Origin of the sequence: Streptomyces sp. NRRL F-5123 (genome assembly GCF_000721495.1) — a bacterium.
GTDB lineage: Bacteria > Actinomycetota > Actinomycetes > Streptomycetales > Streptomycetaceae > Actinacidiphila.
The window spans coordinates 1-56,727 of the sequence record NZ_JOHY01000033.1 but is presented as its reverse complement, the minus strand read 5'-3'; the positions used below and the strand labels follow the sequence as shown (position 1 = coordinate 56,727).

Below are 56,727 nucleotides of genomic sequence, written 5' to 3'. Positions count from 1 at the left end.
CACCGACCGCGATGTTGGCCACCGGCGTGAAGGCCGCCACGTAGGGGGCCGACTCCAGCGGCGCGAACGCGTCCGTGCGGGTGATCCGCAGGGCGCGGCGGGCGGCCTCCAGGCCGACCTCGGAGGCGGTGCCGAATGCCTCGCCGGGGGCGGCCGCGGTGCTGCCGGGTGCGGTCCCCTCCGCTGCGCCCGGCCGCTGCGCCGCCGCCCACGCGGCGAGGTCGCGGACCCGCTCGGCCGCGTCCGCGAGCCGCTCACGGGGCAGTTCGCCGGACTCGACGGCGGCCACGATCGCGTCGCGCAGGGCGAGCACGGTCTCCTCGTCGGCGAGGCCGCCGCCGACGCAGATCGCGTCGGCGCCGGCGACCAGCGCCAGGACGGTGCCGCGCTCGATCCCGTACGTCCCCGCGATGGCCTGCATCTCCATGCCGTCGGTGACGATGAGGCCCTCGTGTCCGAGGCCGCCGCGCTCGCGGGGAGCGCGCAGCAGGCCGGTGAGCGCGGCTGGGCTGAGGGTCGCGGGCAGCTCGGGGTCGAGCGCGGGTACGAGGATGTGCGCGCTCATCACGACCTTGCTGCCTGCGGCGAGCGCGGCGCGGAAGGGCACCAGCTCACGGGAGCGCAGGGTCTCCAGGCCGACGTCGATCCGCGGCATGTCGTGGTGCGAGTCGGTCGCGGTGTCGCCGTGGCCGGGGAAGTGCTTGACGCACGCGGCCACACCCGCGGACTGCAGGCCCTCGACGTAGGCGGCGGTGTTGCGGGCGACCAGGTCGGGGTCGGCGCCGAAGGAGCGCACGCCGATGACCGGGTTGTCCGGGTCGGAGTTGACGTCGGCGGAGGGCGCCCAGTTGAGGTTCACCCCGCACTCGGCGAGCCGGCGGCCCAGCTCGGCGGCGACCGCGCGGGTGAGCTTGACGTCGTCGACGGCGCCGAGCGCGAGGTTGCCCGGGAAGGACGAGCCGCCGCGCGCCTCCAGCCGTGTGACGTCGCCGCCCTCCTCGTCGGCCGCGACGAGCACGTCCGGCCGCACCGCGCGCAGCTGGGCGGTGAGCGCGGCCAGCTGCGCGGGCGACTCGATGTTGCGGGCGAACAGCGCGACCGCACCCAGCCCTTCGGCGAGCTGCCGCAGCAGCCACTCGGGGGCCTCGGTGCCCTCGAAGCCGGGCTGCAGGACGGTCAGCGCGTCGCGTACGAGCGACGGCGCGGGCGTGTCCGTGCCGGTGACGGCGGCGGTCATCCCTTCACCGCCCCGGCGGTGAGGCCGGCGGCCATCTTGCGCTGCACGAGCAGGAAGAGGATCACCACGGGGATGCCCATCATGGTGGAACCGGCCATCATCGGAGCGTACTCGGTGCCGTGCTGGGTGGTGAACGTGCCGAGCCAGACGGTGGCCGTCTCGTGCTCCTGGCTCATCACCAGCAGGGCGTAGAGGAATTCGTTCCACGCCTGGATGAAGCCGTAGATCGAGGTGGCCACCAGGCCCGGGGCCAGCAGCGGGAAGACGACGCGGACGAAGGCGCCGGTGCGGCTGCACCCGTCCACCATCGCGGCCTCTTCGAGCTCCTTGGGGATGTTGACGATGAAGCCGCGCAGCGTCCAGACCGTGAAGGGCAGGATGAAGGTCAGGTAGGTCAGCACCAGGCCGCTGAGCTTGTCGATCTGGTGGATCTGGTTGAGCAGCAGGAAGACCGGGATGATCATCGCGACGAGCGGCACCATCTGGACGGTCAGGATGCCGACGATGACGGCCTTGCGGCCGCGGAAGGCGAAGCGGGAGATCGCGAGCGCCGCCAGCAGGCCGATGACCGCGCCGACCACGACGGTGGAGGCGCTGACGACGAGGCTGCGCTCGACCGGACCCCAGAAGTCGCTGATGTTCAGCGCGCGGCGGAAGTTCTCCAGCGACACCGGGAACGGGAAGAAGTGCGGCTTGGGGTCGATGGCGTCCTTGGCCGGTTTGAAGGCCGTGTTGACCATCCAGTAGACCGGGAAGACGGTCACCACGAAGACCAGCAGGCCGAGGACGTTCCAGCCGATCTTGGCCTTGCGCTTGCGGCGCTCGGCCGCGGTGGCGGTGATCACCGGGGCGGCGCTCGGCCGCGAGGTCAGGGCGCTCATTCCACCTCTCCGATCTTGAGCATCTGCCGCATGTAGACCGCGACGACGCCGAGCAGCAGCAGGACGGTCAGCAGCGCGATCGCGGAGCCGGAGGCGTAGTCGTTGACGCCGAAGGCCTTTTCGTACGAGTAGGTGGTCAGCAGCTGGAACTCCGGCTCGGGGTGGCCGCCGCGCATCAGCCAGACCTGGGCGAAGACGCCCATGTCCCAGATGACCGAGAGCGTGGTCATCATGACGACCAGCGGCTTGATGATCGGGAAGGTCACGTAGCGGAAGACCCCGAAGGCGTCGGCGCCGTCGAGCCGGGCCGCCTCCTCCAGTTCCTTGGGCACCTGGGTGAGACCGGCGCCCAGGGTGATCACGACGAACGGGATCGCGCCCCACACCACCTGGAGCATGATCACCGACAGGCCCTCGGGACCGGAGGCGAACCAGTTGTGCCCGGTGTAGTCGACACCCGGCAGCTTGGTCAGCACCCAGTTCACGACGCCGTAGTCGCTGTCGAACATCCACTTGAAGACGGTGACCGCCACGACCACCGGCATGGCCCAGCTCGCGACGAGAGCGATGTTGACCAGGGTCCGCACCCAGCCGGACACCCGCTGGAGCAGCAGCGCGATCAGCATGCCGAGGACCATGGTGAGGACGACCGCGGCGCCGGCGAAGACGATGGTGCGGACGACGACGTCCCAGAACTCGCTGTCCTTGAGGATCGCCGTGTAGTTGTCGAAGCCCACCCAGGTGGCGGGTTTGAAGCCCCACAGCTGGGGCTTCTTGTAGTCCTGGAAGGACAGGATGCCCAGCTTGATCAGCGGGTAGCCCAGTACGAGCACGAGCACGAGGATGCAGGGCGCCAGCAGCAGCCAGGGGGTGAACGCCCGGCTGAGGTGGACCCGGCGACCGCGTGCGGCGCGGCGTCTCCCGGGGCCGCGCCCGGGAGGTGATGAGTGCCGCCGTGGCGGCGGCACCTTGGTGGTGGTGGTCTCGGCGGCACTCATCACGTGCTCCTCAGCGGTCCTGGTCTACGTTGTGAGGATGGTCAGTTCTTGACGTTGAGGACCTTGTCCATGGCCTCGTCCGCGGCCTTGGCGGCGTCCTGGACGGAGGCCTTGCCGGTGGCGATGTTCTGCAGCATGGACTGGAGGGTCTGCGCCTTCTCCACGGTGCCCCAGCCGGGCGCGGTCGGCACGAACCAGCTCGAACCCGCGGCGGTCGCGGTGACCGCGGAGGCCGGGTCGCTCTTGAGCGTCTCCAGCTGCGTGTTGTTGTTCGGCAGGTTGCCCTTGCCCATCAGGACCTTCTGGCCCGCGGTGTTCGTGAAGTCGTTGATCCACTCCGCCGCCAGGTCGGCGTTCTTCGACTTCGTCGGGATCGCCAGGTCGGAACCGCCGAGGAAGACCGGCAGGTTCTTGCCGGACGGGCCGGGCATGACGAAGTTCTCCAGGTTGTCCTTGAGCTTGCCGCCGGTCTTGTCGAACTTCGGGTCGGCCGCGGACGGGCCCTCCCAGCCGGGGGCGAAGATCAGGTCGGACTTGCCCTGGCCGTAGACGATGTAGCGGTCCTGCTCGTCCTTGGTGAGGTCGCCGTGCATGTACTTGCCCATGGCGTCCTTCCAGGTGGTGAGGCCCTGGATGGCCTGCGGGCTCTCCAGCGAGCCCTTCCACTGGCCGCCCGAGTTGGTGGCGATGGCGCCGCCGGCGTCGTAGACGAAGGACATGGCCGCGTACCAGTCGCGCGACGGCTGGTACCAGGCGTTGAACTTCGGGCCCTGCTTGGACTGGATCTTGTCCAGGTCCTGGGCCAGCTCGGTCCAGTTCTTCGGGGCGGCGCTGATGCCGGAGGCGGCGGCGATGTCCTTGCGCCACGTCGCGATACGGGCGGCGGCGTAGTAGGGCACGCCGTAGGTCTTGCCGTCGTACGTGACGGACTGCTTGAGGGCGTCCAGCCACTGGGCGGAGTTGTCGAACTTCGAGGGGTCGACCTCGGCGAACGCGCCTTCGGCCATGTAGGGCACCATCTCGGAGTTGCCCATCTCCACGACATCGGGCGCCTTGTCGGTGGCGAGCACGGCGTCCAGCTTGGCATTCTTGTCCGGCCAGGCGTAGTACTCGTGCTTGACCTTCAGACCCGGGTGCTTCGCGGCGAGGGCGTCGTCAGCCGTCTTGATGAGTTCCGGCCAGTTGTGCTGCGCGTCCACCGTCAGCCAGACGGTGATCGACGACGCGCTGGAACCCTTGTCGCCCCCCGACGACGCCTTGTTGTCGTCCTTCTTGTCCGATCCGCATGCCGCGATACCGACGATCATGGTCGCGACGCCGATCGCCGCGATGAGCTTGCGCTTCACGCCACCCTCCTCAGGATGCCCGAAACTCCCCCCACCGCCCGAAATGCCGGACTCCGCGTGCGACGCGGAGTCCGATACTTGCTCGTGGGTCTGGGATGTGGTCATTAATGGTTTAGACCAGTACCGGGAGCTTGGCCTAGACCTTTAGGGGTGTCAAGGGTGTATAAGAACACCCGTCGGGTCTGTTATCGGACCGACACCTGAGGGGGACCAGGACCCCGCCGCCTCTCTCCCGCGGAGCCGAGCGTGCCACCATGTGAGCCGCGATCAACGGAGGAGCCGGACCACGGCAGCACGAGCGCAGTCGGGAGTAGACGTCATGGAGAGCGACGCGGTCACCAGTGCGGAGACGACGACGGGCGGCACCGCCGGCCGTACCGCACGGGTGCCCAAGTACTACCGGCTCAAGCGCCATTTGCTGGACATCACCCAGACCATGCCACCCGGCACCCCGGTCCCGCCCGAACGCACCCTCGCCACCGAGTTCGACACCTCCCGCACCACCGTCCGGCAGGCCCTCCAGGAGCTCGTCGTCGAGGGCCGGCTGGAGCGCATCCAGGGCAAGGGCACCTTCGTGGCCAAGCCCAAGGTCTCGCAGGCGCTGCAACTGACCTCCTACACCGAGGACATGCGCGCCCAGGGCCTCGAACCCACCTCCCAGCTGCTGGACATCGGCTACATCACCGCCGACGACCGGCTCGCCGGGCTGCTGGACATGAAGGCCGGCGGCCGCGTGCTGCGCATCGAGCGCCTGCGGCTCGCCAACTCCGAGCCGATGGCCATCGAGACCACCCACCTGTCCGCCAAGCGCTTCCCCGCGCTGCGCCGCAGCCTGGCCAAGTACACCTCGCTCTACACCGCGCTGGCCGAGGTCTACGACGTCCGGCTCGCCGAGGCCGAGGAGACCATCGAGACGTCGCTCGCGACCCCCCGCGAGGCCGGGCTGCTGGGCACCGACGTGGGCCTGCCGATGCTCATGCTCTCCCGCCACTCGATCGACACCACGGGCGAGCCGGTCGAGTGGGTGCGCTCGGTCTACCGCGGCGACCGGTACAAGTTCGTGGCCCGCCTCAGCCGCCCGACGGACTGACCCGGGTGCCCCTACCGGTGGTTTCCGGTCACCCGCGCGGCTGACCTGGGAACTGATCCGTGCACGGGTAGTGACTGCCGCCGCTAGCCTCCCCTAGATTTCCTGGCCATTACACGCCGCTCTAGGGGACGGGAGCACCAGCACATGTCACAAGCACCACCGGGCCCACGGCCACCGGTCGTCACCCCCACCCGGGTCGTCGCCGCGCTGTGCCTGCTCGCACCGTTCGTCGCACTGCTGTGGGTGGATTCCTACGCCCGCACGACACCGGCCTTCATCGGCATCCCGTTCTTCTACTGGTACCAGATGGCCTGGGTGCCGGTGGCGGCCGCGCTGACCTTCACCGCGTACGTGCTCGTACGCCGCGAGGAGCGGGCGCGCAAGGGCGGTGAGGACGTATGAAGGACGGCGTGAACGGCGTCGCGCTCGGCGTCTTCGTCTTCTTCTTCCTGGCCGTCACCGTGCTCGGCTTCTTCGCCGCGCGCTGGCGGCGTGCCGCGGACCCGCTGCACCTGGACGAATGGGGCCTGGGCGGGCGGAGTTTCGGGACCTGGGTGACCTGGTTCCTGCTCGGCGGCGACCTGTACACCGCGTACACCTTCGTCGCCGTGCCCGCCGCGATCTTCGCGGGCGGCGCCGCGGGCTTCTTCGCGGTGCCCTACACGATCATCACCTACCCGCTGGTCTTCCTCTTCCTGCCGAGGCTGTGGTCGGTCTCGCGCCGGCACGGCTACGTCACCTCCTCGGACTTCATCCGCGGGCGGTTCGGCTCCAAGAGCCTGTCGGTGGCCGTCGCGATCACCGGCATCATCGCCACGATGCCCTACATCGCGCTGCAACTGGTGGGCATCCAGGCCGTCCTGGACGTCATGGGCGTCGGTGGCAGCGACGGCACCAACTGGTTCCTCAAGGACCTGCCGCTGCTCATCGCCTTCGGCGTGCTCGCCGCGTACACGTACTCCTCGGGGCTGCGCGCGCCCGCCCTCATCGCGTTCGTCAAGGACGCGCTGATCTACATCGTCATAGTGGTCGCCATCATCTACATCCCGTACAAACTCGGCGGCTTCGACGACATCTTCAGCAAGGCCGGCGACGCCTACGCGGTGCCGAACAAGCAGGGCGTCCCCCGCGGCTCCCTCGTGACCGGCCCGAAGGCCCAATGGGCGTACGCCACACTGGCGATGGGCTCGGCGATGGCCCTCTTCCTCTACCCGCACTCCATCACCGCCGTGCTGTCCGGCAAGAGCCGCGACACCATCCGCCGCAACACCACGATCCTGCCGCTGTACTCGCTCATGCTCGGCCTGCTGGCGCTGCTCGGCTTCATGGCCATCGCGGACGGCGTCGGCGCGGGCAACCCGAAGTACAACAACCAGCTGGCCATCCCGCAGCTCTTCGAGAACGTCTTCCCGTCGTGGTTCGCGGGCGTCGCCTTCGCGGCGATCGGCATCGGCGCGCTCGTGCCCGCGGCCATCATGTCCATCGCCGCGGCGAACCTCTTCACCCGCAACATCTACAAGGACCTCATCAAACCGGACGCCACCCCCGCGCAGGAGACCGCGGTCTCCAAAGCAGTCTCGCTCGTGGTCAAGGTCGGCGCGCTGGTCTTCGTCCTCACCATGGACAAGACCGTGGCCATCAACTTCCAGTTGCTGGGCGGGATCTGGATCCTGCAGACCGTCCCGGCCATAGTGGGCGGCCTGTTCACCCGCTGGTTCCACCGCTGGGCGCTGCTCGCCGGCTGGGCGGCCGGCATGTTCTACGGCACGTGGAAGGCGTACGAGCAGTCCAGCCCGTCGCAGTCGCACTTCGGCGGGAACGCGGACATGATCCCGTGGATCGGCGAGAAGGGCTACATCGGCCTGACCGCGTTCGTCCTCAACGCGGGCGTCGCGATCGTCCTGACGGTCGTCCTGCGCGCCTTCAAGGCGCCCGCGGGCGTGGACGAGACGGTGCCGGCCGACTACACCGCCGAGTCCGCCCCGGAGCTCCCGAGCCCCGCCTCCCCGCCCGACACGACGGTCACCCCGGGCCTGCCCGAGCCGGCGTAGGGGCTGTGCCCCGAAGGGGCGCGTGGGGGAACCTCCCCACGCGCCCCTCGCAACACGCTCCCTCGCGACACAACATCTGGGGCTGCGCAGCAGCGAGCGGCACAAGATGTATGCTCAACTCCGCTGCCCGCAGGGGAAGCCGGTGCGAATCCGGCGCTGCCCCGCAACGGTGAGCTGCCGTGCCCTCGTGCGCTTGCGCGCGAAGAGGCGCACGGCCGCGGAGCCCGATCGCCTGCCGGCAGACGGCGCCACGGTCGGCAGACCGCGACGCCGCTGTGTCCGGGCCTCGTGGAGTGGGCCTCGCGGACGCGGCTCGGCATGCCCGCAGGGCGGTCGCGGCCCCCTCCGTCCCTCCCCGCGTGGCCGCCGCCGCTCACGAGGGAGACCGCATCACCGTGACCATCGCGCCCGAAGCCCCCGCAGCCACCGCCACCACCGGCGCGCCCGACAGCGCCGACCTGCTGCGTACCCTCGTGGAGCTGTGTACCGACCTTCCCGACACCGACCCCGGCAGGGTCGCCGGCGCGGCGCTGCGCGGGCGCAGCGCGGCCGCGGACACGGCGGAGCTGAGAGTGCTGGCCACCGAGGCGGCGGCCGGGCTCATCTCGGAGGACCCGGCGTACTCGCGGCTGGCGGCGCGGCTGCTGACCGTGACGATCGCCGAGGAGGCCGCGTCGCAGGGCGCGGTGTCCTTCACGACCTCGATCGCGGTGGGGCACCGCGAGGGCCTCGTCGCCGACCGCACCGCGGACTTCGCCGCCCGGCACGCTGCCCGGCTGGACGCCCTGGTCGAGCAGGCGCTCGCCGACGGCGCCGACGACCGCTTCGGCTACTTCGGCCTGCGCACCCTCTACACCCGCTACCTGCTGCGCCACCCGCTGACCCGCAAGGTCGTCGAGACCCCGCAGCACTTCATGCTGCGGGTGGCCGCGGGACTGGCCGAAAGCGACACCACGGCGGCCGTGGACGAAGTGGCCGCGCTCTACCGGCTGATGAGCGCGCTCGACTACCTGCCCAGCTCCCCCACGCTCTTCAACTCCGGTACGCGGCACCCGCAGATGTCGTCGTGCTACCTGCTGGACTCGCCGCTCGACGAGCTGGACTCGATCTACGACCGCTACCACCAGGTGGCCCGGCTGTCGAAGCACGCGGGCGGCATCGGCCTGCCCTTCTCCCGTATCCGCGCCCGCGGTTCGCTCATCCGCGGCACCAACGGGCACTCCAACGGCATCGTGCCCTTCCTGAAGACGCTGGACGCCTCGGTCGCCGCCGTGAACCAGGGCGGCCGCCGCAAGGGCGCCGCGGCGGTCTACCTGGAGACGTGGCACGCCGACGTCGAGGAGTTCCTGGAACTGCGCGACAACACCGGTGAGGACGCCCGGCGTACGCACAACCTGAACCTGGCGCACTGGGTGCCGGACGAGTTCATGCGCCGGGTCGAGGCGGACGCGCAGTGGTCGCTGTTCTCGCCCTCCGACGTGCCGCAGCTCGTCGACCTGTGGGGCGACGACTTCGACGCCGCCTACCGTGCCGCCGAGGCCGCCGGACTGGCCCAGCGCACCATCCCGGCACGGGAGTTGTACGGCCGCATGATGCGCACCCTGGCGCAGACCGGCAACGGCTGGATGACGTTCAAGGACGCCGCCAACCGCACCGCCAACCAGACCGCGCTGCCCGGCCGTACCGTGCACTCGTCCAACCTGTGCACGGAGATCCTGGAGGTCACCGACGACTCCGAGACGGCCGTGTGCAACCTCGGCTCGGTGAACCTCAGTTCGTTCGTCACCGCGGACTCCGGCGACGACGTCGTCGACTGGGCGCGGCTGGACGAGACCGTGCGCACCGCGGTGACGTTCCTGGACCGGGTCGTCGACATCAACTACTACCCGACCGAGCAGGCGGGCCGCTCCAACTCCCGCTGGCGGCCGGTGGGTCTGGGCGTGATGGGCCTCCAGGACGTCTTCTTCAAGCTGCGGCTTCCCTTCGCCTCGCCCGAGGCCCGCGCACTGTCCACGAGGATCGCCGAGCGCGTCATGCTCGCCGCCTACGAGGCCTCCTGCGACCTGGCCGAGCGGCACGGCCCGCTGCCCGCGTGGGCGGAGACCCGCGCCGCGGCGGGCGTGCTGCACCCGGACCACTACGGCACCGACTCCGCGTGGCCGGAGCGCTGGGCGGCGCTGCGCGAGCGCGTCGCGGCGCACGGCATGCGCAACGCGCTGCTGCTGGCCATCGCCCCGACCGCGACCATCGCCTCGATCGCCGGCTCCTACGAGTGCATCGAGCCGCAGGTGTCCAACCTCTTCAAGCGCGAGACGCTCTCCGGTGAATTCCTCCAGGTCAACTCCTACCTGGTGGCCGACCTCAAGCGGCTGGGCGTGTGGGACGAGCAGACCCGCGAGGCGCTGCGCGACTCCGCCGGCAGCGTGCAGGGCTTCGGCTGGATCCCCGCGGACGTACGCGAGCTGTACCGCACCGCGTGGGAGCTGCCGCAGCGGGCCCTCATCGACATGGCCGCGGCCCGCACGCCGTACCTGGACCAGAGCCAGTCGCTGAACCTGTTCCTGGAGACGCCCACCATCGGCAAGCTCTCCTCGATGTACGCCTACGCATGGAAGCAGGGCCTGAAGACCACGTACTACCTGCGCTCCCGCCCCGCGACCCGGATCGCCCGCGCCGCCCAGGGCTCCGCGTCCGGCGCCGCGACCGTCCCCGTACCCGCTCCCGCGCCGCCTACCGCGTCCCCCTCCGCGACCGCCGACGCGATCGCGTGCTCCCTGGAAAACCCCGAGTCCTGCGAGGCCTGCCAGTAATGACCAGCACCACCGCGAACGTGAAGAACCTGCTCGACCCGGGCTTCGAACTCACCCTGCGTCCGATGCGCTACCCGGACTTCTACGAGCGCTACCGCGACGCGATCAAGAACACCTGGACGGTGGAGGAGGTCGACCTGCACTCCGACGTCTCCGACCTCGCCAAGCTCACCCCGGGCGAGCAGCACCTCATCGGCCGGCTGGTGGCGTTCTTCGCCACGGGCGACTCGATCGTCTCCAACAACCTGGTGCTCACCCTCTACAAGCACATCAACTCCCCCGAGGCGCGGCTCTACCTGTCCCGCCAGCTCTTCGAGGAAGCCGTGCACGTCCAGTTCTACCTGACGCTGCTGGACACCTACCTGCCCGATCCGGCCGACCGGGCCGCGGCCTTCGACGCGGTCGAGGAGATCCCGTCCATCCGCGAGAAGGCGCAGTTCTGCTTCCGCTGGATGGCGAACTTCGACGGCCGGGGCGCCGAGCGGATCGACCGCCTGGAGACCCACGAGGACCGCCGCAACTTCCTGCTCAACCTGATCTGCTTCGCGGCCTGCATCGAGGGCCTGTTCTTCTACGGCGCCTTCGCGTACGTCTACTGGTTCCGCTCCCGCGGGCTGCTGCACGGCCTGGCGACCGGCACGAACTGGGTCTTCCGCGACGAGACGATGCACATGAGCTTCGCCTTCGACGTCGTCGACACCGTGCGCAAGGAGGACCCGTCGCTCTTCGACGAGCGGATGCAGGCCGAGGTCACGGAGATGCTGCGGGAGGCCGTCGAGGCGGAGCTGCAGTTCGCCCGCGACCTGTGCGGCGACGGGCTGCCGGGCATGAACACCGACTCCATGCGCGAATACCTGGAGTGCGTCGCCGACCAGCGGCTCGCCCGCCTCGGCTTCCCGCCGCTGTACGGCTCCCGCAACCCCTTCTCCTTCATGGAGCTGCAGGGCGTGCAGGAGCTCACGAACTTCTTCGAGCGCCGGCCCTCCGCCTACCAGGTGGCGGTGGAGGGCACGGTGGCGCTGGACGAGGACTTCTGAGTGTTCCAGGTGTCCTGGGTGCCCTGGGTGTCCTGAGCGTTCCGACTCCCAGGGCGCCGCCCTAGTCGTTCGGCACGGTCGCGAACTTCGGGGTCGTCTCCGCCATCTGGCGCATGACGTCCTTGCGGTCGCGCTTGGAGAGCCGGTCGATGTAGAGCCGCCCGTAGAGGTGGTCGGTCTCGTGCTGGAGGCACCGGGCGAAGAAGCCGGTGCCCCGCACGGCGATCGGGTTGCCCTGCATGTCCTGCCCGCGGACCACCGCGTAGTCCGGGCGCGGCGTCTCCATGTACGCGCCCGGCACCGACAGGCACCCCTCGTTGGAGTCGTCGAGATGCCGCTTGTCCGCGGGCAGGTCCTCCAGGACGGGGTTGCACACGACGCCGACGTGCCGGGTGTCGTTGTCGTCCGGGCAGTCGTAGACGAAGACCTTCAGGTCCACACCGATCTGGTTCGCGGCGAGGCCCACGCCCTCCGCCGCGCGCTGGCTGGCGAACATGTCGTCGACGAGCGCGACGAGGTCCGGGCCGAAGTCGGTGACGTCGCGGCACTCCCGGTGCAGCACGGGGTTGCCGACAACCGTGATCGGCCGCGCGGTGCCGCGCACCCGGTGGGCTTCCTCACGGGCGGCGCCGTCGGTCACGTCGTCGACGAACGTCTCCCCCTCCTCCGGAGGGGCGGTGTCAGCGGTCTGCGCCATCGTTCTGCTATCGCCTTCCAGGCCGGTTCACTAATCCGTCCAGGGTACGGGAGCGGGGCGCGGGGCCCGCCGGGTGTACGCCCCGGGGTGCCTCTTGCGGTAGGTGGCGCGACCGTCCACCGGTGGTGGGCTGAGCGCGCAGTTCTCTCCCAGAGCTGCGCGACCGGCCACGACGCGCGGAAGATCGCGTGAAGCACCGGAAGAGGCAGCCCGGGGCGCACCGGACGGCGAGCCCCGCGGTATTAGCAGACCTCTTCCAGGTCGCGCCACGCGCGGGTGGCGGGCGAGTCCGCGACCCAGCTGTCGAGCAGCCCGCGGACCAGCCCGGCCGGGGCGGCGATGCCGCACTCCCGCTCCTGCGACCAGTGCGACCCGCCCCCGGAGTCGCTCAGGTGGCTGAGGTGCCCGGGGTGCCCGGGCTCACCGTGGTCGTGCGGGTCCCGGCGCGCGGACCCGTCGTCCGTGGGCATCCGGCTCTCGGAGCACGTCCGGCACAGCAGCCGTACCGACGAGGACCAGTCCTCCGCGGCGTAGCCGGCCTCCGCCGCGAGCCGCTCCAGCGCGTCCCGGTCCGCCGGGGCCTCCGCTTCGAGCAGCACCAGCCACGTCGGGACGGGCGACGGCGCCCACAGCTCGATCTCGTCGAACACCGGGTACACCGACCCGCCGGAACCGCCCGCGGTGGCACGCTCGCCGTGCGCGACTCCCTCGTGCAGCACGACCTCGCCCCAGCGCCGCCCGGACGACGGCAGCGGGATCGACAGCACCTCCACCCGGCACGGGTCGAGCCGCCGGCCCCACACCACCTCCGCCTCGCCCTCCGGAGACAGCCGCACCGTGGCGCTGCCCAGCGGCAGCCGCGCCGACTCCTCGCCGCTGCGGGCGGCGGTGCCGGCCGGCATCCGCAGGCCGTACGCCTGCCAGGCACGGCGCGCGAGCGGCCAGTCCTGGAGGGCGGTCGCCGCGATGCCCAGATTCCACCAGTCGGGCGCGCCGACCGGCCGGTCCAGCAGGGCGACCGCACGCAGCCCGGCGATACGGGCCTGCGCCCAGTCGTGCCGGAACTTGTGCAGCAGCGCGAGGTTGTACCAGGACTCGGAAAGCCAGGGCTCCAGGTCGGCCGCCCGGGTCAGCAGCGCGCCCGCGTCCTCGTAGCGCCCGTCGTCGATCAGTGAGAACGCCTGGTCGGTGGCCTGCCGCCAGGTGGGCGACGGCCGGTGCCGCACTCTGCCGAAGATCTTCAACGTCGATACCGCCTGCCCGCTCAGCCGATCACTGCCAGGACGTCGCCTTCCGCACCACGATCACGTCGTCCCCCGGAGGGCGCGCACCGCGGGGTGCGGCCCTGTCGCGTACCGCCCGTACGTCGTCGGACAAGCGGCTCCACACACCAACCTCGCACATTTCGGCCGCGCTCTCAGCCCGACTTCCGTGTGCTCCCCGTCGCCGTCCGGCAGCGGGCTCTTCCTGCCTCCTTGCCATACCCGTGGGCATCCAACCATGCCGAGGCGGGCCGCTCCACCAGCACCCGGGCGAGTCGCCGTCACCCGAAAGGCCTACGAGCGGTACGCGGGCCGCCCGTACACCGTGCGGGTCACGGGCGGTGGCCAGGGATGACGCGCCAGCACCCGGGAGAGCGCGGCGACCACCGCGGGGTCGAACTGGCTGCCCGCGCACCGGCCCAGCTCCGCGAGCGCAGCGCTCACCGGGCGGGCCGGGCGGTAGCTGCGGGTGGAGGTCATGGCGTCGAGCGCGTCGGCCACCGACACGATGCGGGCCGGCCAGGGGATGCGGCGCCCCGCGAGGCCGTGCGGGTAGCCGCCGCCGTCGAAGCGCTCGTGGTGGTGCAGGACCGCGACCCGCGCGACGGCGGGCACCTGGTTGCCGCACACCAGCGCGTAGCCGTGCCGGGGGTGGCGCCGTACGGTGTCCTGCTCGGTGGCCGTGAGAGGGCCGGGTTTGCGCAACAGGCGGCCGGGGACGGCGAGTTTGCCGATGTCGTGCAGGGTGCCGGCGAGCCGCAGGTCGGCGACGAGGTCTTCCGCGAGGCGCAGTTCCGCGGCGATCAGCGCACTGGCCTGGCCGACGCGGTCGCCGTGCCCGCGGGTGTAGGGGTCCTTCAGCTGCATCGCGGCGACCAGGGCCGCGGCACGAGGCAGAAAGCTTTCTGCTCGCCGCTCGGCCATGTCGCCCCCCTCCTCCACCGGGTGCGCTTGCCTGACCCCTCCCACGCTAGGGGTGTTGCCCCTGCCCCCGCGGGGCAACGCCCCTCTGTCCCCCGAACGAGGGAAGATCCGCGCCGGCGCCGCGAGCGTTTCGCGCTGCCGCGCCGGGCGGGCGTTTCGCGCTGCCGCGCCGGGCGGGCGTTTCGCGCTGCCGCGCCGGGCGGGCGTTCAGGGTGCGCCTGCGCCGCGGGACTCAGCCCCCACCCGGGCGCGGGTGGTCACCGGCGCGAAGGGGCAGTTGCTGTTGCTTCCGGACCACCGGCGGTGGTGGGTTGCTCGCGCAGTTCCCCGCGCCCCCGAAAACGCTCGCCCCGCGGCGCAACCGCCCCCGAAAACGCTCGCCCCGCGGCGCAACCGCCCCCGAAAACGCTCGCCCCGCGGCCCAGCCGTACCCGATCCGCCCCACGGCGCAACCGCACCCGAAAACGCTCACCGCCCTGCGCAGCAGATCGCCCGCCCGGCAGGGCCGAGCCGGCCCCCCCGCAGGGGGGAGGGCCCTACGGGGTGGGCTCCGGGGTGGATTCGCCGGAGCGGATGGACTCGATCCGCATCATCACCTTCGACCGGAGGTCGGTAGGGACGTCGTCGGACCCGCAGCAGCGTTTGACGAGCTTCTTCACGGCCTGCTCAAGGCCGTACTTCTCCAGGCACGGATGGCACTCCTCGAAGTGCTGCCGAAACTTCGTGCACGCGTCCTCGGACATCTCGTTGTCGAGGTATTCGTAGAGGTGACCCAACACCTCCGAGCAGTCCGTCTCATGCGCGTTGCCGCAACTCATGAATCCGCGCCCTTCTCGCTTCCCGCGCCCGCCGGGACCAGTCCGCGGTCACGTGCGTAGTCCTCCAGCAGCTCGCGCAGCTGACGGCGGCCGCGGTGCAGCCTGGACATCACCGTGCCGATGGGCGTTCCCATGATGTCGGCGATCTCCTTGTACGCAAAGCCCTCGACATCCGCGAGGTAGACCGCGATGCGGAATTCCTCCGGGATCGCCTGGAGGGCCGCCTTGACGTCGGAGTCGGGCAGGTGGTCGAGCGCCTGCGACTCCGCCGAGCGCAGGCCGGTCGACATGTGCGACTCGGCGCGCGCCAGCTGCCAGTCCTCGATGTCCTCCGAGCCGCTGCGCAGCGGCTCGCGCTGCTTCTTGCGGTAGGAGTTGATGAAGCTGTTGGTGAGGATGCGGTAGAGCCATGCCTTGAGGTTCGTTCCCTCGCGGAACTGGTGGAAGGACGCGTACGCCTTCGCGTACGTCTCCTGCACCAGGTCCTCCGCGTCAGCCGGATTGCGGGTCATCCGCAGCGCGGCCGAGTACATCTGGTCCAGGAACCCGAGGGCGTCCCGCTCGAAACGCTGGGCGCGCTCCGTGCTGCTTTCCGCTGCTTCCTGACCGGACGCACCCGCGGTTTCCGCCGTGCTGTCGTCGGTGCCGGTGACCGGACCCACCTCCTCAGAAACGCCAGCGAGCCCCAAAGCGGACACGCTCGTCTCGGAGGATATTGCACTGGCGAGGGTCACGCCCGATCCGCCCTGGGCAACGTCCTTGCTCTCGCCTCCGGTGGTCCAGCCGGCCCAGTTCACGTAGGGGGCGGACGGCGCCGGCTGGGCGGCGGCCTCGGCCCGGGGCCGGCATGCGGCTGAAACCATGCGGGTGCCTCTCTCGCCACTTCACCAAAGCTGCTGCGGTGCTGTTGTTCGTTCTGACGCTTGCCACAACACCGGTTCCGCTGCGCCCATTCCCGGCCGCCGGCGGGACGATGCCGGCGGCCGGCTCACGGCCGTACGGCTCAGCCGCGGCCGCGGCGGGTGCCGGTGCGGCCACCGGTGGGGCCGGTGGCGTGGCCGAGGGAGGCGAGCCAGTCGGCGACGGCGCCGGTCAGCACGGCGAGTGCGGCCTCCTGGGTGAGGGCGGCGCGCTTGGCGACGGCGAAGGAGTGGTTGGCCTCGGGCACCTCCACGGGGCGGTGGCCCGGTGGGAATTCGCCCGGCGTGCCGAAGGGGTCCTTGCCGCCCTGGACGGCAAGCAGCGGCAGGACGGCGGCGGCCCAGGTCAGCTCGGCGGCGCGGGAGGAGGCGGGGCGACCCGGCGGGTGCAGCGGGAAGGCCAGGGCGAGGACGGCGGCGGCGCCGAGCGCCTCGGCCGTACGGCAGGCCACCCGGGCGCCCGCGCTGCGGCCGCCGGCGACGACGGGCAGGCCGGGGGCGGCGAGCGCGGGCCACAGGGCGGTCCAGGCGGTGTCCAGGGCGGCGGGCGCGGGGGCGAGTTTGCGGCCGGCGACCCGCCAGGGCTGCTCGACGAGGGCGACCTCGACGCCCGCGGCGGGCAGCGCCGCGGCCAGCGCGACCAGGTCGGCGGCCTCGATGCCGCCGCCCGCCCCGTGGCCGAGGGCGAGCACGCTGTGCGGCCGGGCGGCGCCGTACCAGCTGATGCGGGCGGGGCCGGCCGGGGTGTCGACGTCCTGGACGCGGCCGGGGGCGGGGCCGGCGGGCCCGGATGGCGCGGGGGGCATCAGAAGAGCGTCTCCTCCTCGGGCGCGGGCAGCTCGTGCAGCAGCTCGGGCCCGTTGTTCGCGACGTTGCTGACCGCGGTGCCGACCGGGTAGGCGCGCAGCAGGCCGGGCGGCGGCGGGGAGAGCAGGGCCTGGAGGGTGTCCGGGTCGGTGGTGCGCGGGTCGAGCCAGGCGTCCCAGCGGTCGGGGGTGATCATGAGCGGCATCCGGGGGTGGATGTCGGCGAGGGCGCGCGGGCCGTGTCCGTCGTATCCGGCGAGGTCGGTGGTCTCGGCCGCGGTCGTCATGACGGTGCAGGTCGTCCACCAGGCGCGCGGGTGGTCGTCGGGCAGGGTGCGGTCGCGCCAGAACTCGTAGAGCCCGGCCATGGCGAAGACCGAGCCGTCGGCGGGTGTGACGAAATACGGCTGCTTGCGGGCGCGCTTGCCCTTGCCCTGCTCTTCAAGCTGCCGCTCGCCCTCGCCGGTGACCCACTCGTAGTAGCCGTCGGCGGGTATCAGGCAGCGCCGGGCGGCCAGGGCGCGCCGGTAGGAGGGCTTCTCGGCGGCGGTCTCGGCCCGCGCGTTGATCATCTTCACCCCGACGTCCGGGCTCTTCGCCCAGGACGGCACCAGGCCCCAGCGCAGCACGCGCAGCTGCCGTACCGGATCCGGGGAACCGGAATCCTTCACCGGGCGGTCCAGTACGACAGGGACGTCCTTGGTGGGCGCCACGTTGTAGTCCGGGGCGAGAGTCTCCGTCGGCTCCCACTTCTGGACGTCGAAGATGCCCGTGAGATCTTCGGGTTTCCGGCTCGCCGCATATCGACCGCACATGAGTGACACACTGCCACGACCGCGGGCGGCGACGGGAGCCGACTCGCACGGACGTACGAAAAATCTGGACGAACCACCGGCTTGTGGGGAAACGGGCACCGAATGAACGTCGCGGACTTCAGCGAGATGTGGGACCGGCTCACCGGGACCCAGACCGACCCGCCGCGCTGGCTCATCGGGGCGACGGCACTGGTGGCGCTGGCCGCGGTGCTGTCCGGCGGGGTGTGGCGGGTCGTACGCAACGCGGTGACGATCGCCCACGAGGGCGGGCACGGCCTGATGGCCCTGCTCATGGGACGGCGGCTCGACGGCATACGGCTGCATTCGGACACCTCCGGGTTGACGGTCTCGCGCGGCAAGCCGCACGGCCCGGGCATGGTGCTGACGGCCGCCGCCGGATACACCGCGCCGCCGTTGCTGGGCCTGGCAGGTGCGGCCCTGCTGTCCGCCGGCCACATAACCGCGCTGCTGTGGGGCGCGACGGCGCTGCTCCTGGTGATGCTGGTCATGATCCGCAACGCGTACGGCGCCCTCACGGTGGTGCTGACCGGCGCGCTCTTCCTGCTGGTGTCGTGGCTGACGAAGGCCGAGGTGCAGGCGGCCTTCGCGTACCTGGTGGTCTGGTTCCTGCTCGCGGGCGGCGCCCGGCCGGTCGCGGAGCTGCAGGCCGGCCGCCGCCGGGACCGCAGCGGCTCGTCGGACGCCGACCAGCTGGCGCGGCTGACCCGGACGCCCGCGGCGCTGTGGCTGTTCTTCTTCTACGTCGTGGCGGTGTGCGCGCTGGTGGGCGGCGGGCGCTGGCTGCTCATGCGCTGACCGGCACCCCGCACCGGCACCCCGCACCGGCACCCGCCACGGACCGGCCCCGCACCGGCACCCGCCACGGACCGGCCACCCCGACCGGCGCCGCGGAACGCCTCGGCCGGCCGGCAAATGACCGGCGATGACCGTACGCGATCGCGGAATCAGACCTTCCGGTCCTGATGGCAGCCGTATGACCTCAGGTTTCCGGGAGGTTTCGACGCATTCGCCAACTTATCTCCCCGTACCCGAGCCACTACGCTGGGGCTCATGAGCAACAGCGCCGCGCATTCTCCCCTCTGGTGGGCCGCCCCCACCGCGCCGGGCGCCGTTGACGCGACCGTCACGGTGCCGGGTTCGAAGTCGGTGACCAACCGCGCCCTGGTGCTCGCCGCGCATTCGGCCGAACCCGGATGGGTGCGCCGGCCGCTGCGCAGCCGGGACACCGTCCTGATGGCGGAGGCGTTGCGGGCCATGGGCGTCCAGATCGACGAGACCGTCAACCCCGACGGCGGCGAGGCCTGGCGGATCATCCCCGCCGGCCTGCACGGCCCGGCCACCGTCGACGTCGGCAACGCCGGGACGGTGATGCGCTTCCTGCCGCCGGTCGCGGCGCTCGCCGACGGCCCGGTCCGCTTCGAGGGCGACGCCCGGGCGTACGAGCGCCCGCTGCACGGCGTGATCGACGCGCTGCGCGCCCTCGGCGCGCGGATAGACGACGAGGGCCGCGGCTCGCTGCCGCTGACGGTGTACGGGGCCGGGTCGCTGACCGGCGGCGTCGTGGACGTCGACGCGTCGTCCTCGTCCCAGTTCGTCAGCGCCCTGCTGCTGTCCGGGCCGCGATTCAACAAGGGCCTGGAGGTACGGCACACCGGCCGCACGCTGCCCTCCGCGCCGCACATCCGGATGACGGTCGACATGCTGCGCAAGGCCGGCGCCCGGGTCGACGCCCCGGAGGACGGCGGCGCCCCCAACGTCTGGCGGGTCACCGCGGGCGCCCTGCTCGGCCGCGACCTCACCGTGGAGCCGGACCTGTCCAACGCCGCGCCCTTCCTCGCCGCCGCGCTCGTGACCGGCGGCAAGGTCACCGTGCCGGGCTGGCCGCGCCGCACCACCCAGCCGGGTGACGCGCTGCGGGAGATCTTCACCCGGATGGGGGGCGCGTACGAGCAGGGCGACCGCGCGCTGACCTTCCGCGGCACCGGGCGGATCCGCGGCATCACCGCCGACCTCGGCGCGGTCGGCGAGCTGACCCCGGTGATCGCGGCCGTCGCGGCGCTCGCCGAGGACGCCTCGGAGCTGACCGGCATCGCCCATCTGCGGCTGCACGAGACCGACCGGCTCGCGGCGCTCGCCAAGGAGCTGGGGGCGCTCGGCTGCGACGTCGACGAGACCCCCGACGGTCTGCGCATCCGCCCCCGCCCGCTGCACGGCGGCGAATTCCGCACCTACGACGACCACCGCCTGGCCACCGCCGCGGCGGTGCTGGGCCTGGCCGTGGACGGGGTGTGGGTGGAGAACGTGGCGACGACCGGCAAGACGCTCCCGGATTTCCCGGAGCTGTGGACGGCGATGCTCGGCGGCGGCGACGTGGCCGAGGGCGACGCGACCGGCGGCGCGGCATCGGCGCAGGCCGAGGGCGCGGCGGACCCCGGTCCTGCCGGCGACCGAGCGGCGGGGCGGGGCTGAACGGTGCGCCGCTACGGCAAGAACCCGGACGAGGACGACATCAGGGTCCGTCCCAACCGCAAGGGCAGCCGCCCGCGGACGAACATCCGCCCGCAGCACGCGGACGCCGCCGAGGGCATGGTGCTCACCGTCGACCGCGGCCGGCTCACCGTCCTGGTCGACGACCGCGAGATCACCGCGATGAAGGCGCGCGAGCTGGGCCGCAAGTCCGCGGTGGTCGGCGACCGGGTCGCGGTCGTGGGCGACCTGTCGGGCGCGAAGGACACGCTGGCCCGGATCGTCCGGGTCGAGGAGCGCCGCTCGGTGCTGCGGCGCACCGCGGACGACACCGACCCGTACGAGCGGGTCGTCGTCGCCAACGCCGACCAGCTGGCCGTCGTCACCGCGCTCGCCGACCCCGAGCCGCGCCCGCGGATGATCGACCGCTGCCTGGTCGCCGCCTACGACGCCGGGCTGCGGCCGCTGCTGGTGCTCACCAAGTCCGACCTCGCCGCGGCCGGGCCGCTGCTGGAGACGTACGGCGCGCTGGACCTGGACTACGTCGTGACCAGCCGCGACACCCTGCTGACCGGCGGTGCGGACGCGGTGCGCGAGCGCCTCGCCGGGCGCGTCACCGCCTTCGTCGGACACAGCGGCGTCGGCAAGACCACGCTGGTCAACGCGCTGGTCGAGCGGCAGCGTACGACCGGCCACGTCAACGCGGTGACCGGCCGCGGCCGGCACACCACCACCTCCGCGCTCGCGCTGCCGCTGCCCGGCGACGGCCCCGAGGGTGCGGCCGGATGGGTGATCGACACCCCCGGCGTGCGCTCCTTCGGGCTGCACCACATCGACCCCTCGCGTGTCATCCACGCCTTCCCGGACCTGGAGCCCGGCACCGTGGACTGCCCGCGCGGCTGCTCGCACGACGAGAAGGACTGCGCGCTGGACGCCTGGGTGGCCGCCGGCCACGCCGAGCCGGCCCGGCTCGACTCGCTGCGCCGCCTGCTGGCCACCCGGGAGCGGCGCGAGGGCGACTGACCGGTACGGTTTGGGCGTCCGCTCCACTTCCGGCCGCGCTGTGTGATGATCAGCAGCGCACCGTGTGACGAGCGGCAGCTACACGCGTGCGCGGGCGGACGGGAAGTGTGCCGCGCGCGGTGCACGAGCCGACGAACGAGCCGAAACGGAGGCGCCCGGATGGCCTGGCTCCTGGTGGTGGTCGCGGGTCTCATGGAGACCGGCTTCGCGGTCTGCCTGAAGCTCTCCCACGGCTTCACCAGGCTGTGGCCGACCATTGCCTTCTGCGCGTTCGCGCTCGGCTCCTTCGGACTGCTGACACTGTCGCTGAAGAAGCTGGACGTCGGCCCCGCCTACGCGGTGTGGACCGGCATCGGCGCCGCGGGCACCGCCATCTACGGCATGGCCTTCCTCGGCGACCTGGTCTCCTCGCTCAAGCTCGCCTCGATCTCGCTGGTCATCGTCGGCGTCATCGGCCTGCAGATCTCCGGCTCCTCGCACTGACCCGGCCGCCACGCCCGCGGCGGGCCGCGCGGGCCCCGGAGCGTCCCCGGCGCCCGCGCCACACCCCGTCACGTCGTGCGCCGCGCGGGCGGGTCGAGCAGGCCGCGGATCAGCTGGCCGATCCGCAGGCACGATTCCTCGTCGTCCGCGGCCGGCGCGATCACGTACGACAGCGTGAGCCGCAGCGCCGCCTCGCACGCCCAGCCGACGTCCTCCGGGAGCAGCCGCGGGCAGCCGTCGACCAGGACGGCGACCGTGCGGGCGTGCACCGCGGCCACCAGCCCGGCCCCCAGGACCGGGACGCCTGCAGGGCCCGGCCCGGTCAGCGCCGCGTGCAGCAACGGGCTGCGGCGGGCGCTGCGCAGCGTCCAGCGCGCGGCGGCCGCGAAGCACACCCCCGCGTCCCCGCCCGCGCAGCGCGCCGCGGCCAGCGCGCCGTCCAGGCCCCCGAGGAAGTCCTCGACCTCCCGTCGGGCGAGCGCCCTGGCCAGGCCGTCCTTGCTGCTGAACTCGTTGTAGAGGGTCTGCCGGGACACCCCGGCCGCGGCCGCCACCTCGGTCATGCGCACCGCCTCCCAGGGCCGCTCGCCGAGCGCGGCGAAGGCAGCGTCCATGAGTGCGTCTCGCGCGGTAGGCATCGGCGCCTCCAGGCGGTGCCTCCGGGCCGCCGCGGGGGCGGCAGGTCGGACGGACGGGCCGTACGGGGAGAATTGACGCGCCGCCAGGGCCTGTCAAGGCCCCGCGTCACGGCGCAGCGGCGGCCGTCCGCACACCCCGCCGCGCTACTGTTCGGCACATGCCCGACTACAACGACGACCTGCGGCTCGCCCATGTGCTGGCCGACGCCGCCGACGCCGCGACCATGGCCCGCTTCCGGGCACTCGACCTCAAGGTCGAGACCAAGCCGGACCTGACGCCCGTCAGCGAGGCCGACAAGGAGGCCGAGGAGCTGATCCGCGGCCAGCTCGGCCGCGCCCGGCCGCGCGACGCGGTGCTCGGCGAGGAGTACGGCGTCACCGACGGCGCCGGCTCGCGCCGCTGGATCGTCGACCCCATCGACGGCACCAAGAACTACGTGCGCGGGGTGCCCGTGTGGGCCACCCTGATCTCGCTCGTGGTGCGCGGCGAGCGGGGCGACGAGGGCGTCGTCGGTCTGGTCTCCGCCCCGGCGCTCGGCCGCCGCTGGTGGGCAGCCGCGGGCAGCGGCGCGTACACCGGGCGCAGCCTGTCCTCCGCGACCCGCATCCGCGTCTCGAAGGTGAACCGCCTGGAGGACGCGTCCTTCGCGTACTCCTCGCTCGGCGGCTGGGAGGACCTGGGCCGCCTCGACAACTTCCTCCACCTGTCCCGCAACTGCTGGCGCACCCGCGGCTACGGCGACTTCTGGCCCTACATGATGGTGGCCGAGGGCTCCGTCGACATCTGCGCCGAACCCGAACTGAGCCTGTGGGACATGGCGGCCAACGACGTGATCGTGCGCGAGGCCGGCGGCCGCTTCACGTCCCTGGCCGGCACGCCGGGCCCCTTCGGCGGCAACGCGGCGGCCTCGAACGGCCTGCTGCACGACGAGCTGCTGGGCTATCTGGGCGACGTCTGACCCCGGCGCGCGGGTGTGCCTCCGCGCCGGGAGGGCACCTCCGCACGCGGGCCGCGGGCAGCGCGCGCCCCCTTCCCTCCGCCGATGGTGCGTGTGACTATGAAAGTGCCGCCGCTTGTGAATTTGTGAAGGCTTTCACGGGCATTCCACAGGAACGCATCCGGTCCGGCACGCAACGCACACCGCACGCCGCACAGCCAGGAGGTGCCCTGCCCATGCTGGTCCGCGACGCGATGAGCACGGTGGTTCTCACCATCGGCCCCGCACACACGCTCCGCCAGGCCGCCCAGTTGATGTCCGCCCGCCGGGTCGGCGCGGCCATCGTCCTCGACGCCGACAACGACGCCTGCGGGCTCGGTATCCTCACCGAGCGCGACGTCCTCGACGCGGTCGGTGCGGGCATGAGCCCCGACGAGGAGCCGGCCCACGCCCACACCACGACCGACGTCGTCTTCGCCGCCCCCCAATGGACCCTGGAGGAAGCGGCCGCCGCGATGGTCCGCGGCGGATTCCGCCACCTCATCGTCCTCGACGGCCCCGCCCCGGTCGGCGTCGTCTCCGTCCGGGACATCCTCCGCGTCTGGGCTGCCGCCGGCTCGCCGGTCACGGTGTAGGACCCCCCTCCTGCGCAGAGCCCGCACCCCGGGGCGAGCGGAGGATGCGCTTGCCGTGCCGAGCAGCCGTTTTCAGGGGCTGCCCGGGAGGTGCCCCCGCGCGCGCCGGAAACGCTCACCCGCACAGCAGAGGAAACGCTCGCCCCGCGCGCCGTGCGCACCCTCGCCGCGAGCGCTGGGCTCAGAGGCGGGCCGCGGCGCGGCGGACCGCGGGCTCGGAGCGGACGGAGCCCAGCCGGCGGATCTCCGCGGGCACCCCGTCCGCGGCCCGCGCGGCAAACGCCGCGAAGACCTCCCGGGCGACCCCGGGGTCGGAGTCGCGCGCCAGCGGCCCGAGGAGGGCCACGAGTTCGGCCCGCGGCGCCAGCCGCCCCACCGCGTGGACGGCGGCGCGCCGCACCGCGGGGGGTGCGCTCCGCCGCAGGTCCAGGAGCCGCATCAGCACGGGCACGTCACCCGCGTCACCGCACTCCCCGAGCCCGGCCGCGAGGCCGGCGAGATGCCGGGCGGGCGTCGTACGGCCCGCTCGGGCGATCTGCCGCCGGTAGACCGCGGAAGGCGGCTCCCCGCGCCCGTACAGCAGCCAGCGGGCCGTCGCCCGCACCCTGCGCGCGCGGTCCGCCAGCGGGGCGACCAGCCGGGTCGCGGGCACATCCAGGGGCAGCGCGGAGACCGCGATCTCACGGACCGCCGCGTCGCGGGCCTGGAGGAGGCGGGCCGCCTGGCCGGGGTCGAGGTCGAGCAGCCGCTGCGCGCACAGCGTGCGGCACTCCTGGTCGTGGTCGTGCAGCGCGGCGCTGAGCAGATCGCCGCAGGCGTACTCGCCCACCTCCAGGGCGAGCGCGAGGCCGAAGCGGCGGGCGGGCCCGTCGGGGTCCGCGGCGAGCGCGTGCAGGGCGCGTCGGTACGGGGGTCGGCACAGCAGCCCGCGGTAGTCGGTGAGGAGCGCGCCCGTCCTGCTGCGGCCCGCGAGCCGCAGCAGGACGCGGACGGCGGCGGCCACCTCGTCGGGGGCGCTGCGGGCGAGCAGCGCGGCGGTTGCGCGGCTCCTGACGGGCTCGACCCAGTCGGCGCTGCGCAGCGCCAGGCCCGCGGCGGCCGTGGGCCCGCCACGGGCGGCCAGCGCCGTGACGGCGTCCTCCCGCACCCGCCCGTCGGGCGCGAACGACCGCAGGAGCAGGCCGAGGACGTCACCGCCCGCGGCCTGCGGGGTGCCCGCGCGGCGGGCGGCGCGGTCGAGCCGGAGCAGCAGCCGGGGCGGGGTCGCGCCCAGCGCGGCGAGGGCGGCTTCGCGCTCGTACTCCGCGCCCTGGGCGGGCAGCCCGAGCAGGCGGCGGAGGAGGACGTCCACGTCCGCGGGCCCCCCGCGTTCCGCCGCCGAGCACCACGCGGCCCAGCGTGCCCCCGCCTCGGCCGCTGCCGCGCCTCGACCCCGCCCGCCCCGACTCCGCAGCCACCGCCACACGCGCGCCTCCTGAGGATCCGTCAGTTCATCCTCTCTTCAGCATTCCCTTCCGGGGTGCCCGCCTCCACCTGATATGCCCGGACTTTGCCCGAAGCAGAACAAAAAACGAAGACCCGGAGGCAATGCCTCCGGGTCTTCGTCCGTGGTAGCGGGGACAGGATTTGAACCTGCGACCTCTGGGTTATGAGCCCAGCGAGCTACCGAGCTGCTCCACCCCGCGTCGTTGTGTCTTTACTTTAGCGGAGCGCTTGTGATCAGCGCAAATCCCTGCCCGGGTGGGGCCGCTGGCAGGTGTCGCGTCCGCGCCCCCAGGGGCGCGTGGGGGGTGCCCCCCAGGCGGAGCCTGGGGGGCACTGCGCGAGCCCCCCTCCCCACAGCTTCGCCTGGGGGTACCCCCGTCTCGCTTCGCGCGCGGCAGGTGGTCCTGGGGGTACCTCCCGGGCGGAGCGCTGGGGGAGAACCGGACTGCCCCTTCGGGCCGGTGACGACCCGCGCCACGAATGCGGCTGAGCGCGCGGTCCTCCCCCAGGGCTTCGCCTGGGATGTGCCCCCCACGCGCCCCACAGACGCGTGCCCCACGCGCCCCACAGACGCGTGCCCCGAGGGCTACGCGGTCAGCTCGCTCGTCAGGACCGCCGTCAGGCGGGTCGCGCGTTCTGCGACCTCCGCCGGGCCGCAGGCCACCGCGCGGGCGCACCAGGTCTGCGCGTCGGCGAGGCGCCCGCGGCGGGCGGAGAGGAGGGCGAGGCGGAGCGCCGCGCGGCCGTGGCCCGCGTCGGCGGCGCGGGTCCACCAGAGCGCGGCCTCGGGCTCGCTGCCCTCGCGGGCCAGCAGCAGGCCGAGGTTGAAGGCCCCGTTGCGCGACCCGGCCTCCGCCGCCAGGCGGTACCAGTGCGCGGCCAGCTCGATGTCGCCGCACTTCGCGGCGGTCATGCCGAGCCGCACCTGCGCGCGGCTGTGCCCCTGCCGCGCCGCCCGCTCGTACCACTCCGCGGCCTCGTCGCCGAAGGCCTCCGCGCCCTCGAACTCGCGGGCGCGGGCGTCGAGCAGCGCGCCGAGGCGGAAGGCGGCATCGGGACTGCCGCCGCCCGCGGCGCACCGCAGGTGGCGTTCGGCGCCGTGGTGGTCGCCCTCGTGCTGGAGGGCGATGGCCACCTGGAGCGCGGCCCCGGCGTGCCCGGCCGCGGCGGCGCGGTCGTACCAGACCCGCGCGGCGGCGGGCTCGTCGCGCCCGGCGTAGAGGATGCCGAGGTTGAAGGCGGCGTCGATGCTGCCGGACTCCGCGGCCTTGGAGAACCACGGCTCGGCCCCCTCGGCGTCGCCGTGCTGCAGCAGCAGGACGGCGAGCGCGTTCGCGGCCTCGCGGTGCCCGGCGTAGGCGGCCTTGCGGTACCACTGCTCGGCCTGCGGGGCGCGGCCCTGGCCGGCGCAGAGCAGGCCGAGGTTGTAGGCCCCGTTGATGTCGCCGGCCTCCAGGGCGGCGCGGTACCACCGCTCGGCGGTCTGCGGCTCGCCCTCCTGGGCGTGCAGCGCGCCGAGCGCGTTGGCGGCGTTGCCGTCGCCCGCCTGGGCGGCGCGGCGCCACCATGTGGCGGCCTGGTCGAGGTCGCCGGCGTCGCGCAGCAGGAAGCCGAGGGCGCACGCGGCCTTGGCCTCGCCGTCGCGGGCGGCGGTGAGGTACCAGTGCGTGGCCTCCTTGGTCTCGCCGCGCTCCTCCAGCAGATTGCCGAGCCGCAGGGCGGCGCGGCGGTGGCGGCGGGCGGCGGCCTGCCGGAACCACTGCTCGGCCTCGTGGTTCTCGCCGCGGGCGTCGCAGAAGCGGGCGAGGCGGTAGGCGGCCTCGCGGTGGCCGTGCTCGGCGGCAGCGCGGAACCACCGCTCGGCGGCGCCGTCCCGGCGGTGGTCGAGCAGGTCGGCGAGCGCGTAGGCGCCCAGCACATGGCCGGACTCCGCCGCCTGGCGCAGCCAGTACTCGGCGCCGGGCTCGTCGCCGCGCTCGCGGTAGTGCCGCCCGAGGGCGTGCGCGGCCGCGGCGGAGCCGGCGACCGCGGCGATACGCCACCACCCGGCGGCCTCGTCGGCGCAGCCGCGCTGGTGCAGCAGCAGGCCCAGGTTGTTGGCGGCGGCGCGGTCGCCGTGCTGGACGGCGGCACGCAGGAACGGCTCGGCGCCGTCCAGGTCGCCGCGGCGCAGCAGCAGGGTGCCGAGCGCGCTCATGGCGCCGGGGTCGCCGCGCTCGGCCGCGCGCCGGTGGCGGGCCTCTATCTCGGCTTCCTCGCGCAGCGCGAGGGTGTCCTCGTCGGGCAGCTCGAAGGGCGTGCCGTCGTCACCCTCCGCGCCGCCGGGCAGCCCGGCGGCGCGCGCGATGTCGGCAGCGGTGAGTGCGCCGGGCACCCCGCCGGCGTCCCGCCCCGCGGGCAGCACGGCCCCTCCGCCGGGAGCACCCTGCACGGGCACGCCCCCACCGACGCCGTCCGGCGCAGCCGCCTCGCCCCCGCCCGGCACGGGCGGCTCGGAGGTGCGGGGAGCGGGGAGCAGGGCGGCGGGGGTCGCGGCGGACTGCGGGGCGGCCGGGCCGGCGGGCACGGCGGCGGGCGCACCAGGGGCCGGGGCCCCCGGGGCGGACGGGTCAGTCGGGGCGGGCAGCGCGAGCTCGCCCGCCGGACCGTGGCGACCACGGTTCTGACGAGTGTTCAGCAGCCTTGCACCATCCCCCATGAGCTCCATCGTCGCACCACCCGCTAACGGCGTACACCTGGTATACCCCAACCCGCCGGTCTCTACAGCGTTTTGTCGACTTCCCGACATGACGTCACACCAAACGCTCCTTCCCCGGATTCATCCGAACAAGCGAAGAGGCCCGAAGTCGCTTGACTTCGGGCCTGCTTCATGCCGTAGCGGGGACAGGCTGCGGACCCACGCCCCCGGGCCGCACACCCGGCGGACCGTGCGCCCGTCGGGCCACTTCGCCCCGCGTCGATCGCCTCCCGGCAATCTAGCAGAGCGCCCCGCATCGGCGTGACGAATGTTCACCCTCCGTGCCCGCCCGGCACGGGCCCCGCGGTGACGTACCGCACCGGCCCGCGCCTGACGTGCCACAACGCACGAGACCCCCTCCGGCCGGAAGCCGGAGGGGGTCTCGATTGGTAGCGGGGACAGGATTTGAACCTGCGACCTCTGGGTTATGAGCCCAGCGAGCTACCGAGCTGCTCCACCCCGCGTCGTTGTGTGTTCACCGTACCACGGCGCGGGCCCGGCTCGTTCAGCCCTTCCCCGCGGGGGCCTGCGGGGTCGCCGTGGCCTTCTCCGCCGTCCGCGCCGCGTCCAGCGCCGCGTCCAGCCGCCGCTGGGCGGCGGCGTAGGCGGCCCGGTCGCCCTTGCGCTCGGCGGCCTGCCGGTCGGCGTAGGCCTGCTGCGCGTCGTCCAGCGCCTTGTCGAGGGCGGCGTCGGGGTCCTTCCCGGGCGGGGCGGCGTCCTTGGCCGCGGCGGGTCCGAGGAGGTCGTCGAGGGCCTGGTCGAGCGTCGGCCGGTAGCTGGTGCGGTCGCCGTAGACGGCGGCGACGCTCACCAGCTGCGGGTAGTCCGCCTCGGGTGCGCGCGCGTAGACCGGCTCCACGTAGAGCAGCCCGCGGTCCAGCGGGATGGTCAGCAGGTTGCCGTGGACGACCGTGGCGTTCGCGCCGAGGCTCTTGAGCTGGTCGGCGGCCGGGGCGGAGCGGCCGGCCGCGTCGATCGCCGACTGGACGGCCGCCGGGCCGTCCGCGCCGGCGCCGGCGGATATCCGCAGCAGCCGGATCGTGCCGTAGTCGCGGCTGGTCGGATCGGCGTCGACGGCCATGAAGGCGCTCATGCTCTCCCCCTTGGCGGGGGTGAAGGTGCTGGTGAGCGAGTACGTCTTGGCGCTCGGGCCCTCGGGCATCCGCAGATCCAGGTAGTACGGCGGCACCGCCTTGCCGGCCTTGGCCGCCGGGTCGTCCGGCACGTCCCACACCTGGCCGGACGCGCCGAAGTCGGCGGCCTGGGTGACGTGGTAGGTCGTGAGCATCGAGCGCTGCACCTTGAACAGGTCCTGCGGGTAGCGCAGGTGGGGCAGCAGACCGGCGGGGATGTCGGCCTTGGGCTCGACGGTGTGCGGGAAGGCCTTCATCCAGGTCTTGAGCACCGGGTCCTGCTCGTCCCACTGGTAGAGGGTGACCGTGCCGTCGTAGGCGTCCACGGTGGCCTTGACCGAGTTGCGGATGTAGTTGACCTCGTTCTGGTCGGTGAGGACCTGGCGGCGGCCGTCGGTGAGCGAGTCGGCCGTCGCGTCGCCGAGGTGGGTGCGGCTGGCGTACGGGTAGTCGTCGCTCGTGGTGTAGCCGTCCACGACCCACAGCACCTTGCCGCCGACCACCGTGGGGTAGGGGTCGCCGTCGATCGTCAGCCAGGGCGCGACCGCCGCGACCCGCTCCTTGGGGGTGCGGTTGTAGAGGATCCTGGAGCCCTTGCCGATGTCGCCGGAGGAGAGGATCCGCGGCTCGCCGAGGCTTATCGCGTACGCGGCGCGCGTCAGCGGGTTGCTCAGGCTGACCCCGCCCTTGCCCTGGTAGGTGGTGGTCGTCCCGCCGCCCCTGGTGCCGTCCGCGTAGTCCATCTCCGGGGTGCCGCCACCGACGATGGCGTACTGCCGCGTCTGCTCGCCGAAGTAGATCCGCTGCTGGTAGTCGCCGGAAGGGCCGAGCGTGCCCGGGTCCCGGCCGCCGAAGAGCGGGGTGCCGTCGCTGCTGGTCGCGCTGCCGTCGGCCGTGACGACACCGTACCCGTGGGTGTAGACGAGGTGGTCGTCCGTCCAGTCGCCGTGCGGTATGCCGTCGCTGTTGAGCTCGCGCACGCCGACGACCGTGTCCTTGGCCGTGCCGCCGTCCTGGTAGCGGTCGACGTCCAGGGTGGAGGGGAATTCGTAGGCGGAGCTGCCGCGCTGGAGCTTCTGGAAGGCGGGCGAGACGACCTTGGGGTCCAGCACCGTGGGGCTCGCCGCGTCGCCGGCCTCCTTGCGCAGGCTGCCGTCCGCGGCGGGGACGGCGGTGGGCGCCGCGTCCACGCCGGGGTACTGCGTGACCTCGGTGTCCGCCAGGCCGTACGCGGCCCGGGTCGCGTCCAGGTTCTTCTGGACGTACGGGGCCTCCTTGGCGGACTCGTGCGGCAGGACCTGGAACTTCTGCATGACGGCCGGGTAGAGCCCGCCGATCAGGATCGCGGACAGCACCATCAGGCCGAAGCCGACGGCCGGCAGCGTCCACGTCCGCCGCCACGCGGTGGCGAAGAAGAGCAGCGCGCAGATCACGGCGATGAAGCACAGGATCGTCTTGGCCGGCAGGTAGGCGTTGGCGTCGACGTAGCGCAGGCCCGTCCAGCCGCGGGCAGCGCGGCCGGACCCGCCGGAGCGCACGGCCAGGGCATAGCGGTCCAGCCAGTAGGCGGCGGCCTTGAGGGACACGAACAGGCCGAGCAGGATCGCCAGGTGCGCGGTGGCGGCCCCGGTGACGCGCGCGCCGGGCGAGGTGAAGCGCACCCCGCCGTAGAGGTAGTGCACCGTCACGGCGGCGAGGAGGGACAGGACGACGAGCGCGAAGCCGAAGCCGACGAGGAAGCGGTAGCAGGGCAGCTGGAAGGTGTAGAAGGACACGTCCTTGTGGAACTGCGGGTCCTTGGTGTGGAAGGGGGTGGAATGCGCCATCAGCAGCCAGGAGCGCCACTGGGCGGCCGCCGCGCCGCCCGCGATGACCCCGAGCGCCCCGCAGATCCCGGCGAGCACCCACATCCGGTAGGGCGCCAGGCCCATCCGGTAGCGGTCCAGGCTCTGCTCCTCGCTGGACATGGCGCTCAGCGGCGGGCGCATCCGGAAGGCCAGGTACATGTTCAGGCCGACGCCGAGGGCCATCAGCAGGCCGAAGCCGGCGAAGAGGGCGGCCTTGGTGCGGGTCATGGTGGAGAAGACCGAGGAGTAGTGCACCGAGCGGTACCAGAGCAGGTCGGTCCACAGGCCCGAGAGGGTGACCAGCCCGGTCATCAGCACGGCGAGGACGCCGAGGACCACGATGAGCGCGACGGCCGTGCGGGAGTGGCGCCCGGGCCTGCTGCTGTGCCCTGCAGCCCCCGCACCACCGCGGTCGGGCATCTGGAATACCAAGGGTCGTGCACCTCGAATAGTGGCGAATGTCGGCTTTTGTCCGCTGGTCCCGGGTCGGACTCCCACACATGCAACTTCACCACGCTTTGGCCGGTTCCCGATTCCGGCAGGGGAAGGGGGAGGATACGCACCATGTCCAACAACGCGACCGAAGGAACGCCGCTCGCGGCGAACCCGCTGACCCGTGCCGTCCTGGAAATCGACGAATACGCCTCCGGCCTCGGCTGGGACCAGCCCGCCCGGCTGTTCGCCCTCGTCGACACCGCCGAGCTGAAGGCCCAGGAGCCCGCGCTCGCCGCGCAGCTCGGGCTGGCCGACGAGGAGGCGGCCGCCGCCGCGGGGGCGCTCACCCCGATCGAGCAGGACGAGCTGCCGGAGGGCGCGCCGCTCGACGAGTTCCTGGCCACAATCGCCTGGCCCGACGTGATCAGCGGCTGCGCCCTGACCGTGGAGCGGCTGATGCTGCCGCCGTCCGCCGAGGCGGCGATCCCGGAGGGCATGGACGACGCGTCGCTGGCCGCCTGGGTGGCCGCGCACCCGGAGCGGCAGGAGGTGCGGATGACGGTCGCGGTGCTGCGGGACGGCGCGCGCGAGTCCGCGGTGCGGCTGCGGGCGAAGGACACCCCGTCCGAGGTGCTGACCGGCGGCGGCCTGGTGCCGGGGCTCGCGGACGCGCTGTCGGCGACGTTCGAGGCGTAGGCCCGCGGCCCGGCGTATTGCCGGGTCCTGGCGTATTGCCGCGGGCCCGGCAGTATGCCGGCGCGTCAGCTCTTGGTACAGCTGGGCAGCGCCTCGGTGTTGCCGGACTTGATGTCCGCCAGCGCCTTCACCGCGTCGTCCAGGGTCGTGATCTTGACCAGGGTGAGGCCGCCGGGGATGTCCTTGGCGGCCTCGCCGCAGTTGTCCGCGGGGGTCAGGAAGTACTGGGCGCCCTTGTTGCGGGCGCCGATCGTCTTGAGGCTGATGCCGCCGATCGGCCCGACGGTGCCGTCGTCGTCGATCGTGCCGGTGCCCGCGACGAAGTGGCCGCCGGTCATGTTGCCCGGGGTCAGCTTGTCGATGATGCCCAGCGCGAACATCGTCCCCGCGCTCGGGCCGCCGACGTCCGCGAGCTTGATGTCGATGCTGAACGGGAAGAGGTGCTCGACCCCGGCCTGGATGCCCACCACGGCCCGGCTCGGACCGGTGTCGGCGGACTTGCGGGTGGTGATCGTGATCTTCCTGCCCGGGACGCCGTCCACGGCCTTGCCCTTGGCCTGCGCCGCGGGGACGACCGTGAAGACCACCGGCTCGCCCGGCTTGTGCTTGGTGACCAGCGTCGCGACGTCGTCCGGCTGCTTGACCTCGGTGCCGTCGACGGCCTTGATCACGTCACCGGCGTGCAGCACGCCCTGCGAGGCGCCGCCGCTGACCACCGCGGCCACCACGACGCGGGACGGCACGGGGATGTTCAGCTCCTTCAGCGCCGCCACCTTGGCGCTGTCCTGGGACTGCGTGAACTCCTCGGCGTTCTGCTGGTCGGACTGCTCGGCCGTCTGGCCCTTGGGGTAGAGCGTGTCGTGCTCGACGACCTTGTCGTCGTGCCGCAGCCAGCCGAAGACCGACTCGACCAGGTTCATGTGGTAATCGGCACCGGTGACCCGGACGGTGGTCATGTTCAGATGCCCGTCCGCGGGGTAGGTCTTGCGCCCCGAGATCTGGATCACGGTGTCGCCGCCGTAGGTCCCCAGGGTGTTCACCGTGGGGCCGGGCGACATCTCCGAGTAGGGCGTCGGGACGAGCAGCGCGACGCCGAGCAGCGCTATCAGCGTCAGTGTCGAGGTGATCAGCGTCGCGGTACGACTGGGCATGGAACGACAGTACGTGACCGGTGCACGGTACGGGCTCCCGGGTGAGCCCGGAAGGGTTCCCGTGCGGGCTCAGACCGGCTCGGCGTCGGTCTCGTCCGTGTCGCCCTTGCCCATCACCAGCGGCGGCCGCTCACCGGGCTGCATCGCCGTACGGAAACGCTCGTATCCCGCCAGCGACGCACCGTCCGCGTTCGTGCGGCCCCGGGCCGCCCAGCGCGCCCAGACCACGGCGACCAGCACACCGAACAGGGGGATGACCAACCACGCAAGTGCCGCCACGGCGAACTCCCGACCCGACGCATGACGAAAACGTCATAACCGACCTATGAGCAGATTAACGACCCACCGGGTCAACGCTCGGCCGGGGCGCGGGGTTACGCAACCGGAATTCCCCCTGGCAGCGGACCGCCCGGGGCGCGCGGGCGGGGCGGCGGGTCAGACGCCGACCCACTCCTCGGTGCCGTCGGCGAAGGTCTGCTGCTTCCAGATGGGCACCTGGTCCTTGAGGTCGTCGATGAGCCGGCGGCTGGCCGCGAAGGCCTCGCCGCGGTGCGGGCAGGACACCGCCACGATCACCGCGAGGTCGCCGACCCGCAGCTCGCCCACCCGGTGGACGGCGGCCAGCGCCGTGACGGGGAAGTCCGCGGCGACCTTCTCCGCGACCCGGCGCAGCGCGTCCTGCGCACTGGGGTGCGCGGTGTACGTCAGGCCGGTCACGGCCGCGCGGGAGCCGCCGTCATGGTCGCGCACCGTGCCGACGAAGAGCGTCGTGCCGCCCGCCGCGTCGTCGCCGACCGCCGCGAAGACCTCGTCCAGGGACAGCGGGGTGTCGCGGACGGCCAGCAGCCGGATCGGCCCGGCGGGGTCGGAGGGGACGGTGGGTGTCATGCGGGCCATGCTCCCTCATCCTCCCGCGCCGCCGAAAGTCGCCCCGGGCCTCCGGCGCAGCCCCCTCCCCGTGCCCGTCCCGGTCCCGCGCCCATGTCCCCGCCCCTGTCCCGCCTGCTCAGAGGCCGCGCCGCTTGCGCGCCCGGCGGACCAGCGCCGCCGTGCCGACGAGTGCGACCGTGGCCCCCGCCGCGCCCAGCGTGGTGGCGTCCTTGCGGCCGAGCCGCCGCCCGGCCACCGAGTTGCGGCCCGCGACCTCCTTGAGCAGCTCGGCGAGCACCTCCTCGTTGGACCACCGCGGCCGCCAGCCCGCCTCGTGCAGCCGGCTGCCGCTGACGACCCACGGGTGCATGGTGTACGCGAGGTCACCCGCGGGCGAGGGCGTCAGCCCCAGCCGGTGCAGCCGGGAGGCGGCGCCGAAGGCGATCGCCGGCGGCAGCTCCATGCGCCGGATGCCGCTCAGCTCCTCGACCTCCTCCTGCTCCAGCCAGCCGTCGCAGCCGACGGCCATCTCCCCCTCGACCTTCTCCAGCACCGCGTACTCCAGCGCCGACACCAGGTCCTCGACGTGGCAGAACTGCCAGCAGGGGCGGCTGCCCGCGACGACCAGCAGCCGCGGTGACTCGAAGTACCGGGTCAGGGCGGTGTCCGTGCCGCCGACCAGCACCGCGGGGCGCAGGATCGTGACGTTCAGCCCGGGGTGCGCGCGGGGGGCGCGGCGGCCCAGCCGCTCGATCTCCAGCAGGTCGTCGACGAAGCTGGCCTCGGACGTCGCCCGCAGCGGCGCGTCCTCGGCGAGCGGCACGTCGTTGTCGGCCTGGGCCCCGTAGACCATCGCCGAGGTGCACAGCACGACCCGGCGCACCCCCGCCGCCGCGGCGGCGGTGAGCACGGTCTGGGTGCCGCGCACGTTGAAGGCCGAGCGGGCCTTGGGGTCGGACTCCAGGTCGAGGTCCACCGCGAGGTGGACCACCACGTCCGCGCCGCGCAGCCGCTCGGCGATGGCCGGGTCGCGCACGTCGAGCACCCGCCAGGCCGCCTCCGGAACCTCGCCGCGCCGCTCGTCGATCGCCACCACCTTCCTGACCTGGTCGGACTCGGTCAGACGACGGGCCAGCGCGAGCCCGACGCCGGACGCGGCACCGGTGACCGCGACCACCGGCCCCGCACCGCTGCGGGCGGCGCTCCGCTCTGGGCGAACGTGTCCATCTGGGGAACTCACCGGGTGTCTCCCACGGTTGTCTCAGTTACGTACGCGGCCTTGGCGTACGCGGCCCGTACCCGCCACGCACGCAGCCATCCTGCCGGACAGGTGTCTAGGCTTGGGGGTACAGCCCATCACACCCGGCCGACCACGACAGCCCACCACGACACAGATCCGAGGAATCCCGTGAGCGACATCCCATTCGGATTCGGCGTCCCTCCGGAGGAGCCCGAGGACGGCGACGAAGGCAAGCAGCACAAGGGCGGTGGGGAGGGCGACGGCGCCGGGGGAAGCGGTGGTCCGGCCAATCCGTTCGGTTTCGGGGGCGCGGGCCCCTTCGGCGCCAATCCGTTCGGCGCGGGCGGCGACAACCCCTTCGCGGCGATGTTCGGATCGATGAACCCGGGCGACCTCGGCGCCGCCTTCCAGCAGCTCGGTCAGATGCTCTCCTACGACGGCGGCCCGGTGAACTGGGACATGGCGCGGGACATCGCCCGGCAGACCGTCGCCCAGGGCACCGCGGACGGCGTCAAGGACACCTCCGTCGGCCGCGCCGACCGCGCGTGGGTCGAGGAGGCCGTACGGCTGGCCGACCTGTGGCTGGACGGCGTGACGTCGCTGCCCTCCGGCGCCGGCAGCGCCGTGGCCTGGAGCCGCGCGGAGTGGGTCGAGGGCACGCTCCCGGTGTGGAAGGACCTGGTGGACCCGGTCGCCGAGCGCGTCGCGGGCGCGATGGGCGACGTCATGCCGGAGGAGATGCAGGCCATGACCGGCCCGCTGCTCGGCATGATGCGCTCCATGGGCGGCGCGATGTTCGGCTCCCAGATCGGGCAGGCGCTCGGCACGCTTGCCGGCGAGGTCGTCGGCTCGACCGACATCGGGCTGCCGCTCGGCCCCGCGGGCAAGGCGGCGCTGCTGCCGGCCAACGCGGCGGCGTTCGGCGCGGGGCTCGGGGTGCCGATGGAGGAGGTGCGGCTGTATCTCGCCCTGCGCGAGGCCGCCCACCAGCGGCTCTTCGCGCACGTGCCGTGGCTGCGGGCCCATCTTTTCGGCGCCGTCGAGGGCTACGCGCGGGGCATCAAGGTGGACACCGCGCGGCTGGAGGAGGCGATCGGCCAGCTGGATCCGACGCAGCCCGAGCAGCTCCAGGAGGCCTTGCAGGGCGGCATGCTGCAGCCCGAGGACACCCCGGAGCAGAAGGCGGCGCTGGCCCGGCTGGAGACGGCGCTCGCGCTCGTCGAGGGCTGGGTGGACGCGGTCGTGCACGCCGCCGCGGCCCCGCACCTGCCGTCCGCGGGCGCGCTGCGCGAGACGCTGCGCCGCCGCCGGGCGACCGGCGGGCCCGCCGAGCAGACCTTCGCGACGCTGATCGGGCTCGAACTGCGCCCGCGCCGGCTGCGGGACGCCTCGCGGCTGTGGGCGTCGCTGACGGACGCCCGCGGGGTCGACGGGCGGGACGGCCTGTGGGCGCACCCGGACATGCTGCCGACCGCCGCGGACCTCGACGACCCGGACGGCTTCGTGCACCGCGAGTCCCTGGACATCGACTTCTCCGAGCTGGACCGCATGCTCGGCGAGGCGGCGGACGGCGCCGACGCCACGGACGGCACCGACGGCACGGACCGTGCCGACGACGCCGACGGCGGCGGTGACGACGGTTCCACCGACGGCCCGGCGAAGGGCGGCAGCGGCAAGTGAGCGCACTGTACGCGGACGCGGTGGCCGTCCTGGAGGGCTGGCAGGCGCCCGGCGCCGAGCAGGACGTGCTGCGCAAGGACTACCTGGCGCATCTGGCCGAGCACGGCGCGGACGGGCTGTGGCAGCAGTGCAAGGCCGGGCACATCACCGCGAGCGCGCTGGTCGTGGACCCGCCGCGGGAGCGGGTGCTGCTGACGCTGCACGCCAAGATCAAGATTTGGCTGCAGATGGGCGGCCACTGCGAGCCGGAGGACGGCACGCTCGCGGAGTCCGCGCTGCGCGAGGCCACCGAGGAGTCGGGACTCGCGGGGCTGCGGCTGCTGGCGCCGCAGCCGGTGCGGCTGGACCGGCACACGACGCCGTGCGCATGGCATCTGGACGTGCAGTACGCGGCGCTGGCCCCGCAGGGCGTGGAGCCGGTCATGAGCGACGAGTCGCTGGATCTGCGGTGGTTCGGCTACGACGAGGTGGCGGAGGTCGCCGACACCTCGGTGCGGATGCTGCTGGAGCGGACGCGCGCGCTGCTGTGAGCGTGCAGGAGGGCCCGCGCGCGCCGCTGTGAGCGTGCCGGAGGGCCGGGGAGGAGCGCGACACGCTCTCTCCCCGGCCCTCCTCGGCTCCTCCCGGGCGGCCGGTCAGTTCGACCAGATGTTGCCGGCGTTCTGCCCGCGGGCGCCCTGCTGGCCCATGCCGTACTGGGCGCGCAGGCCGCTGCCGATCTCGGCGTGCTGCGGCGGCATCTGCTCGCTGGGCTGCACCAGGACGTAGCCCTGCCCGACGAAGTTCAGCTCCCAGCCCTCGCCGGTGCTGCCGCGGCGGCGCCACACCGAGCTGCTGCTGGTCTGCGCCTGCATCTGGACCCGCAGGCCCGTGGACCAGGCGACGACGGCGTCCGCGTCGCACGACACGTACTTGTCCGGCGTGACCTGCATCATCAGCGGCTTGCCCGAGGTCATGAGGGCGACCTTGCCGTTGCCGGCGATGTTGAGGTTGTACTGGCCCGTGCCGGACAGGCCGAACTGGCTGTCCACCGCGATGACGTCCCAGTGCAGGCCGGAGTCGAGGGCGAGGACGTAGGCGCTGTCCACCGTCAGGCCGTCGTGGTCGACGTCCAGGATGTGGATCTGCTGCGCGAGGTTGGCGAGGTAGACGGTGCCCTGGCCGGAGCAGCGCATCAGGTCCAGCCCCTCGCCCGTGCGGTGGCGGTTGCCGCGCTGCTGGTGGGACTGGTACTCGCCGTCGAACTCGATCATCCCCTGGTAGGCGACCATCGATCCCTTGCGGGCCAGGCAGTCGGGCCCGGTGTTGCCGTCGAGGCGCACCCGCAGCAGGTAGGAGTTCTGCAGGCTGTAGTGGTCCTGGTTCTGGACCTCGGTGTACGCGAACAGCGGACTCTGCATGATGTGTCGCTCCCCCTCAGCCCCGCGCCCGCAGGCGGTCGGTGCTGTCCTCGCTCGGCTGTACCACCACGAAGCCCTGCCCGGAGAAGGCGATCTGGAAGGCCTCCCCGCTGCCCCGCCCGATGAGCGAGCCGGCCCTGAAGCTCCGCTTGGCCTTCATCTTCAGGCCGGACGACCAGGCCACCAGCGCGTCCGGGTCGACGTACGTCTCGTCCTCGCCGCGGCCGCAGTCGACCACGATCGGGGTGCCGCGGGAGGTGACCGCCACCCATCCGCTGCCGGACACGCCCACGTTGAAGAGGCCCTGCCCGGCGAACTTGGCCAGGCCCTTGACCCGCTCGACGCCCCAGCTCAGATGGGCGTCGAAGGCGAGCAGGTTGGTGCCGTTGACCGACACCGACTCGTTGTTCAGGTTCAGGCACACCACGTCGGCGCCGTAGTCGGCCAGGTAGAGCAGGCCGTCGCCGCTGCACTTCATGATGGGCGTGCTCTCACCCGTCAGCCACGCCGAGGCCATCTGCCGCACCGCCGGGGGATTCGGCTCGTACTGCACGAAGCCCTCGTAGGCGACCATGGATCCGGTGCGCGCGAACAGGTCCTGGCCGGTCACCATGGCGACCTTGAGCATGTGCGAGCCGTGGTTCTCCATCCGGGCCGCCACCGGGGTGGGTGCGTAGCCCGCGATCATCTGCTGGTCCATGGCGGGTCACACCTCGTAGGGCTGGACGACGATGAAATTGCCGGGAGCGCCGCGGAACTGGAGGTTCACGGTCTCGCCGCTGTGGCCGGGGTAGGCACTTCTGCGCAGCCGCACCTGGCTGGAGACGATCACCTGGGCGCCGGCCGACCACGCCACGATGGCGTTGCTGTCGGCGTAGGTGGTCGGGGTGACGGGCAGCACCACGGGGGTGCCGTGGGTCTTCACCACGACCGTGCCCGTGCCCTGGAAGAGCATGGTGAACAGCGCGCCGCCGGGGATGCCGTGGCCCTCGATCCGGCGCACCTCGTGCTGCAGGCCCTCGTCGAAGGCGAGCACATTCTCCGCGGAGACGCAGATGGCGTCGTTCTGCAGCTCTATCGGATGCAGGTAGGAGGCGTTCTCGGCGAAGAAGACCTGGCCGTTGCCGGTGCAGCGCATGAGCTGCATCTCCTGGCCGGTCATGTTGCCGACGATGCGGCCGGTGAAACCCGCGCCCTTGTAGGCGAAGTCGACCTTGCCCTGGTAGAGCACCATGCTGCCCTGCCGGGCGAGCACCGCCTGGCCGCCGCCCTGGGCGAGGTCGGCGCGCATCATCTTGGGGTTCTGGGCCGTCCAGCGCTGGCCGGTGGGCAGCTCGCGGTACTTCTGCATGACGACGGCCATGCCCGCGCCCTGCGTGGGGACGGGCGGCTGGCCGTATCCGGCGGCGGGGGGCTGGCCGAAGGCGGGCTGCTGGCCGCCGAGGGGGGGCTGCGCGTATCCGGGCGGGGGCTGCTGGCCGTATCCCGCGGGCGCGCCGGGCGGCTGGGCGTATCCCGGCGGGCCGGGCGGCGCGGGCTGGCCGGGGAAGGAGCCGGGCGCGCCCGGGGTGGGCCCGGGGGGCGGGACCTGGCCGAAGGGCGGCGCGGTGGGCTGGCCGAGCGGGGCGACCATGGTGGGTGCCTGGTGGACGTCGCCGGGCGGGGTGCCGAAGGCGGGGGCCGGCGGCGCGGGGGCCGGCGGCGGGGTGCCGAAGGCGGGCGGGGCGGCGGCGGCCGGGGGCGGGGCGAAGCCCGGGGCGGGGGCGGGCGCGCCGGGGGGCGGGGCGAAGCCGGGGGCCGCGGACTGCGCGGGCGCGGCCGGCTGCTCCTCGGCGACCTCGCCACCGAAGTTCTGCAGCAGCGCGGCGAGCCCGCCGTCGAAGCCCTGGCCGACCGCGGCGAAGCGCCACACGTCCTTGAGGTAGATGTCGGCGAGCATCACGGCGCGCTCGGTGGAGAACTCCGCGCCGGTGAACGAATACCGCACGACCTCCTCGCCGCCCGCGACGAGCCGCAGGTAGCCGGGACCGATCTGCGACATCTGGCCGTCGCCGTCGATGGTCGCGGTGAAGCTGAGCCGGTGCACCGCGGGGGGTATGCGGTCGAGCGTGACCCGGAAGGACTCGGTGTCGCCGGACTGCGGGCCGAGCAGCTGGATCGATTCCTCGGGCGACTTCGGCTGGTTGAAGAAGACGAAGTAGCGGTCGTCCGACAGCTCTTCCTTGGCGTCCAGACCGAAGCAGCTGATGTCGAAGGTCAGGCCCGGCGCGGCGATGGAGACGCCGACGTACAGATCCGTACCCGCGGTCAGATCGCTGATCTTGGCCTTGTGGCCGCGCTGGAATTCCCTGGCCATGGATCGACCGGCCCCCGTCCCGTCTGGCGTGCGTGTGCGTTGCGACAGGCTAACCGGTCGCGCGCACAGCGGCTATTCCCCCATGGCCTTCGGGGCGTCGAGGTCGTCCCCCTCGTCCCGACCGCCCCTGGCCTCGCGGTCCGCCACTCCCTCCAGGAAGCCGCGGGCGCGCTCGGTGCGCGGGTAGCTCTCCAGCAGCTTCCAGAAGGCCGGGCCGTGCCCGGGCACCAGCAGGTGCGCCAGCTCGTGCAGCAGGACGTAGTCGATGACGTACTCCGGCATGCCCTGGAGCCGGTGCGACAGCCGGATGGTGCCCTCGGACGGCGTGCAGGAGCCCCAGCGGGAATTCTGGTTGGTGACCCAGCGTACCGTGTCGGGTACGGCGCGGCCGCTGAGATACTGGCCCGAGAGCCGTTCCGCGCGGGCGGCCAGCTCCGCGTCGCCGGGGGTGCGGCGGCTCTCCTGCGCCGCCAGCTTCTCCAGCATCAGGGTCACCCAGCGCTGCTCCTCGGCCGCCGACATGCGGGCCGGGATCAGCACGACGGTGCGGTCGCCGTCGCGGTATGCGGACACGGTCCGTCGTCGCCGGGCGCTGCGGCGAACTTCCACCGTGCTCGTCCGGTGGCTGCGGGCGGGGTGGCTGGCGAGATTGCGCGCTGGATCGGCCGACACGCTGTCGACCGTACCCGCTGTCCGTCCGGGAAGTCCCGTCTCCAGGCCAGTTGCCCGGGGAATCACGTCGCTTCTTACGCATATTGAACGACTTTCTTCACCGGATCCCCCTCTTGAGGCAGGTCGCCCACCTGCGTCTTTACGCCCCCGGAGGGGCTGTGGCGCGCACGGCGAGGGCTGGTCCCGGCGCCTGACCGGCACTCTGGCCGACGAGCAGCACGCGCTCGCCGAGCGGGAGCGCGAAGTAGGGCATGACGCAGGGATTGCCGAGGGCGGGGTAGGGGTGCCCCGCGGCGCACGTCGTGGCCTTGCCAGGCGCGCCGAACGCCGCGAGCACGTCCGCCGCGGTGCCGTGGACGCGGATCAGGTAGGTGGCGGCGCCGTCGGGGATGCCGGCAGTGGCGTAGAAGCCGTCGCCGGCCGGGGCGAGGGTGTAGACCTCGAGCCCGGAGACCGGTGCGGAGCCGCCCGGCAGGTGGCCGGTCACGTGCAGGGCGTGTGTCCTCCCGGCCGGGGGGACGACGCGTACGGCGTCGAGCCGGTTCTTCCCCGCCGGGACGACGTACGCCGTTCCCGCCCCGCCCACGATGCCGGGGCCCAGGCCGTCCGCCGCACCTGCGGTGTCGGTCAGGGCGGAGGCGTGCCCGTCGCGTACCGACCAGACCCGCCCGGCGTCCAGGACGACGAGCGAGCCGTCGGGGCGCGCCCCGATCGGCACCGGCCCGGTGAAGCGGCGGGCAGCGCGGTGGGGGCCCCTTTCCCGCTCACGCGCAGCAGGGTCGCTCCGCGTCCCACCGCCAGGCCGCCGTCCGGCTTGTGCCCACCCCCGGAACACCCCCCGAGCACCAGCCCGGCAACCACCGCGCCGAGCGCGACGGCCCGGCCGGTCCGCGCCTTGCGGCTACGAGCCACTGACGTCCCCCTCCTGGGCGTCGAACCCGTCCTGGAACTGGCCGATGCAGGCGGGACGTGCTGCTCCCCGAGCCAGGTGTTGAAGCCGTTCACCGAGTTCGCGTCCGTGGACACGGTATTCGTCGCCGCGTCGTACCAGGACGGACTCCCGGCCGGCGGTTTCATCCGGCCGGACCTAGGCGTCGTCAGGAACGTTCGAACACGCTTTGCCCAACCACCACCGGCGTCACAGGACGCCTCCGCGGGGTGGGCACGGAGAGTGACCGGGCGGTATCCTGACCCGCTCTTGACCGGGCAGCCGGTGGGGCCAGGCACAATGGCGAGGTGACCGACGCGAAATGAGGCGCGCATGTCCGATCTTCCGCGCAAGGCTGTGACCCGTACCGCGAAGCTGGCTGCACTGCCCCTGGGATTCGCCGGGCGGGCCACGCTCGGGCTCGGAAAGCGGCTCGGGGGCAGGCCGGCCGACGAAGTGGCCGTCGAGTTGCAGGAGCGCACCGCGGAGCAGCTGTTCAAGGTGCTGGGCGAGCTGAAGGGCGGGGCCATGAAGTTCGGCCAGGCCCTCTCGGTCTTCGAGTCGGCGCTTCCCGAGGACGTCGCGAGCCCCTACCGCGCGGCGCTGACCAAGCTCCAGGAGGCGGCCCCGCCGATGCCGGCCCGTACCGTGCACCGGGTGCTGGCCGAGCGGCTGGGCGCGGACTGGCGCTCGCTGTTCGCCGAGTTCGAGGACATGCCGGCCGCGGCTGCCTCGATCGGGCAGGTGCACCGCGCGGTGTGGGGCGACGGCCGCAAGGTCGCGGTGAAGGTGCAGTATCCGGGCGCGGGGGCGGCACTGCTCTCGGACCTGTCGCAACTGGGCCGGGTGGCCCGGTTGTTCGGGCCCCTGGTGCCGGGCATGGACGTCAAGCCGCTGCTGGCCGAGCTGCGCGAACGGGTCTCCGAGGAGCTGGACTACGCACTGGAGGCGGCGGCCCAGCACACCCACGCGGTGGAGTTCGCCGGGGATCCGGACGTGGTGGTGCCCGATGTGGTGCACCAGGCCGACCAGGTGCTGGTCACCGAGTGGATGGACGGCGTGCCGCTGTCGGAGGTGATCTCCGGCGGCAGCCGGGAGATGCGCGACCGGGCGGGGCAGCTGCTGGCGCACTTCCTCTTCGCGGGGCCGGCCCGCACGGGCCTGCTGCACGCCGATCCGCATCCGGGCAACTTCCGGCTGCTGACGGACGAGGGCCCGGTGTCGGGCTGGCGGCTGGGCGTGCTGGACTTCGGTACGGTCGACCGGCTGCCCGAGGGGCTGCCGCTGCCGATCGGCACCGCGCTGCGGCTGGCGCTGGAGGGCGAGGCGGAGCAGGTGCACGCGATGCTGCGCGAGGAGGGCTTCGTCAAGCCGACGATCAAGCTCGACTCCGACGCGGTGCTGGACTACCTCAAGCCGATCATCGAGCCGGCCGGGCGCGAGGAGTTCTCCTTCGACCGGGCGTGGATGCGCGCGCAGGCGGCCCGTATCGCCGATCCCCGCTCGCCCGCGCACCAATTGGGCAAGCAGTTGAACCTGCCGCCGTCCTATCTGCTGATCCACCGGGTGACGCTGAGCACGGTGGGCGTGCTGTGCCAGCTGGGTGCCACAGTGCGGTTGCGGGCGGAGCTGCAGGAGTGGCTGCCCGGCTTCGACCCCGAAGGCGCGGAGTCCGGAGCGGACGGAGGCGCCGCGTCCGGGTGAGGGCGGGCGGCGGGCGGCGCGGTCACCACCAGGAGGAGTCGAGCCGGCTCTCGATGCTGCGCAGATGGCGGCGGGCACAGTCGTCGCAGAAGTAGCGGCGGTGGCCGTTCTCGACGGAACAGGTCCAGGTCAGCGGCAGTCCCTCGCGCGTGGCCCCGCAGCGCGCGCAGGTGGTGGTGGTCTGGTCGTTCTTGTGATCCACCGGGTGACGATACCTCCGCCCGCGCGCTCCTCGTCGGCACAACGCACCGCGGGGCCGGTTCTTTTGGACCGGCCCCGCGGTGTCGTTGTCGCCAGGTGGTGCGGCCGTTACTGCATCACGGCCAGGGCCAGCGCCCGCCGGGCCCGCAGCGAGGCGCGCTCGGCACGCCGCTGGAGCCGCCGGGCGGCCAGCAGGTGGGAGGCCCTGCGTTCTTGCTCGGCCTCCGACATCCGCTGTTGCATATGGGCACGGGCCAGGGCTTCAGGCATGAGTTGCATGTGGTGGTTCCTGTTCTGGTGCGACGCCATCGCGTCGGAGGTACGAGCGGTCTGTTCGAGGCGGCTGGAAGTCATCGGGGCCTGATTCATCGGATCGTGGGTGGCGGGACGGTCGATCGTCCCCGGGGTGGTGAACCTGCGCGTGTTCATGCCGCGACCGCGTTCTTGCGCGGACGGCCACGCGGACGCTTGCGGGGCACGACGACGCCCTGGATGAACAGCTCGCCGCCCCAGACACCCCAGGGCTCGCGGCGGTCCTTGGCGCCGGCGAGGCAGGCCTCGCGGACCGGGCAGGTCTGACAGAGGGACTTCGCGTACTCCACGTCGGCCGGGGACTCGGCGAAGAAGACCTCCGGGTCGTAGGTGCGGCACGGGACGGGCACGCCGAGGCGCTCGATCTCGTCGTCGAGCTCGGTGAGGGGAAGCAAGGTGGTCTCCGGGGGCTGTGCGGGCGGGCGGCTCGGGTCGGGGGCGGGTCCGGACGGTGCGTGCTGGGCGGTGTGCACGGTGTGTTCGTTCCTCGTCTTTCGGGCCGGCCGGTCGGCCGGTGTGCTGTTGTGTCTGTCGCGGGCGACAGCCGTTCGCTCTTCGACGGAAAACAGAAGGGCCGCGGATCCCGGTCTGGGATTCCGCGGCCCTGAGGTGCCGACCTGATGCGATGTCAGGCTGGATCACTCCAGGGTTCGAGCCCGCGGAAGGCCCACTTGCCGTACTGCTGCGTCTTCTGCTGTCCATTGCCAAAGCCATGGGCGCCTGCTGCGCCGATGACGGTCCTGGTACCGGCGCCCGCCGCTGCTGCCGCGGAGCCGAAGGCATACGCCTTCGCCTGCGCTGCCGCTACCGCGGACGCCTCGGTCGGTCGCTCGCTGCGCAGCCGCGCAGCCGGAACGGCCGCGAGGAGCAGGGAGGACGTCAGACCGGTGGCAGCCGAGGGCATGCCGAGGATGCAGGCGGCGACCGGACGATCGGTCAGTTTCGTGATCAGAATCTGCGTGGACATCTGGCTCGCCTCCTCTCGGCGTCTCGTAAGGCTGATGGACCGTTCTTGCGTATTACATCACGATCGGGCGGGCTCTTGGAAGAGCCGTTCTCAACCGCGCTCGTGAAGGCTATGGGGACCTCCGCGGGATGCGCAAACTATTTTTCGGCTCCTTCTTCGGATTCCTCGGAAGATTCCTGCACGGCCTCCCCCGCGCACAGCGCGAGCACGTCGGCCCCGAACTTGTCGAGCTTGCGGGCCCCCACCCCGGGGATCACCGCGAGCCCCCCGGCGTCCTCCGGCCTGACCTCGGCGATCGCCAGCAGCGTCCGGTCGGTGAAGACGCAGTAGGCCGGCTGGCCGAGCGTCTTGGCCTGCTCCGAGCGCCAGGCGCGCAGCCGCTCGAACAGGGCCTCGTCCAGATCCGACGGGCAGTCCTCGCAGCGCATCAGCTTGATCTCGCGGGCGTCCGACAGCGTCCGCCCGCACACCCGGCACAGCACCGGGCCGCCGCGCCGCTTGCGGCCGCCGGAGCCGCGCTCCACCCCGCCCGCGCCGCCGCCCGCGCCACGGGCGCCGCGCGGCGCGGAGCCGGGCCGCAGCCCGTCCAGGAAGCGGGAGGGCTTGCGGGTGCCGCGGCCGCCGGGCGAGCGGGACAGCGCCCAGGACAGCGACAGGTGCTCGCGGGCCCGGGTGACGCCGACGTAGAGCAGCCGGCGCTCCTCCTCGACCTGCTCGTCGGTCTTGGCGTAGGTGATGGGCAGGGTGCCCTCGGTCAGGCCCACGACGAAGACGGCGTCCCACTCCAGGCCCTTGGCCGCGTGCAGCGAGGCGAGCGTGACGCCCTCCACGGTCGGGGCGTGCTGCACCCCCGCCCGCTCGTCCAGCTCGGCCACGAAGTCGGCGAGCGTCGCGGCGGGGCGGGCGGTCGCGAAGTCCTCAGCGAGGCGCACCAGCGCGGCCAGCGACTCCCAGCGGTCCCGCACCGCGCCGGAGCCGGCGGGCGGCTCCGAGGCCCAGCCGCGGGAGCTGAGCACCGCCCGCACCTGGTCCGGCACACCTGCCGCGGTCTCCTCCGGGTCGGCGGACGCGCGGGCGGCGCCGCGCAGCAGCATGCCCGCCTCGCGCACCTCGGGCCGCTCGAAGAAGCGCTCGGCGCCGCGCAGCTGGTAGGGCACCCCGGCGTCGGCGAGCGCCTGCTCGTAGACCTCGGACTGCGCGTTGATCCGGAAGAGCACCGCGATCTCGCTGGCGCGCACCCCGGAGTCCATCAGCTCACGGATCCGCTTGGCGGCGCCGGCGGCCTCGGCGGGCTCGTCGGCGTATTCGGTGTAGGAGGGCTCGGGGCCCGCCTCGCGCTGCGAGACCAGCTCCAGGCGGTGCGCGGCGGCCTGCCCGCGGGCCTGGCCGAGCAGCCCGTTGGCCAGGCCCACCACCTGGGGCGTCGAGCGGTAGTCCCGCACCAGCTTGACGACCGTGGCGTCCGGGTAGCGGGAGCGGAAGCCGAGCAGATACTCCGGGGTGGCGCCGGTGAAGGAGTAGATGGTCTGCGACGCGTCGCCGACCACGCACAGCGTCTCCCGGCCGCCGAGCCACAGGTCGAGCAGCCGCTGCTGGAGCGGGCTGACGTCCTGGTACTCGTCCACCACGAAGTGCTGGTACTGCGAGCGGACGGTGTCGGCCACGTCCGGCCGGTCCTGCAGCACCCCGACGGTCAGCAGCAGCACGTCCTCGAAGTCGATCATGCCGCGGTCGCGCTTGAGCTGCTCGTACGTGGCGTAGATCCGGGCGACCTCGGCCGGATCCCGCGGCACGTCCCGCCCGGTCTTGGCGGCGACCGCCGGGTAGTCCTCGGGGACGGTCTGGGTGACCTTGCACCACTCGATCTCGCTGGTGACGTCCCGCAGCTCGTTGCGGTCCAGCCGGATGCGGCTGCGCGCGCCGGCCTCGGCGACGAGCTGGACCTTGCGCTCCAGCAGCCGAGGCATCTCGCCGCCGATCGCGCGCGGCCAGAAGTACTGGAGCTGGCGCAGGGCCGCGGAGTGGAAGGTGCGGGCCTGGACGCCGCCGGCGCCGAGCTGCCGCAGCCGGCCGCGCATCTCGCCTGCCGCCCGGGCGGTGAAGGTGACCGCGAGCACGCTCGCCGGCTGGAGGATGCCGGCCCGCACGCCGTAGGCGATCCGGTGGGTGATCGCCCGGGTCTTGCCCGTGCCGGCACCGGCCAGCACGCACACGGGGCCGCGCAGCGCGGTCGCCACGGCGCGCTGCTCGGGGTCGAGGCCGTCGAGCACCGCGTCCGCCGACTCGGGCGCCGAGGGGAAGAGCGTGTCGTGGGTTGTCGCAGTCACACCGCCACTCTGCCAGGTCCGGCGGACAGCCCGGGAAAGTTATCCACAGCCCCCACCCGGACCGGGTGTGCCCGGGCCCCGGCCAGGGTGCCGCGGACCTGGTGCGACGGGGACGGGCGGAGCGCCTTCCGGAATGCCGGCCGCGGGTCGGGCGTTAGGCAGGTGCCAGATTCTCTCGCGACGAGGAGCGACCACCGATGCCGGGCACCGTGACCATGTACAGCACCAGCTGGTGCGGCTACTGCCGCCGACTGAAGTCCCAGCTGGACCGCGAGGGCATCGCCTACACCGAGATCAACATCGAGGAGCACCCGGAGTCCGCCAAGTTCGTCGAGGAGGCGAACGGCGGCAACCAGACCGTGCCCACCGTCCAGGTCGTCCCGTCCTCGGGCGCCGCCGAGGTCGTCATGACCAACCCGAGCCTGGCCCAGGTCAAGCAGGCCCTGGGCGTCTGAGCCGGCGGCCCGTCCCACCCGGCCCCCACCGCCCCGCCCCCCGCGGCGCTCCTGAGAAGCCGAGCGCTCACGGGCGGGGCAGCGGGGCGCCGTACCACTGCTCGATGAGCCGGGCGGCGATCGAGATGCCGAACGGCGGCAGCACCTCGCCCGAGGCGAAGGCCGCGCGCAGGTCCTCGCGGGAGAACCAGCGGGCCTCGTGGATCTCCTCGCCGTCGACGTCGATCTCCGACGAGACGGCGCGCGCGAAGAAGCCCAGCATCAGGCTGGAAGGGAAGGGCCACGGCTGGCTCGCCATGTACGTGACGTCGTCGCCGACCGTGACGCCGACCTCCTCGGCGACCTCGCGGCGCACCGCCTGCTCGATCGACTCGCCGGGCTCCACGAAGCCGGCCAGCGTCGAGAAGCGGCCCTCGGGCCAGTGCAGCTGGCGGCCCAGCAGCGCGCGGTCCTGGTCGTCCGTGACGAGCATGATCACGGCGGGGTCGGTGCGCGGGTAGTGCTCGGTCAGGCACGCCGGGCAGCGCCGGATGTGGCCCGCGGCGGCGATGACGGTGCGCTCGCCGCAGCGGGAGCAGAAGCGGTGCATGCGCTGCCAGTTCTCCAGCGCCACCGCGTGCACCATGAGGCCCGCCTCCAGCGGCGAGAGCAGCCCGCCGACCTCGCGCAGCCCCGCGGGCCGCGCCGCGCCGTCCATCCGGCCGGGCAGCGCGTCCTTCTGGAGGGCGAAGTAGCGCACGCCGTCCGGGGCGATGCCCAGGAAGTAGCGGTGCATCTCGGTCTCCGGCGCGTCGAACGCCGGGGTCATGACCAGTTCGGTACGGCCGTCGGGGCCGTCCTCGACCAGCACCTGCCCGCCGGAGACCACGAAGACCCTGGTCGTCGGGTGGCTCCATGCCGCGGCGAGCCATGCCTCGTCCGTCCGGTGGTGCGCGGCGCGGTCCACCCCCGTGTAGGTGAGGGCGAGCGGGCGGTCCTTCGCGTCAAGTCCGGTCAAGGTCGTTTCCATCTCCCCGTCGAGCGTGGGTACGTACACCGGCGCACCACCTTGTCGTCCGGCAGGTGCCAACCACCGGCGACCGGGGAAATTCCCGGTGACGGTACGGATACGCCACGTCGTCCGAGGTGGGCGCGCCCTATGCAGCGTAGCCCGGCTCGCGGTGCGCCCGCGGAACGGGACCTCCCGGCGGCCCCGTCCTCCCGCTCGTCCCCCGGTCCTCCCCCGGTCAACCGCCTGCCAGCAGCCGCTCGAGCTCGGCACGGCCCGGCAGTGCGGCCGGGCGCACGACCTCGCCGCTGCGCACGAAGAGGAAGGCCGCGGACACCCGCTCGGGCGGCACGCCCAGCATCTCCGCCCAGGCCAGCCGGTAGATCGCCAGCTGCAGCGGGTCGGCGGTCGCGGCCGGGGCGCGGCCGGTCTTCCAGTCGACGATCTCGTACGTGTACGGGTCCGCGCCGGGGCCCGGGTACGCGTCCTGGCCGCCGCCCGCCCCGCCTTCCGGCTCGCCCATTGCCACGGCGTGGCGATATACCGCGTCGATACGGCCCCGCACGACCCGGCCGCCCAGCGTGAGGTGCACCGGCACCTCGACGCGGTACGGGGTGCGGTCGGCGTAGGGGCTGCGCAGGAACGCCTCCTTGAGGGCCGTCAGGTCGGCCTCGTCGGCGATCTCGTCACCGCCCTCGATGCCGGGCAGGTCCTCGGGCCCGAAGAGCGGCCGGGCGTCGAAGCGGGATTCGACCCAGGCGTGGAAGCGGGTGCCGCGGCGGGCGGCGGGCGCGGGCGGGTGCGGCAGCGGGCGGGCCAGCTCGCGGGCCAGCGCGTCGGGGTCGGTGGCCAGCAGCATGAGCTGGCTCGCGGTGAGCGTGGCGGGCAGCGGCACGTCCCGCACGGTGGCGCGGGAGCGGCGCAGCTCGTCGGCCAGCGCCTCCAGGTCGCGGTCCCAGGACGCGACGAGCCGCGCCTCGGCCGTGTCCAGCCCCTCCCCGCCCGCCGCGTCCGGCCCCTCCCCGCCCGCCGCGTCCGGCCCGCCCGCGCCCGCCGCGTCCGGCCCGCCCGCGCCCGTACCGTCGTAGGCGTCGTAGGGGTCGTAGCCGTCCGCCGCGCCGGCGTCAGCCGCCTCCCGCGCCCCGGGGATCGCGCCCGGGTGCGTACCGCCCGGCCCGCCGCCGTACGCCTCCGCGCCCTCTTCCCGCGCCGCGTAGGCCAGCACCCGGCGGGCCGCCTCGCGGCGGCGGTGCAGCGCCTGCGCGTCGAGGGGCAGCGGCCAGGCGGGCTCGGCGGTCTGCTCGAGGGCGGGGTTGGCGGCGCCCTGCTCCGGCTCGTCGGCCCAGGCCTCGATCTCGCCGTACCCGGCCTCGCAGTGCTCGCGCAGGGCCTGGAGGAAGGCGGAGGGCCCGAAGGGGGACTTCTGCGTCGGCCCCCACCAGTGGCCCGAGCCCAGCAGCAGGGAGCGGGGCCGGGTGAAGGTGACGTAGCCGAGCCGCAGCTCCTCTACGCGCTGGTGCTCCTTCATGGCCTCCCGGAAGCCGTCGAGCCCGGCGCGCGTCCACTCCGGGACGTCGGGCAGCGTGGCGGCGTCGCCGCGCAGCCCGTGCGGCAGCACCTTGGCGTTGACCGGCCACAACTCACGCCCGCGGGTGCTCGGGAAGCCCCGGTCGACGAGCCCCGGCACCACCACCACGTCCCATTCCAGCCCCTTGGACTTGTGCGCGGTCAGCACCTTGACGGTGTTCTCACCGCCCGGCAGCGAGCTGTCCAGGCCCTTCTCGTACTCGGCGGCGGTGTGCAGGAAGCCCAGGAAGGCCAGCAGCGTCGCCTCGCCGTCCAGGGCCGCGAAACCCGCCGCGATGTCCAGGAAGTTGCCGAGCGTCTCCCGGCGGCGCGCGGCGAGGGCGTGCGGGGAGGCCGACAGCTCGACCTCCAGGCCGGTGACGCCCAGCACCCGGTGCAGCACGTCCATCAGCGGATCGGCCAGCGAGCGGCGCAGCTCGCGGATCTCGGTCGCGAGCCGTGCGAAGCGCACCCGGGCCTCGGCGGAGAAGGGCAGGCCGTCGTCGGGGCCCGAGAGGTCGGCGAAGGTCTCCAGCGCGTCGGCGAGCGACACGACCTCCGCCGGGTCGACGCCCTCCACGGCGGCGGCCAGCCGGTCCCGCCCCTCCTCGCCCGCGTCCGCCCCGTGGCGGACGAGCAGCCGGGCGCGGCGGCCGAGCAGCGCAAGGTCGCGCGGGCCGATCCGCCAGCGCGGCCCGGTCAGCAGCCGCACCAGCGACGCGTTGGCCGTCGGGTCGTGCAGCACCTCGCACACCGCGACCAGGTCGGCGACCTCGGGCAGGTGCAGCAGCCCGGACAGGCCCACGACCTCGACCGGCACCTCCCGGGCCACGAGCGCCGCGTGGATCTCCGGGAAGCGCCCGGCGGTGCGGCACAGCACCGCGATGCCGCCGGGGGGCGTGCCGGTGCGCACCAGGTGGGCGACGGAGTCGGCGAGCCAGGCCGTCTCCTCCTCCTGGGTGGGCAGCAGGGCGCAGCGCACGAGCCCGTCGTGCTCGGCGCCGGGCGCGGGCCGCAGCGCCTCGACGCCCTCGTGGCGGGCGCGCAGCTCGGCGGCGAGGGTGTTGGCCAGGTCCAGCAGCCGACCGCCGGAACGGCGGTTCTCGCTGAGCGAGTAGCGGTCGGCGGGGCGCCCGTCGGCGTACGGGAAATGCCGCGGGAAGTCGTCGAGGTTGGCGACGCTGGCGCCGCGCCAGCCGTAGATGGCCTGGCAGGGGTCGCCGACGGCGGTGACGGCGTGGCCCGTGCCGCCGCCGAAGAGGCCGGCGAGCAGCAGCCGCTGGGCGACGGAGGTGTCCTGGTACTCGTCGAGCAGCACCACGCGGTACTGCCCGCGCAGCGCGGCGCCGACCTCGGGGCGGGTCTGCGCGAGCGTCGCGGACAGCGCGATCTGGTCGCCGAAGTCCAGCAGGTCGCGCTGCCGTTTGCCCTCGCGGTAGGCGGCCGCCAGGCCGGCGAGGTCGCGGCGGGCGGCGACCGCCTGGCGGACGTCCTTCACCCAGGCGTAGCCGCGCCGGGCCGGATCGAGGCCGGCCAGCTCCGCCGCGAGCCGCTCGTCGTACGCGCGCAGCCGCTCGGGCGGCACCAGGTGCTCGGACAGCTCGCCGGCGAGCGCCAGCAGATCCCCGACGAGCGTGGGCAGGCCCTTGGTGAGCGCGGGGTACGGCCCGGGGGCGGCCCGCAGCACCTGTGCGGCCAGCTGGTAGCGGGTGGCGTCGGCCAGCAGCCGGGCGGTCGGCTCCAGGCCGATGCGCATGCCGTGGTCCTTGAGCAGCTGCCCGGCGAAGGCGTGGTAGGTCGAGATCTGCGGCTCGCCGGGATGCCCGGCGTCCGGCTCGCCGTCCGTGTCCGGGACCCCGTACGGCTCGCGCCCGCCGGATGCCCCGCCCTCCGTCACGCCCGCCTGGACGAGCGCCTTGCGTACCCGCTCGGCCAGCTCTCCGGCCGCCTTGTTGGTGAAGGTCAGGCCCAGCACCTGCTCGGGCGCGACCTGGCCCGTACCGACGAGCCAGACCACGCGGGCGGCCATCACCGTGGTCTTCCCGGAGCCCGCACCGGCCACGATCACGCCCGGGGCGAGGGGCGCGACGATGCACGCCGTCTGCTCCGGGGTGAACGGGATGCCCAGCAGCTCCTTCAGCTGCTCGGGCGAGTCGATGCGGGTCGCCACCCATGGAGGCTATCCGGAGCCGCCGACACCCGGCGCCGCTGGCCTGCTGCGATACCCCGCGCGGGGCACCGCGGCAGGCCGGCCGGTCAGATGTGCAGGCCGCCCGGGCCGCCGATCTTGCTCGGGTCGAGGGTCATCGAGGGCGGCGGCGCCGACACGTTCGGCTGCTTTCCGAAGTCGGAGAAGACCATGAGCATCGGCTGGCCCTGGTTGGTGCCCTCCGCCCGCACGATGACGGGCTTGTCACCCGTCGTGACCGATATGGTCGTCCTGTCCTGGTCCTCGGTCTCGATGAGCTGGAAGACCGGCTGGCCCTCGACCGTGGACGACTGACCCTTGTCGAGCGTGCTCGTGCCCCCGTCGTCCTCGCTGAGGGTGTCCATCATGCCGTTGAGGTCGCACATGGTCTTGAAGTTGTCCTCGTCGTCCGAGTCGAACTCGGACGAGGGGATCTTCACCCACTTGTCACCGATCACGCGCGCGGAGTCGGCGTCGGCGTTCGTCGTCCAGAAGGTCTTGTCGCCCTTCATGTACGTGTAGTTGCCGCCGGTGAAGATCAGCTGGACCTTGCCCTGGCCCATGTCCACGGCGAGCGCGCACTTGTCCGTCTTCGTCAAGGTGCCCTTGACGTGCATCTTCGTGCCGTCGTCGTCATTGCCGGACAGCTCGTACGTCATGGCGCCCGTGTCGCGCATGTCCTGCTCGGCGAGCTTGAGGACCTCGTCCGCCGTCTGGTCCGCGAACGGGTCGGCGGCCTTCGTCGACGCCGCCGACGTCGTCGCGGCGGGCTTCAGCAGCGGGGCCGCGTCGTCACCCTTGTCACCGCCGCATCCGGTGAGCGCGGCGCCTCCCGCCGCCACGGCGCAGAGCGCCGCAATGAACGTTCGTGTGGCCGGCATGAGCCGTCCCCCCTCGATCCCAGTGCCGGCAACGCCCGCACGGGCGCGCTTCCCCACCCCGGGTGGCACAGGAAAACCATAGCGGTCGCCACCGACACCCACGCCCGCACCCTTTCCCGCACATTGCCCGCACTTGTTCGCCACAACTCGGACATATGCCGGTCATGCGCCGGTCAAGATTCCGTCATTCCACGACGTGCCGCCCCTCGGGGCGGGCGGTGCAGGAGGCGCGGAAGGCGCAGTGCGTGCAGTGCTGGCCGGCGGCCGGGGTGAAGCGCTCGTCCAGCACCCGGGCGGCGGCCGTGGCCAGCAGCTCCTCGGCCCACTCCCCCGCGAGTGCCTCCTGCCGCTGCACCACGGGTACGGTCTCGCCACCGTCGCGGCGGGCCGCGCCGAGCCGCAGCTGGACGAGTTCGGCGCCGCCCGCGGGCGGGGTGGCGCCGCCGAACAGCGGGTCGACGGCGCCCTCCCGTACGGCCAGCTGGTAGACGGCCAGCTGCGGGTGGCGGGCCACCTCGGCGGCGGTCGGTTTGGCGCGGCCGGTCTTGAAGTCGACGACGTAGGCCGCGCCCTGGGCGTCCGTCTCGACCCGGTCCATGCTGCCGCGGATCCGCACCTGCGCGTCGCCCGCGGCAAGGGTGACGTCGAAGTCGTACTCGGACGCGACGGGGGTGCGGCCGCGCTCCATCACGTGCCAGCGCAGGAAGCGTTCCAGGGCCGCGCGGGCGTTGTCCTTCTCCTGCCGGGATTTCCACGGGGCGTCGAAGGCGAGCGCGTCCCACACGTTGTCCAGGCGGGCCATCAGCACGTCCAGGTCCGCGGGCGCGCGGCCGGACGCGACCTCGTCGGCCAGCACGTGCACGACGTTGCCGAAGCCCTGCGCGGCCGTCGCGGGCGGCTCCGCCTTGACCTCGCGGCCCAGGAACCACTGCAGGGCGCAGGTGTTGGCGAGCTGGTCCAGCGCGCTGCCGGACAGCGCGACCGGCTGGTCGCGGTCGCGCAGCGGCACGGCCGAGGCGGTCGGCTCGTACAGGCCCCACCAGCGGCCCGGGTGCGCGGCCGGGACCAGCGGGTGGCCGTCGTCGTTCAGCGCCGCGAGCCGGGCCAGGCGGCGGGCGGCCGCGTCCCGCAGCGCCGGCGAGGCCGCCGGGTCGACGGCGGTCGCGCGCAGCTCCGCGACCAGCGCGGCCACCGCGAGCGGGCGGCGCGGCCGGTGCGTCACGTCCTGCGGCGGCACGCCCAGCTCGGCGAGGAAGCGGGACGGCTGGTCGCCGTCGTCCGCGGCGGACCTCACCGCCGTCACGAACAGGCGCTCCGACGCGCGGGTCGCGGCGACGTAGAAGAGCCGGCGCTCCTCCGCGAGCAGCGCGCCCTGGCTCAGCGGCGGGGCGATGCCGTCGCGGCCTATCCGGTCGGCCTCCAGCAGCGAGCCGCGGCGGCGCAGGTCGGGCCACACGCCCTCCTGCACTCCCGCGACCACCACGAGCCGCCATTCCAGGCCCTTCGCGCGGTGCGCGGTCATGAGCCGTACGGCGTCCGGGCGGACCGTGCGGCCGCTCAGGGTGTCGGCGGCGATGTCGTGGTGGGACAGCTCCTCCAGGAAGTTCAGGGCGCCGCGGCCGCCCGTGCGCTCCTCCGCGCGGGCCGCGGACTCGAACAGCGCGCACACCGCGTCCAGGTCGCGGTCGGCGTTGCGGCCCGCCGCGCCGCCGCGCAGGGCGGCCCGCTCCAGGCGGGCCGCCCAGGGGGTGCCGTCCCACAGCGCCCACAGGGCGTCCTCGGCGGTGCCGCCCGCCGCGAGCGCGGCGCGGGCCCGCGCCAGCAGCGCGGCCAGGCGCCGCGGGGCGCGGGCGTACGAGGCGTCGTGCGCGGCGAGCCGCTCCGGTTCGCTGAGCGCCTCCGCGATCAGCTCGTCGGAGGGCCGCGGTACGGCGGCGCCGGCCGCCCGCTCCTCCTCGCGCAGCGCGCGTCCCAGCCGCCGCAGATCGCCGGCGTCCATCCCGCCGAGCGGCGACCCCAGCAGCGTGAGGGCATCCTCGACGCCCACCCGCACGCCGTGCGCCCTTCTCGGGCTCCCCGCCCGCACCCGGTCCGCTGCCCCGGAAGACGGTACGGGTCCGGCGCCGGGTGACCTTTCCGCCGGGGGCGGTACGGGGTCGGTGCCGGACGCCGCTGCCGCCGGGTCCCCGGCGGGCCTCCGCGCACGACTCTCGACGGCTTGCCCGCGGGGCGCGGAGAAGTTCTGACCCGGCGGGTCCTCCCCCGGCGAAGGGGCCTCGGGCGCCGCGGAGGCCGTACCCGGCGGGTCCTCGGGCACGGCGGAGGCCGTACCCGGCGGGGCCTCCCCCGGCGCGGGGGCCTCGGGCGCGGGGGAGACCGTACCCGGCGGGGCCTCCCCCGGCGAAGGGTCCTCGGGCACGGCGGAGGCCGTACCCGGCGGGGCCTCCCCCGGCGCGGGGGCCTCGGGCGCCGAGGAGGCGGTACCCCGCGGGGGCTCAGGCGCGGGGGGGTTTGCAGCGGGGAGGAGGGAGGTGGCGGTGAGGCGGAGGGCCAGGAGGAGGGGGGTCAGGGCGGGGTCGGTGTGGAGGGGGGTGGTGGAGGGGGGCAGGTCG

48 protein-coding genes, 2 tRNA genes, 1 pseudogene and 1 riboswitch (1 of these 52 only partly in view) are annotated in these 56,727 nt (G+C 73.3%); of the genes and pseudogenes, 16 read left to right on the top strand and 35 right to left on the bottom strand.

The window, feature by feature from the left end:
- The 4 genes in view from IH54_RS0123965 to IH54_RS0123950 are tightly spaced (at most 41 nt apart) and all read right to left on the bottom strand, a layout consistent with a single transcriptional unit that may run on beyond the window.
- Positions 1-1,237 carry the 5' portion of a glycoside hydrolase family 3 protein gene (locus tag IH54_RS0123965; protein ID WP_031520286.1) on the bottom strand. It extends 398 nt beyond the left edge of the window, so the window shows 1,237 of its 1,635 coding nt (coding positions 1-1,237); the start codon lies at positions 1,235-1,237; the stop codon falls past the left edge of the window.
- Positions 1,234-2,118, bottom strand: coding sequence for a carbohydrate ABC transporter permease (locus IH54_RS0123960; RefSeq protein WP_031520284.1), 885 nt, complete (start codon positions 2,116-2,118; stop codon positions 1,234-1,236). The genes IH54_RS0123965 and IH54_RS0123960 overlap by 4 nt, the downstream gene beginning before the upstream one ends.
- Entirely contained in the window at positions 2,115-3,116 is a 1,002-nt protein-coding gene (locus IH54_RS0123955; RefSeq protein ID WP_031520282.1) for a carbohydrate ABC transporter permease, read from the bottom strand. Before IH54_RS0123955 ends, IH54_RS0123960 begins: the two co-directional genes overlap by 4 nt.
- A 41-nt stretch (positions 3,117-3,157) precedes the next feature.
- Positions 3,158-4,462 carry an extracellular solute-binding protein gene (locus tag IH54_RS0123950; RefSeq protein WP_031520280.1) on the bottom strand — a complete coding sequence of 435 codons (1,305 nt, stop codon included), beginning with the start codon at positions 4,460-4,462 and terminating at the stop codon, positions 3,158-3,160.
- A 319-nt stretch (positions 4,463-4,781) separates the two neighbouring features.
- Here IH54_RS0123950 and IH54_RS0123945 point away from each other — a divergent pair, with 319 nt between their 5' ends.
- The 5 genes from IH54_RS0123945 (at position 4,782) to IH54_RS0123925 (ending at position 11,450) form a co-directional block, all read left to right on the top strand.
- Complete coding sequence (locus IH54_RS0123945) at positions 4,782-5,552, top strand: GntR family transcriptional regulator (protein ID WP_031520277.1); 771 nt, start codon at positions 4,782-4,784, stop codon at positions 5,550-5,552.
- 144 nt (positions 5,553-5,696) lie between these two features.
- On the top strand, positions 5,697-5,954 hold the full coding sequence (locus IH54_RS0123940) for a DUF3311 domain-containing protein (RefSeq protein ID WP_031520275.1): 258 nt from the start codon (positions 5,697-5,699) through the stop codon (positions 5,952-5,954).
- Entirely contained in the window at positions 5,951-7,603 is a 1,653-nt protein-coding gene (gene mctP, locus IH54_RS0123935) for a monocarboxylate uptake permease MctP (protein WP_052397797.1), read from the top strand. The genes IH54_RS0123940 and mctP overlap by 4 nt, the downstream gene beginning before the upstream one ends.
- 103 nt (positions 7,604-7,706) lie before the next feature.
- Positions 7,707-7,858: riboswitch (cobalamin riboswitch) on the top strand.
- Between the two features lie 140 nt (positions 7,859-7,998).
- On the top strand, positions 7,999-10,413 hold the full coding sequence (locus IH54_RS0123930) for a ribonucleoside-diphosphate reductase subunit alpha (protein ID WP_031520270.1): 2,415 nt from the start codon (positions 7,999-8,001) through the stop codon (positions 10,411-10,413).
- On the top strand, positions 10,413-11,450 hold the full coding sequence (locus IH54_RS0123925; RefSeq protein WP_031520268.1) for a ribonucleotide-diphosphate reductase subunit beta: 1,038 nt from the start codon (positions 10,413-10,415) through the stop codon (positions 11,448-11,450). The genes IH54_RS0123930 and IH54_RS0123925 overlap by 1 nt, the downstream gene beginning before the upstream one ends.
- A 61-nt stretch (positions 11,451-11,511) precedes the next feature.
- On the opposite strand, the gene def is transcribed toward IH54_RS0123925, so the two are convergent.
- The 7 genes and pseudogenes from def to IH54_RS0123890 all read right to left on the bottom strand — a co-directional run bounded on the left by def (position 11,512) and on the right by IH54_RS0123890 (position 17,692).
- Positions 11,512-12,147, bottom strand: coding sequence for a peptide deformylase (def, locus tag IH54_RS0123920; RefSeq protein WP_031520266.1), 636 nt, complete (start codon positions 12,145-12,147; stop codon positions 11,512-11,514).
- A gap of 242 nt (positions 12,148-12,389) precedes the next feature.
- On the bottom strand, positions 12,390-13,391 hold the full coding sequence (locus IH54_RS0123915) for a tetratricopeptide repeat protein (RefSeq protein WP_031520264.1): 1,002 nt from the start codon (positions 13,389-13,391) through the stop codon (positions 12,390-12,392).
- 348 nt (positions 13,392-13,739) lie between these two features.
- Positions 13,740-14,291 (bottom strand): annotated as a pseudogene (locus IH54_RS0123910) (HD-GYP domain-containing protein); the annotation flags it as partial.
- A gap of 578 nt (positions 14,292-14,869) precedes the next feature.
- Complete coding sequence (rsrA, locus tag IH54_RS0123905; protein ID WP_031520260.1) at positions 14,870-15,151, bottom strand: mycothiol system anti-sigma-R factor; 282 nt, start codon at positions 15,149-15,151, stop codon at positions 14,870-14,872.
- On the bottom strand, positions 15,148-15,813 hold the full coding sequence (locus tag IH54_RS0123900) for a sigma-70 family RNA polymerase sigma factor (protein WP_031520257.1): 666 nt from the start codon (positions 15,811-15,813) through the stop codon (positions 15,148-15,150). Before IH54_RS0123900 ends, rsrA begins: the two co-directional genes overlap by 4 nt.
- A gap of 341 nt (positions 15,814-16,154) precedes the next feature.
- A complete protein-coding gene (locus IH54_RS0123895; protein WP_052397795.1) occupies positions 16,155-16,877 on the bottom strand; it encodes an alpha/beta family hydrolase in 723 nt (240 codons plus the stop codon).
- A complete protein-coding gene (locus tag IH54_RS0123890; RefSeq protein WP_031520253.1) occupies positions 16,877-17,692 on the bottom strand; it encodes an SOS response-associated peptidase in 816 nt (271 codons plus the stop codon). Before IH54_RS0123890 ends, IH54_RS0123895 begins: the two co-directional genes overlap by 1 nt.
- A 102-nt stretch (positions 17,693-17,794) precedes the next feature.
- On the opposite strand from IH54_RS0123890, the gene IH54_RS0123885 reads away from it, so the two are divergent.
- The 4 genes from IH54_RS0123885 to IH54_RS0123870 all read left to right on the top strand — a co-directional run bounded on the left by IH54_RS0123885 (position 17,795) and on the right by IH54_RS0123870 (position 21,685).
- A complete protein-coding gene (locus IH54_RS0123885) occupies positions 17,795-18,508 on the top strand; it encodes a M50 family metallopeptidase (RefSeq protein ID WP_031520251.1) in 714 nt (237 codons plus the stop codon).
- 255 nt (positions 18,509-18,763) lie between these two features.
- The gene (aroA, locus tag IH54_RS0123880) at positions 18,764-20,182 is read left to right on the top strand and encodes a 3-phosphoshikimate 1-carboxyvinyltransferase (RefSeq protein WP_052397794.1); all 1,419 of its coding nucleotides are present in this window, start codon (positions 18,764-18,766) and stop codon (positions 20,180-20,182) included.
- A gap of 3 nt (positions 20,183-20,185) precedes the next feature.
- Entirely contained in the window at positions 20,186-21,202 is a 1,017-nt protein-coding gene (gene rsgA, locus IH54_RS0123875) for a ribosome small subunit-dependent GTPase A (protein WP_031520246.1), read from the top strand.
- Positions 21,203-21,361: 159 nt separating this feature from the next.
- Positions 21,362-21,685 (top strand): DMT family transporter, encoded by a 324-nt coding sequence (locus IH54_RS0123870; RefSeq protein ID WP_031520244.1) that lies wholly within the window; start codon positions 21,362-21,364, stop codon positions 21,683-21,685.
- Between the two features lie 68 nt (positions 21,686-21,753).
- Here the strand turns inward: IH54_RS0123870 and IH54_RS0123865 are convergent, their stop codons facing one another.
- Positions 21,754-22,323, bottom strand: a complete 570-nt coding sequence (locus tag IH54_RS0123865; RefSeq protein WP_031520241.1) for a TetR family transcriptional regulator — start codon at positions 22,321-22,323, stop codon at positions 21,754-21,756.
- A 158-nt stretch (positions 22,324-22,481) separates the two neighbouring features.
- On the opposite strand from IH54_RS0123865, the gene hisN reads away from it, so the two are divergent.
- Both hisN and IH54_RS0123855 read left to right on the top strand, forming a co-directional pair.
- Positions 22,482-23,282 (top strand): histidinol-phosphatase, encoded by an 801-nt coding sequence (hisN, locus tag IH54_RS0123860; protein ID WP_031520239.1) that lies wholly within the window; start codon positions 22,482-22,484, stop codon positions 23,280-23,282.
- Positions 23,283-23,497: 215 nt separating this feature from the next.
- Positions 23,498-23,896: a cyclic nucleotide-binding/CBS domain-containing protein gene (locus tag IH54_RS0123855; RefSeq protein ID WP_031520237.1), complete on the top strand. Its 399-nt coding sequence runs from the start codon at positions 23,498-23,500 to the stop codon at positions 23,894-23,896.
- 181 nt (positions 23,897-24,077) lie between these two features.
- Here the strand turns inward: IH54_RS0123855 and IH54_RS40140 are convergent, their stop codons facing one another.
- The 5 genes from IH54_RS40140 to IH54_RS0123830 all read right to left on the bottom strand — a co-directional run bounded on the left by IH54_RS40140 (position 24,078) and on the right by IH54_RS0123830 (position 31,530).
- Positions 24,078-25,247, bottom strand: a complete 1,170-nt coding sequence (locus IH54_RS40140; protein WP_052397793.1) for a hypothetical protein — start codon at positions 25,245-25,247, stop codon at positions 24,078-24,080.
- A gap of 257 nt (positions 25,248-25,504) precedes the next feature.
- Positions 25,505-25,581, bottom strand: a tRNA-Met gene (locus tag IH54_RS0123845).
- Between the two features lie 386 nt (positions 25,582-25,967).
- Positions 25,968-27,668, bottom strand: a complete 1,701-nt coding sequence (locus IH54_RS0123840) for a tetratricopeptide repeat protein (protein ID WP_031520232.1) — start codon at positions 27,666-27,668, stop codon at positions 25,968-25,970.
- Positions 27,669-28,505: 837 nt separating this feature from the next.
- Positions 28,506-28,582, bottom strand: a tRNA-Met gene (locus tag IH54_RS0123835).
- Between the two features lie 41 nt (positions 28,583-28,623).
- Complete coding sequence (locus tag IH54_RS0123830) at positions 28,624-31,530, bottom strand: UPF0182 family protein (RefSeq protein WP_324607815.1); 2,907 nt, start codon at positions 31,528-31,530, stop codon at positions 28,624-28,626.
- 132 nt (positions 31,531-31,662) lie between these two features.
- Here IH54_RS0123830 and IH54_RS0123825 point away from each other — a divergent pair, with 132 nt between their 5' ends.
- Complete coding sequence (locus tag IH54_RS0123825; RefSeq protein WP_031520228.1) at positions 31,663-32,229, top strand: PPA1309 family protein; 567 nt, start codon at positions 31,663-31,665, stop codon at positions 32,227-32,229.
- Positions 32,230-32,294: 65 nt separating this feature from the next.
- Here IH54_RS0123825 and IH54_RS0123820 read toward each other — a convergent pair whose 3' ends face one another.
- The 4 genes from IH54_RS0123820 to IH54_RS0123805 all read right to left on the bottom strand — a co-directional run bounded on the left by IH54_RS0123820 (position 32,295) and on the right by IH54_RS0123805 (position 35,490).
- Positions 32,295-33,380 carry a PDZ domain-containing protein gene (locus IH54_RS0123820; protein ID WP_031520226.1) on the bottom strand — a complete coding sequence of 362 codons (1,086 nt, stop codon included), beginning with the start codon at positions 33,378-33,380 and terminating at the stop codon, positions 32,295-32,297.
- Positions 33,381-33,449: 69 nt separating this feature from the next.
- Positions 33,450-33,659: a hypothetical protein gene (locus tag IH54_RS40135; RefSeq protein ID WP_043182016.1), complete on the bottom strand. Its 210-nt coding sequence runs from the start codon at positions 33,657-33,659 to the stop codon at positions 33,450-33,452.
- Between the two features lie 156 nt (positions 33,660-33,815).
- Positions 33,816-34,277 (bottom strand): molybdenum cofactor biosynthesis protein MoaE, encoded by a 462-nt coding sequence (locus IH54_RS0123810; protein WP_031520224.1) that lies wholly within the window; start codon positions 34,275-34,277, stop codon positions 33,816-33,818.
- 109 nt (positions 34,278-34,386) lie between these two features.
- Positions 34,387-35,490, bottom strand: a complete 1,104-nt coding sequence (locus IH54_RS0123805; protein WP_031520222.1) for an SDR family oxidoreductase — start codon at positions 35,488-35,490, stop codon at positions 34,387-34,389.
- Positions 35,491-35,658: 168 nt separating this feature from the next.
- On the opposite strand from IH54_RS0123805, the gene IH54_RS0123800 reads away from it, so the two are divergent.
- Positions 35,659-37,170, top strand: coding sequence for a zinc-dependent metalloprotease (locus tag IH54_RS0123800; RefSeq protein ID WP_031520221.1), 1,512 nt, complete (start codon positions 35,659-35,661; stop codon positions 37,168-37,170).
- Entirely contained in the window at positions 37,167-37,700 is a 534-nt protein-coding gene (locus tag IH54_RS0123795; RefSeq protein WP_031520220.1) for an NUDIX hydrolase, read from the top strand. The genes IH54_RS0123800 and IH54_RS0123795 overlap by 4 nt, the downstream gene beginning before the upstream one ends.
- 105 nt (positions 37,701-37,805) lie before the next feature.
- Here the strand turns inward: IH54_RS0123795 and IH54_RS0123790 are convergent, their stop codons facing one another.
- The 5 genes from IH54_RS0123790 to IH54_RS0123770 form a co-directional block, all read right to left on the bottom strand.
- Positions 37,806-38,570 carry an AIM24 family protein gene (locus tag IH54_RS0123790; RefSeq protein ID WP_031520219.1) on the bottom strand — a complete coding sequence of 255 codons (765 nt, stop codon included), beginning with the start codon at positions 38,568-38,570 and terminating at the stop codon, positions 37,806-37,808.
- 16 nt (positions 38,571-38,586) lie between these two features.
- On the bottom strand, positions 38,587-39,270 hold the full coding sequence (locus tag IH54_RS0123785) for an AIM24 family protein (protein ID WP_031520218.1): 684 nt from the start codon (positions 39,268-39,270) through the stop codon (positions 38,587-38,589).
- Positions 39,271-39,276: 6 nt separating this feature from the next.
- Positions 39,277-40,926: a TerD family protein gene (locus IH54_RS0123780; RefSeq protein ID WP_031520217.1), complete on the bottom strand. Its 1,650-nt coding sequence runs from the start codon at positions 40,924-40,926 to the stop codon at positions 39,277-39,279.
- A gap of 72 nt (positions 40,927-40,998) precedes the next feature.
- Positions 40,999-41,598, bottom strand: a complete 600-nt coding sequence (locus IH54_RS0123775) for a M48 family metallopeptidase (protein ID WP_078862478.1) — start codon at positions 41,596-41,598, stop codon at positions 40,999-41,001.
- Between the two features lie 139 nt (positions 41,599-41,737).
- A complete protein-coding gene (locus tag IH54_RS0123770; RefSeq protein ID WP_031520215.1) occupies positions 41,738-42,316 on the bottom strand; it encodes a hypothetical protein in 579 nt (192 codons plus the stop codon).
- A 543-nt stretch (positions 42,317-42,859) separates the two neighbouring features.
- Here IH54_RS0123770 and IH54_RS0123765 point away from each other — a divergent pair.
- Positions 42,860-44,230: an ABC1 kinase family protein gene (locus tag IH54_RS0123765; RefSeq protein ID WP_031520214.1), complete on the top strand. Its 1,371-nt coding sequence runs from the start codon at positions 42,860-42,862 to the stop codon at positions 44,228-44,230.
- A 22-nt stretch (positions 44,231-44,252) separates the two neighbouring features.
- On the opposite strand, the gene IH54_RS0123760 is transcribed toward IH54_RS0123765, so the two are convergent.
- From IH54_RS0123760 to IH54_RS0123740, 5 genes are all read right to left on the bottom strand, one after another.
- Positions 44,253-44,432: a hypothetical protein gene (locus IH54_RS0123760; RefSeq protein WP_031520213.1), complete on the bottom strand. Its 180-nt coding sequence runs from the start codon at positions 44,430-44,432 to the stop codon at positions 44,253-44,255.
- 107 nt (positions 44,433-44,539) lie between these two features.
- On the bottom strand, positions 44,540-44,860 hold the full coding sequence (locus IH54_RS0123755; RefSeq protein ID WP_031520212.1) for a hypothetical protein: 321 nt from the start codon (positions 44,858-44,860) through the stop codon (positions 44,540-44,542).
- Positions 44,857-45,216, bottom strand: coding sequence for a WhiB family transcriptional regulator (locus tag IH54_RS0123750; RefSeq protein ID WP_031520210.1), 360 nt, complete (start codon positions 45,214-45,216; stop codon positions 44,857-44,859). The genes IH54_RS0123755 and IH54_RS0123750 overlap by 4 nt, the downstream gene beginning before the upstream one ends.
- Before the next feature lie 155 nt (positions 45,217-45,371).
- Positions 45,372-45,710 carry a hypothetical protein gene (locus tag IH54_RS0123745; RefSeq protein WP_031520207.1) on the bottom strand — a complete coding sequence of 113 codons (339 nt, stop codon included), beginning with the start codon at positions 45,708-45,710 and terminating at the stop codon, positions 45,372-45,374.
- A 137-nt stretch (positions 45,711-45,847) separates the two neighbouring features.
- Positions 45,848-48,037 (bottom strand): ATP-dependent DNA helicase UvrD2, encoded by a 2,190-nt coding sequence (locus tag IH54_RS0123740; RefSeq protein WP_031520205.1) that lies wholly within the window; start codon positions 48,035-48,037, stop codon positions 45,848-45,850.
- 197 nt (positions 48,038-48,234) lie between these two features.
- On the opposite strand from IH54_RS0123740, the gene IH54_RS0123735 reads away from it, so the two are divergent.
- Complete coding sequence (locus tag IH54_RS0123735) at positions 48,235-48,492, top strand: mycoredoxin (protein ID WP_031520203.1); 258 nt, start codon at positions 48,235-48,237, stop codon at positions 48,490-48,492.
- 67 nt (positions 48,493-48,559) lie between these two features.
- Here IH54_RS0123735 and nudC read toward each other — a convergent pair whose 3' ends face one another.
- The 4 genes from nudC to IH54_RS40130 form a co-directional block, all read right to left on the bottom strand.
- Complete coding sequence (gene nudC, locus IH54_RS0123730) at positions 48,560-49,501, bottom strand: NAD(+) diphosphatase (RefSeq protein WP_031520201.1); 942 nt, start codon at positions 49,499-49,501, stop codon at positions 48,560-48,562.
- A 217-nt stretch (positions 49,502-49,718) separates the two neighbouring features.
- Positions 49,719-53,216 (bottom strand): ATP-dependent DNA helicase, encoded by a 3,498-nt coding sequence (locus tag IH54_RS0123725; protein WP_031520198.1) that lies wholly within the window; start codon positions 53,214-53,216, stop codon positions 49,719-49,721.
- 86 nt (positions 53,217-53,302) lie between these two features.
- Entirely contained in the window at positions 53,303-54,115 is an 813-nt protein-coding gene (locus IH54_RS0123720) for a hypothetical protein (RefSeq protein WP_159012031.1), read from the bottom strand.
- A 184-nt stretch (positions 54,116-54,299) separates the two neighbouring features.
- Entirely contained in the window at positions 54,300-56,162 is a 1,863-nt protein-coding gene (locus IH54_RS40130) for a PD-(D/E)XK nuclease family protein (RefSeq protein WP_420711798.1), read from the bottom strand.
- Between the last annotated feature and the right edge of the window lie 565 nt (positions 56,163-56,727).

Excerpts from the sequence above, each read along its gene's own strand:
- IH54_RS0123955 (WP_031520282.1), bottom strand. The coding sequence starts at position 3,116 with ATGAGTGCCGCCGAGACCACCACCACCAAGGTGCCGCCGCCACGGCGG.
- IH54_RS0123940 (WP_031520275.1), top strand. The coding sequence starts at position 5,697 with ATGTCACAAGCACCACCGGGCCCACGGCCACCGGTCGTCACCCCCACC.
- IH54_RS0123865 (WP_031520241.1), bottom strand. The coding sequence starts at position 22,323 with ATGCCTACCGCGCGAGACGCACTCATGGACGCTGCCTTCGCCGCGCTC.
- IH54_RS0123820 (WP_031520226.1), bottom strand. The coding sequence starts at position 33,380 with ATGCCCAGTCGTACCGCGACGCTGATCACCTCGACACTGACGCTGATA.
- IH54_RS0123960 (WP_031520284.1), bottom strand. The coding sequence starts at position 2,118 with ATGAGCGCCCTGACCTCGCGGCCGAGCGCCGCCCCGGTGATCACCGCC.
- IH54_RS0123720 (WP_159012031.1), bottom strand. The coding sequence starts at position 54,115 with ATGCCGGCCACACGAACGTTCATTGCGGCGCTCTGCGCCGTGGCGGCG.
- IH54_RS0123825 (WP_031520228.1), top strand. The coding sequence starts at position 31,663 with ATGTCCAACAACGCGACCGAAGGAACGCCGCTCGCGGCGAACCCGCTG.
- def (WP_031520266.1), bottom strand. The coding sequence starts at position 12,147 with ATGGCGCAGACCGCTGACACCGCCCCTCCGGAGGAGGGGGAGACGTTC.
- IH54_RS0123870 (WP_031520244.1), top strand. The coding sequence starts at position 21,362 with ATGGCCTGGCTCCTGGTGGTGGTCGCGGGTCTCATGGAGACCGGCTTC.
- IH54_RS0123785 (WP_031520218.1), bottom strand. The coding sequence starts at position 39,270 with ATGGACCAGCAGATGATCGCGGGCTACGCACCCACCCCGGTGGCGGCC.
- IH54_RS0123945 (WP_031520277.1), top strand. The coding sequence starts at position 4,782 with ATGGAGAGCGACGCGGTCACCAGTGCGGAGACGACGACGGGCGGCACC.
- IH54_RS0123925 (WP_031520268.1), top strand. The coding sequence starts at position 10,413 with ATGACCAGCACCACCGCGAACGTGAAGAACCTGCTCGACCCGGGCTTC.
- nudC (WP_031520201.1), bottom strand. The coding sequence starts at position 49,501 with ATGGAAACGACCTTGACCGGACTTGACGCGAAGGACCGCCCGCTCGCC.
- hisN (WP_031520239.1), top strand. The coding sequence starts at position 22,482 with ATGCCCGACTACAACGACGACCTGCGGCTCGCCCATGTGCTGGCCGAC.
- IH54_RS0123895 (WP_052397795.1), bottom strand. The coding sequence starts at position 16,877 with ATGCCCCCCGCGCCATCCGGGCCCGCCGGCCCCGCCCCCGGCCGCGTC.
- IH54_RS0123735 (WP_031520203.1), top strand. The coding sequence starts at position 48,235 with ATGCCGGGCACCGTGACCATGTACAGCACCAGCTGGTGCGGCTACTGC.
- mctP (WP_052397797.1), top strand. The coding sequence starts at position 5,951 with ATGAAGGACGGCGTGAACGGCGTCGCGCTCGGCGTCTTCGTCTTCTTC.
- IH54_RS0123810 (WP_031520224.1), bottom strand. The coding sequence starts at position 34,277 with ATGGCCCGCATGACACCCACCGTCCCCTCCGACCCCGCCGGGCCGATC.
- IH54_RS0123755 (WP_031520212.1), bottom strand. The coding sequence starts at position 44,860 with ATGAACACGCGCAGGTTCACCACCCCGGGGACGATCGACCGTCCCGCC.
- rsrA (WP_031520260.1), bottom strand. The coding sequence starts at position 15,151 with ATGAGTTGCGGCAACGCGCATGAGACGGACTGCTCGGAGGTGTTGGGT.
- IH54_RS0123890 (WP_031520253.1), bottom strand. The coding sequence starts at position 17,692 with ATGTGCGGTCGATATGCGGCGAGCCGGAAACCCGAAGATCTCACGGGC.
- IH54_RS0123765 (WP_031520214.1), top strand. The coding sequence starts at position 42,860 with ATGTCCGATCTTCCGCGCAAGGCTGTGACCCGTACCGCGAAGCTGGCT.
- IH54_RS0123780 (WP_031520217.1), bottom strand. The coding sequence starts at position 40,926 with ATGGCCAGGGAATTCCAGCGCGGCCACAAGGCCAAGATCAGCGATCTG.
- aroA (WP_052397794.1), top strand. The coding sequence starts at position 18,764 with ATGAGCAACAGCGCCGCGCATTCTCCCCTCTGGTGGGCCGCCCCCACC.
- IH54_RS0123855 (WP_031520237.1), top strand. The coding sequence starts at position 23,498 with ATGCTGGTCCGCGACGCGATGAGCACGGTGGTTCTCACCATCGGCCCC.
- IH54_RS0123745 (WP_031520207.1), bottom strand. The coding sequence starts at position 45,710 with ATGTCCACGCAGATTCTGATCACGAAACTGACCGATCGTCCGGTCGCC.
- IH54_RS0123790 (WP_031520219.1), bottom strand. The coding sequence starts at position 38,570 with ATGCAGAGTCCGCTGTTCGCGTACACCGAGGTCCAGAACCAGGACCAC.
- IH54_RS0123885 (WP_031520251.1), top strand. The coding sequence starts at position 17,795 with ATGAACGTCGCGGACTTCAGCGAGATGTGGGACCGGCTCACCGGGACC.